At 64.0% G+C, this 57,671-nt stretch carries 46 protein-coding genes (1 of these 46 cut by a window edge); 19 read left to right on the top strand and 27 right to left on the bottom strand.

The window, feature by feature from the left end; translation table 11 throughout:
* The 3 genes in view from ACLEJU_RS05400 to ACLEJU_RS05390 are tightly spaced (at most 15 nt apart) and all read right to left on the bottom strand, a layout consistent with a single transcriptional unit that may run on beyond the window.
* Positions 1–1,564 carry the 5' portion of a response regulator gene (locus tag ACLEJU_RS05400; protein WP_435422530.1) on the bottom strand. 824 nt of this gene lie to the left of the window's left edge, so only the first 1,564 of its 2,388 coding nucleotides appear in the window; its start codon is at positions 1,562–1,564; its stop codon lies beyond the left edge, outside the window.
* A gap of 12 nt (positions 1,565–1,576) precedes the next feature.
* On the bottom strand, positions 1,577–2,038 hold the full coding sequence (locus tag ACLEJU_RS05395) for a response regulator (RefSeq protein ID WP_110631725.1): 462 nt from the start codon (positions 2,036–2,038) through the stop codon (positions 1,577–1,579).
* Between the two features lie 15 nt (positions 2,039–2,053).
* A complete protein-coding gene (locus tag ACLEJU_RS05390) occupies positions 2,054–4,303 on the bottom strand; it encodes an ATP-binding protein (RefSeq protein WP_435422565.1) in 2,250 nt (749 codons plus the stop codon).
* A 216-nt stretch (positions 4,304–4,519) separates the two neighbouring features.
* Here ACLEJU_RS05390 and ACLEJU_RS05385 point away from each other — a divergent pair, with 216 nt between their 5' ends.
* From ACLEJU_RS05385 to ACLEJU_RS05355, 7 genes are read left to right on the top strand one after another with little or no spacing between them, the layout of a single operon-like run.
* Positions 4,520–5,047 carry a Csu type fimbrial protein gene (locus tag ACLEJU_RS05385; RefSeq protein WP_435422531.1) on the top strand — a complete coding sequence of 176 codons (528 nt, stop codon included), beginning with the start codon at positions 4,520–4,522 and terminating at the stop codon, positions 5,045–5,047.
* A 30-nt stretch (positions 5,048–5,077) separates the two neighbouring features.
* A complete protein-coding gene (locus ACLEJU_RS05380; RefSeq protein ID WP_435422532.1) occupies positions 5,078–5,614 on the top strand; it encodes a Csu type fimbrial protein in 537 nt (178 codons plus the stop codon).
* Positions 5,615–5,633: 19 nt separating this feature from the next.
* Positions 5,634–6,167, top strand: coding sequence for a Csu type fimbrial protein (locus ACLEJU_RS05375; protein WP_103448123.1), 534 nt, complete (start codon positions 5,634–5,636; stop codon positions 6,165–6,167).
* A 15-nt stretch (positions 6,168–6,182) separates the two neighbouring features.
* A complete protein-coding gene (locus ACLEJU_RS05370) occupies positions 6,183–6,686 on the top strand; it encodes a Csu type fimbrial protein (RefSeq protein WP_435422533.1) in 504 nt (167 codons plus the stop codon).
* Positions 6,687–6,726: 40 nt separating this feature from the next.
* Entirely contained in the window at positions 6,727–7,503 is a 777-nt protein-coding gene (locus ACLEJU_RS05365; RefSeq protein ID WP_435422534.1) for a fimbrial biogenesis chaperone, read from the top strand.
* A 12-nt stretch (positions 7,504–7,515) separates the two neighbouring features.
* The gene (locus ACLEJU_RS05360) at positions 7,516–9,909 is read left to right on the top strand and encodes a fimbria/pilus outer membrane usher protein (protein WP_435422535.1); all 2,394 of its coding nucleotides are present in this window, start codon (positions 7,516–7,518) and stop codon (positions 9,907–9,909) included.
* Entirely contained in the window at positions 9,906–10,865 is a 960-nt protein-coding gene (locus ACLEJU_RS05355) for a Csu type fimbrial protein (RefSeq protein ID WP_440776676.1), read from the top strand. The genes ACLEJU_RS05360 and ACLEJU_RS05355 overlap by 4 nt, the downstream gene beginning before the upstream one ends.
* Positions 10,866–10,983: 118 nt before the next feature.
* On the opposite strand, the gene ACLEJU_RS05350 is transcribed toward ACLEJU_RS05355, so the two are convergent.
* Positions 10,984–12,132: a M14 family metallopeptidase gene (locus tag ACLEJU_RS05350; RefSeq protein WP_435422537.1), complete on the bottom strand. Its 1,149-nt coding sequence runs from the start codon at positions 12,130–12,132 to the stop codon at positions 10,984–10,986.
* A gap of 595 nt (positions 12,133–12,727) precedes the next feature.
* On the opposite strand from ACLEJU_RS05350, the gene ACLEJU_RS05345 reads away from it, so the two are divergent.
* Together ACLEJU_RS05345 and ACLEJU_RS05340 are read left to right on the top strand one after the other, a co-directional pair.
* Positions 12,728–13,201, top strand: coding sequence for a diiron oxygenase (locus ACLEJU_RS05345; RefSeq protein WP_435422538.1), 474 nt, complete (start codon positions 12,728–12,730; stop codon positions 13,199–13,201).
* A gap of 140 nt (positions 13,202–13,341) precedes the next feature.
* Positions 13,342–14,556 (top strand): multidrug effflux MFS transporter, encoded by a 1,215-nt coding sequence (locus ACLEJU_RS05340; protein ID WP_435422539.1) that lies wholly within the window; start codon positions 13,342–13,344, stop codon positions 14,554–14,556.
* On the opposite strand, the gene ACLEJU_RS05335 is transcribed toward ACLEJU_RS05340, so the two are convergent.
* Positions 14,536–15,051, bottom strand: coding sequence for a DUF4880 domain-containing protein (locus ACLEJU_RS05335; protein ID WP_435422540.1), 516 nt, complete (start codon positions 15,049–15,051; stop codon positions 14,536–14,538). The genes ACLEJU_RS05340 and ACLEJU_RS05335 overlap by 21 nt on opposite strands.
* A gap of 446 nt (positions 15,052–15,497) precedes the next feature.
* The gene (locus ACLEJU_RS05330) at positions 15,498–15,809 is read right to left on the bottom strand and encodes a DUF6124 family protein (RefSeq protein ID WP_159409629.1); all 312 of its coding nucleotides are present in this window, start codon (positions 15,807–15,809) and stop codon (positions 15,498–15,500) included.
* Positions 15,810–15,896: 87 nt separating this feature from the next.
* Here ACLEJU_RS05330 and ACLEJU_RS05325 point away from each other — a divergent pair, with 87 nt between their 5' ends.
* Positions 15,897–16,604: a LexA family protein gene (locus ACLEJU_RS05325; RefSeq protein WP_435422541.1), complete on the top strand. Its 708-nt coding sequence runs from the start codon at positions 15,897–15,899 to the stop codon at positions 16,602–16,604.
* A gap of 33 nt (positions 16,605–16,637) precedes the next feature.
* Here the strand turns inward: ACLEJU_RS05325 and ACLEJU_RS05320 are convergent, their stop codons facing one another.
* Genes ACLEJU_RS05320 through ACLEJU_RS05305 form a run of 4 tightly spaced genes read right to left on the bottom strand, consistent with a single transcriptional unit; the run spans position 16,638 to position 22,196 of the window.
* Positions 16,638–18,590, bottom strand: coding sequence for an acetyl/propionyl/methylcrotonyl-CoA carboxylase subunit alpha (locus tag ACLEJU_RS05320; RefSeq protein WP_435422542.1), 1,953 nt, complete (start codon positions 18,588–18,590; stop codon positions 16,638–16,640).
* Positions 18,587–19,402, bottom strand: a complete 816-nt coding sequence (locus ACLEJU_RS05315) for a gamma-carboxygeranoyl-CoA hydratase (protein WP_435422543.1) — start codon at positions 19,400–19,402, stop codon at positions 18,587–18,589. Before ACLEJU_RS05315 ends, ACLEJU_RS05320 begins: the two co-directional genes overlap by 4 nt.
* Positions 19,403–19,405: 3 nt before the next feature.
* Entirely contained in the window at positions 19,406–21,013 is a 1,608-nt protein-coding gene (locus tag ACLEJU_RS05310; protein WP_435422544.1) for a carboxyl transferase domain-containing protein, read from the bottom strand.
* 19 nt (positions 21,014–21,032) lie between these two features.
* Positions 21,033–22,196 carry an isovaleryl-CoA dehydrogenase gene (locus tag ACLEJU_RS05305; RefSeq protein WP_435422545.1) on the bottom strand — a complete coding sequence of 388 codons (1,164 nt, stop codon included), beginning with the start codon at positions 22,194–22,196 and terminating at the stop codon, positions 21,033–21,035.
* Between the two features lie 206 nt (positions 22,197–22,402).
* Here ACLEJU_RS05305 and ACLEJU_RS05300 point away from each other — a divergent pair, with 206 nt between their 5' ends.
* Entirely contained in the window at positions 22,403–24,079 is a 1,677-nt protein-coding gene (locus tag ACLEJU_RS05300; protein WP_435422546.1) for an AMP-binding protein, read from the top strand.
* Positions 24,080–24,127: 48 nt separating this feature from the next.
* On the opposite strand, the gene ACLEJU_RS05295 is transcribed toward ACLEJU_RS05300, so the two are convergent.
* The 5 genes from ACLEJU_RS05295 to ACLEJU_RS05275 all read right to left on the bottom strand — a co-directional run bounded on the left by ACLEJU_RS05295 (position 24,128) and on the right by ACLEJU_RS05275 (position 25,771).
* Positions 24,128–24,388, bottom strand: coding sequence for a hypothetical protein (locus ACLEJU_RS05295; RefSeq protein ID WP_435422547.1), 261 nt, complete (start codon positions 24,386–24,388; stop codon positions 24,128–24,130).
* Between the two features lie 52 nt (positions 24,389–24,440).
* Positions 24,441–24,674, bottom strand: coding sequence for an acyl carrier protein (acpP, locus tag ACLEJU_RS05290; protein ID WP_435422548.1), 234 nt, complete (start codon positions 24,672–24,674; stop codon positions 24,441–24,443).
* Positions 24,675–24,944: 270 nt separating this feature from the next.
* Positions 24,945–25,076, bottom strand: coding sequence for a hypothetical protein (locus ACLEJU_RS05285; protein WP_435422549.1), 132 nt, complete (start codon positions 25,074–25,076; stop codon positions 24,945–24,947).
* A gap of 200 nt (positions 25,077–25,276) precedes the next feature.
* Positions 25,277–25,513: a hypothetical protein gene (locus ACLEJU_RS05280; RefSeq protein ID WP_435422550.1), complete on the bottom strand. Its 237-nt coding sequence runs from the start codon at positions 25,511–25,513 to the stop codon at positions 25,277–25,279.
* A gap of 96 nt (positions 25,514–25,609) precedes the next feature.
* Positions 25,610–25,771, bottom strand: a complete 162-nt coding sequence (locus ACLEJU_RS05275) for a hypothetical protein (protein WP_181004509.1) — start codon at positions 25,769–25,771, stop codon at positions 25,610–25,612.
* Between the two features lie 140 nt (positions 25,772–25,911).
* Here ACLEJU_RS05275 and ACLEJU_RS05270 point away from each other — a divergent pair, with 140 nt between their 5' ends.
* The 3 genes from ACLEJU_RS05270 to glgB all read left to right on the top strand — a co-directional run bounded on the left by ACLEJU_RS05270 (position 25,912) and on the right by glgB (position 33,630).
* The gene (locus tag ACLEJU_RS05270; RefSeq protein ID WP_435422551.1) at positions 25,912–27,930 is read left to right on the top strand and encodes an alpha-1,4-glucan--maltose-1-phosphate maltosyltransferase; all 2,019 of its coding nucleotides are present in this window, start codon (positions 25,912–25,914) and stop codon (positions 27,928–27,930) included.
* 171 nt (positions 27,931–28,101) lie between these two features.
* Positions 28,102–31,419: a maltose alpha-D-glucosyltransferase gene (gene treS, locus ACLEJU_RS05265; RefSeq protein WP_435422552.1), complete on the top strand. Its 3,318-nt coding sequence runs from the start codon at positions 28,102–28,104 to the stop codon at positions 31,417–31,419.
* Positions 31,420–33,630, top strand: coding sequence for a 1,4-alpha-glucan branching protein GlgB (glgB, locus tag ACLEJU_RS05260; RefSeq protein ID WP_435422553.1), 2,211 nt, complete (start codon positions 31,420–31,422; stop codon positions 33,628–33,630).
* Between the two features lie 139 nt (positions 33,631–33,769).
* Here glgB and ACLEJU_RS05255 read toward each other — a convergent pair whose 3' ends face one another.
* The 9 genes from ACLEJU_RS05255 to ACLEJU_RS05215 form a co-directional block, all read right to left on the bottom strand.
* Positions 33,770–34,849 carry an autotransporter outer membrane beta-barrel domain-containing protein gene (locus ACLEJU_RS05255; RefSeq protein WP_435422554.1) on the bottom strand — a complete coding sequence of 360 codons (1,080 nt, stop codon included), beginning with the start codon at positions 34,847–34,849 and terminating at the stop codon, positions 33,770–33,772.
* Positions 34,850–35,169: 320 nt separating this feature from the next.
* A complete protein-coding gene (locus ACLEJU_RS05250) occupies positions 35,170–35,964 on the bottom strand; it encodes an endonuclease/exonuclease/phosphatase family protein (protein ID WP_435422555.1) in 795 nt (264 codons plus the stop codon).
* 158 nt (positions 35,965–36,122) lie between these two features.
* On the bottom strand, positions 36,123–38,276 hold the full coding sequence (glgX, locus tag ACLEJU_RS05245) for a glycogen debranching protein GlgX (RefSeq protein ID WP_435422556.1): 2,154 nt from the start codon (positions 38,274–38,276) through the stop codon (positions 36,123–36,125).
* A 153-nt stretch (positions 38,277–38,429) separates the two neighbouring features.
* Positions 38,430–38,696, bottom strand: a complete 267-nt coding sequence (locus ACLEJU_RS05240) for a DUF2934 domain-containing protein (RefSeq protein WP_159409644.1) — start codon at positions 38,694–38,696, stop codon at positions 38,430–38,432.
* Positions 38,697–38,710: 14 nt separating this feature from the next.
* Positions 38,711–41,485 (bottom strand): malto-oligosyltrehalose synthase, encoded by a 2,775-nt coding sequence (locus ACLEJU_RS05235; protein WP_435422557.1) that lies wholly within the window; start codon positions 41,483–41,485, stop codon positions 38,711–38,713.
* Complete coding sequence (gene malQ, locus ACLEJU_RS05230) at positions 41,482–43,551, bottom strand: 4-alpha-glucanotransferase (protein WP_435422558.1); 2,070 nt, start codon at positions 43,549–43,551, stop codon at positions 41,482–41,484. Before malQ ends, ACLEJU_RS05235 begins: the two co-directional genes overlap by 4 nt.
* Positions 43,548–45,290, bottom strand: coding sequence for a malto-oligosyltrehalose trehalohydrolase (gene treZ, locus ACLEJU_RS05225; RefSeq protein ID WP_435422559.1), 1,743 nt, complete (start codon positions 45,288–45,290; stop codon positions 43,548–43,550). The genes malQ and treZ overlap by 4 nt, the downstream gene beginning before the upstream one ends.
* 14 nt (positions 45,291–45,304) lie before the next feature.
* Entirely contained in the window at positions 45,305–46,864 is a 1,560-nt protein-coding gene (gene glgA / locus ACLEJU_RS05220) for a glycogen synthase GlgA (RefSeq protein ID WP_435422560.1), read from the bottom strand.
* 521 nt (positions 46,865–47,385) lie between these two features.
* Entirely contained in the window at positions 47,386–47,553 is a 168-nt protein-coding gene (locus tag ACLEJU_RS05215) for a DUF6026 family protein (RefSeq protein WP_435422561.1), read from the bottom strand.
* Positions 47,554–47,757: 204 nt separating this feature from the next.
* Here ACLEJU_RS05215 and gnd point away from each other — a divergent pair, with 204 nt between their 5' ends.
* The 5 genes from gnd to ACLEJU_RS05190 all read left to right on the top strand — a co-directional run bounded on the left by gnd (position 47,758) and on the right by ACLEJU_RS05190 (position 53,224).
* The gene (gnd, locus tag ACLEJU_RS05210) at positions 47,758–48,738 is read left to right on the top strand and encodes a phosphogluconate dehydrogenase (NAD(+)-dependent, decarboxylating) (protein WP_435422562.1); all 981 of its coding nucleotides are present in this window, start codon (positions 47,758–47,760) and stop codon (positions 48,736–48,738) included.
* Positions 48,738–50,243: a glucose-6-phosphate dehydrogenase gene (gene zwf / locus ACLEJU_RS05205; RefSeq protein ID WP_435422563.1), complete on the top strand. Its 1,506-nt coding sequence runs from the start codon at positions 48,738–48,740 to the stop codon at positions 50,241–50,243. The genes gnd and zwf overlap by 1 nt, the downstream gene beginning before the upstream one ends.
* Positions 50,244–50,371: 128 nt before the next feature.
* Positions 50,372–52,168 carry a glycoside hydrolase family 15 protein gene (locus ACLEJU_RS05200; RefSeq protein WP_435425670.1) on the top strand — a complete coding sequence of 599 codons (1,797 nt, stop codon included), beginning with the start codon at positions 50,372–50,374 and terminating at the stop codon, positions 52,166–52,168.
* Positions 52,169–52,247: 79 nt separating this feature from the next.
* Positions 52,248–52,604 (top strand): VOC family protein, encoded by a 357-nt coding sequence (locus tag ACLEJU_RS05195; RefSeq protein WP_435425671.1) that lies wholly within the window; start codon positions 52,248–52,250, stop codon positions 52,602–52,604.
* Positions 52,604–53,224, top strand: coding sequence for a TetR/AcrR family transcriptional regulator (locus ACLEJU_RS05190; RefSeq protein ID WP_435425672.1), 621 nt, complete (start codon positions 52,604–52,606; stop codon positions 53,222–53,224). The genes ACLEJU_RS05195 and ACLEJU_RS05190 overlap by 1 nt, the downstream gene beginning before the upstream one ends.
* Positions 53,225–53,377: 153 nt before the next feature.
* Here the strand turns inward: ACLEJU_RS05190 and preA are convergent, their stop codons facing one another.
* The 3 genes from preA to hydA all read right to left on the bottom strand — a co-directional run bounded on the left by preA (position 53,378) and on the right by hydA (position 57,554).
* Positions 53,378–54,652 (bottom strand): NAD-dependent dihydropyrimidine dehydrogenase subunit PreA, encoded by a 1,275-nt coding sequence (preA, locus tag ACLEJU_RS05185; RefSeq protein ID WP_435425207.1) that lies wholly within the window; start codon positions 54,650–54,652, stop codon positions 53,378–53,380.
* A complete protein-coding gene (locus ACLEJU_RS05180; protein ID WP_435425206.1) occupies positions 54,653–56,020 on the bottom strand; it encodes an NAD(P)-dependent oxidoreductase in 1,368 nt (455 codons plus the stop codon).
* 94 nt (positions 56,021–56,114) lie between these two features.
* Positions 56,115–57,554, bottom strand: a complete 1,440-nt coding sequence (gene hydA / locus ACLEJU_RS05175) for a dihydropyrimidinase (RefSeq protein WP_435425205.1) — start codon at positions 57,552–57,554, stop codon at positions 56,115–56,117.
* Between the last annotated feature and the right edge of the window lie 117 nt (positions 57,555–57,671).

Genomic DNA, 57,671 nt, shown 5'->3' with positions numbered 1-57,671 from the left:
GGATGTTGCCGCCGAGGGTGCGGCGCAGCAATTCTTCCAGGCCAGTGAGGGTGCGGTTCAGGTTCAGCGGCACCGGCTCCAGGCGCTGGCGGCGCGAGAAGGCGAGCAATTGCGAGGTCAGTTTGGCGCCGCGCTCACCGGCTTCGCGGATATGCGTCAGGCGGCTGCGGGCCTTGTCCAGGTTACCCTTGGCAAGGTCGCGCTCTAGGAAGCTGGCGCCGGTGAGGATGACCGTGAGCAGGTTGTTGAAGTCGTGGGCGACCCCGGCGGTGAGCTGGCCGACGGCCTCCAGCCGCTGCATTTGCTGCAGCGCGGCCTCGATGCGTTCGCGCTCGGTGATCTGTTCGCGCAGGCGGGTGTTGGCTTCGGCCAGGCCAAGGGCCGTTTCGCGCTCGCTGGTGATGTCCCGCGCCACCACGTAGAGCAAGGTGTCTTCCGGCACCACCACCCAGGACAGCCAGCGCAACTGGCCACCGGCATGCTGGATGCGGCCGACGAAGCGGGCGCTGGTACGGCCATGGGCGAGGGCCGCCAGTTCGGTGAGCAACGCCTCCTGATCCACTTCGGGCAGCAGGTGCAGCAGCGAAGTCTGGCTCAGGCGCTCGCGGGAGAAACCCAGGCTGGCCTCCCAGGCCGGGTTGAGGGCCACCGGGGTCAGGTCCTTGTTGAGTACCGCGAGCAAGTCCTGGGACAACTCCCAGGCACGGTCCCGCTCACGGGTGCGGCGCTCGACCCGTTCGCCGAGCATTTCGTTGAGCTGCCTGAGCGCCTGGGTCGCCTGACGCTGGGTATGGATGTCCTGCAATACCCCGGAAAACCGCGTGCACTGGCCGTCGACGAACTGGCACTGGCCGCTGCTGAGCAGCCAGCGCGGTTCCAGGCCATTGGGCTGGGCAATGCGGAACTCGACCCGGTACAGGCCATCGCTGTCCGGGCGCATGGCCTGCTCGACGGCGTCGCGCACCTTGGCCTGGTCGTCGGGGTGGATTCCGGCATAGAACACCTGCAGGCTCATCTCGGTCTCGACCGGCAGGCCGAACAGGGTCTTGCAACGGTCGTCCCAGGCCAGCTGGCCTTGTTGCGGCCGGAAGTCCCAGGTGCCCATGCCAGCGGCATCGATGGCAATGCGTGCGCGGGCCTCGACATCGGCCAGTGCTTCTTCGGCACGGCGCCGGCGCTGGCGCTCTTGCACTTCGGACAGGGCCCGGCGCACGGCCTTGGGCAATAGCGGCAGGTTCTTCTTCAGTACGTAGTCGGTGGCGCCCAGGCGAATCATCTCTACCGCATGTTCTTCGCCATAGATGCCCGAGAGGAAAATGAACGGTGTGTCGGGCGCCAGACGCTGGGCGATGGCCAGCACCTCGGTGCCGGAGGAGCCGGGCAGCACGCAGTCGCACAGGATCAGGTCGAAACGGGTTTCAAGCAGGGCGTGTTCCACCCCGACATGGTCGAACACCAGTTGCGATTGTACGTGCAGCCCGCTGCGCTCCAGGCGCATCAGGGTCAGCTCGGCGTCCATCGAGCTGTCTTCGACCATCAACAGTTTGAGCGGTGTCGGCAACATCTGGCGGGGGCCTCAGTGGCTGCCACGGCGGTTCAGGCGCAGCGAGCCGGGTGGTGGTTCGTTGAGCACTGCCCAGAACACGCCCAGGTCGGAAATCGCCGCGACGAACTCCTTGAACTCCACGGGCTTGACCACATAGGCGTTGACCCCCAGCTCATAGGCACGCAGTAGGTCGGGCTCCTCCCGCGAGGAAGTCAGCATCACCGTGGGGATGCTGCGCAGCTCGGGCGTGGCACGCACCACCTTGAGCACTTCCAGGCCGTCGACCTTTGGCAATTTCAGGTCCAGCAGCAGCACGGCCGGGTTGCCATCGGCACGCTCGCTGTAGGCGTTGCGGCGCAACAGGTAGTCGAGGGCATCGGCGCCGTCGCGCAGGACGATCACTTCGTTGGCCAGCTGGCTGCGCTCCAGGGCCAGCAGCGTCAGCTCCAGGTCTCGAGGGTTGTCTTCGACCAGCAGGATGGGCTTGAGCATGGTGATACGGGTACCTCAGGTAGTTGCCGGGTTGCGGGGCAGGGTGAAGTGGAAGCTGGCGCCTTGGTCGACCTGGCCTTCGCCCCAGACTCGCCCGTCATGGCGCTCGATGATCCGCCGCACGCTGGCCAGGCCGATCCCTGTGCCTTCGAAGTCTTCCATGCGGTGCAGGCGCTGGAACACCCCGAACAGCTTGTTGGCGTAGGCCATGTCGAAGCCTACACCATTGTCGCGGATGTAGATCTCCGTCTCGTCATGGTTTTGTCGGGCACCGACCGCGATGTGCGCGGGTTCGCGGCCGCGAGTGTACTTGATGGCGTTGGAGATCAGGTTGTGCAAGGCCAGGTTGATGAATGCCGGGTCGGCGATCACCTTCGGCAGCGGCCCGATATCCCAGACGATTTCGCGGCCTTCGAAATCCGGAGCCAGGTCCTGGCGGATGGTGTCGACCAGGGCGTTGAGGTCGACATCCGACAGGCGCAGGGCCGAGCGGCCCATCTGCGAGAAATTGAGCAGGTTGTCGACCAGGCTGCCAGCAAAGCGCGCGGCTTCCTCGATGTGTTGCAGGAAGCGTTTGCCACGCTCGCTCAAGCCCTGGCCCTCGATTTCGCCAAGCAGCTCGGTGTAGCCGGCAATGTGGCGCAACGGGGCGCGCAGGTCGTGGGACACACTGTAGGAAAAGGCTTCGAGTTCCTTGTTCGAGCGGCGCAGCTCGTTGGCCAGCTGCGCCAGCTCCTCGGCCTTGCGCAGCACGATCCCCAGCACTGCCGTGCGCAGTTCGAGCACGCCTTCAATGACCAGCGAGTCCCAAGGTTGGCAGTAGCCGCTGATCTGTTCCTGCCAGCGATCGAAGCTGTGTCGCGGGTTTAGCGCACCCTGAGCGCCGATCTGCTTGTCGGGACGCCCGGCCCAGTCGACCGTGCGCACTTGCTCGGGGCGGAACCATAGCAAGTAGTGCGAGTGGATCTGCGAGATGGCCACTGCCAGCACTCCGCCGGCGTGGGCTGCCAGCTCTGGCAGTTCATCGATGTCACGGCGCAGGTTGTTGCTGTGGAATACCGTTTCCTCGCCGCGTTGCTCCAGCCAGTGCACCAGGGCCGTGACCTGCGCCGCAGGCGGGGTCTGGCCGATCAGGTCGCAGCGCTCGGCGGAGATGACCGCTGCGCCGCTGGCCCCGGCGAATGCCAGCAGCACCTCGGGCAAGTCGCGCAGGCCATCGCTGACGCTATCGTGGTCGGCCATCGACGAGATCATGCGCACGATGTGCTGGCGCAGGTCGAGCAGTTGGCGGGTTCTAGCGTGCGACTCGCGGGTCTCGATCTGCAACGACAGCACGCTGGCCAGCAGTTCGCAGGCAGTCCGGGTACGGAACTCGACCGCGCGCGGCTGGGCGTGGTGGCAGGAGATCAGGCCCCAGAGCTGGCCATCGACCACGATCGACAGCGACATCGACGCCAGGGTGCCCATGTTACGCATGTACTGCAGGTGCACCGGTGACACGCTGCGCAGGGCGGCGAAACTCATGTCCAGGGGCTTGCCGGTGCGTGGGTTGATGGTTGGCAGCAGGGGGGAGGCCTGATAGTTGGCATCTTCGATCACGCGGATGCGGTTGACGCGGTACAGGTCGCGCGCCTGGCGCGGGATGTCCGCAGCGGGGAAGCGCAGGCCGAGATAGCGCGGGTAACCGGCGTCGGCCTGCTCGGCGAGCACCTGGCCATTGCCCTCGGCGTCGAAGCGGTAGGCCTTGACCCGGCCGAAGCCGGTGATGCGCTTGATCTGCACCACGCATTGCTGGAGCAGCTCTTCAAGGCTGTCGGCGTTGTGCAGGCTGCTGACGAATCCGCGCACCAGTGGGTAATAGTCGCCGTGGTCGGCCAGGTCCGCAGGCTGGCGAAAGGGCTCGAACTCGGCGATCAGTACCTGGTCGTGGCGGTGCGTCAGCAGGCGCAGGGTGTCTGTGCAGGGCGCTCCTTGGCGCAAGCGTACATCGCCGATGTGGAACGGGAAGGCCTCGTCGTCGGGCAGGCGTTCGAGCTTGGCGCGCAGGTCGAAGCTTTCGCTGACCATGTCGGCGAAGGTGCAGCCGATCAGCTCCCTGGCTGGTACGCCCAGCCAGCGTTCGACGTTCTCGCTGGCCTGGAGGATGCGCAGGTTGTGTTCATCCAGCACCAGCAGAAAGCCGTGCGGCCGGATGCTGCCGGGGATCTGGATCGGCTCCTCGGCGCAGCGCTCCACGGCTGCGGCGAGCGCGTTGTCTGCAGTGATCAATGGACAGGCTCCTGTGATGTTCTTCCATGCATGCCGCGTTACCGGCCCTTGGCCATTTGAGGCACAGGATGCCTGAGGGTTCGCTTCGGCGGGGAAATTTCTGCCCGCTTCATTAGGGCTTTGTCGTTAACACAAAAGAATGGCACCCCGCCATCACGATTCGGCCACCTGCTGCTACGCTCAAAAATACGGTAGAAGAACAAGGATCACCCAGTGACGGAACGCTTTCTGGCCGTGCTGTTGGGCCTGTTTTTGAGCGGCATTGCCGGGGCGGCGGACTTTCTCGTGGAAGTGCGGGTCCTGGTAGAGCGTGGCTGCATGCTGACCCATCAACAACGTGATGCGGGCGCACAGGCCCTGGGCGTGATCGACCTGGGTGCTGCCGCACGCCTGGATGGGCCAGGCGCGCCCGTGAGTGGCGTGCTGATCAACCAGTGGCCACCGCGCCTCGAGTGCAACCCCGACACGCCTTACCAGGTGCGGGTCGACGGCGGCCAGCACGGCGGCGTCGGCGAACTGCGGTTTCTTGGCAGTGACGATGGCAAGGCCAGGCCGATCCCGTATCGGCTGTATCGCGATGCTGCCTGGCGCGAGCCGGTTGTCGTCGGTGAGGCCCATGCCGCACGTGTACCGGACAGTGGTTCGGTCGAGCTGCCGCTTTACGCCCGTATCGACAAGCTGGCCTGGGTGCCGCGCGCGGGGCAGTACGCCGATCTGCTCAAAATCACGGTCACCTGGTAGCGAGGCCGCCATGCACAAGGACGTCACGCCATGAACCGCACATCGATCCTGTTGCTCAGTCTCGGCCCGCTGCTGCTGCCCAGCGGCGTGGTGCATGGCACCACCACCGGTTTCATCCAGGCGCGCCTGGTGATCAGCGCTGCCTGCCAGATCAACAGCGGCGACCAGCCACCTGCCACCCTGGGCAACCCTGGCCTGATGGACTTCGGTCAGCGCGGCCCAAACTGGGATACACCGCTGCGCAGCCGGGTCGACGATGCGGGCGCCGAAGGCAGCCTGCAAATCAGTTGCACGCCCGAAGTGCGGGCTTTCAACGTGCGTATCAATGGTGGCCAGAACGGCGACGATGGCGTGCGCCGGCTCAGCAATGGCCGCGTAATGATCCCTTATCAACTGGCGGTCGACCCCGGTGGCAACAGCCGCTACGGCATCGGCCAGGCCCGTGCGTTCACCATCAGCAGCACCGAGCAGATTCCGATTCCCATCTACGGCGTAGTGGTGGCGCAACCGCGCGCGCTGCCGGCCGGGCTGTACCGCGACACCCTGAGAGTGACCCTGGACTGGTAAACGACGCAAGGAGACTCCGATGCGAACGACTTTCACCCGTTGCATGCTCGCCGGCCTCGGCCTGGCCATGGCAGCTCACACCCAGGCCGCCACGGTGACCGGGACCATCACTTCGACCTTGACCCTGACCTCGGCATGCCAGGTCAATGGCGCTGGTGGCACCTCAGGGTTGAACTTCGGTGCCCTGAACTTCGGCACCCAGGAAGCCCTGTTCACCACGGCCAACGCCCAGGTGCTGGGCGGCGGCGGTGGCGCCATGAGCATCCTCTGCTCGGCCGGCACGGTACCGGCGATCCGCGTGCGCGCCGGGTCCCATGATGGCCAGTCGACCGGAGGTACGCGTGCGCTGGCCGACGGCGCCGGTAATTTCGTGCCCTACGACTTCTACACCGATGCCGGGCGCACCACGCTGCTGGCCATCGACGGCACCATCACCTTGCCGACCAGCACCGGCGTGGCGCAGACCGTCAACCTGTATGGCCAGGCACGTGGCAAAGCCGGCCTGCCGGCGGGGACGTACACCGACACGGTGGCGGTCGAACTGTCGTTCTGAGCCTTGTTCGCCGCCATGCGAACCTGGCTCGGTGGTTGCCTGACGGGGTTCGGCCTGTTGCTGGCCTCGCCCCTGGATGCGGCGACCTCCAGCACCTTCCAGGTGAGCGCGCAGATCGTTGCCGGTTGCCTGGTTGTGGGCGGGGTGACCAGCTATGGCGTGCTCGATTTCGGCACTCAGTCGGCGCTGTCCACCGGCATTCTCAGCACCTCGCTGGGCGGCACCACGGTGACCTTCCAGTGCACCCCCGGGGTGAGCCTGAGCATGAGCCTGGACGGTGGCCAGAACAGCGCCAGTGGTACGCGCAACCTCAAGCGCACGGGCGGCACGCAGGTGCTGGCCTACCAGTTGTACCGGGACGCGGCCTACAGCCAGGTCCTGGGTATTGGCCAGAGCGTGGCGGTGAACTACACCGACGCCACGGCCATCAAGTTGCCGGTGTATGGCCGTACCCAGTTGCCTGGCACCTTGCCGGCCGGGACCTACACCGATGTGGTGCAAGTATCGGTGACCTGGTGAACACACCAGCACCCAAGAAAAAGAGACCAAGGAGAGCGGCATGTGGGTAGGCGCGAAGTGGGCGCAAGGTGTGATCGGTCTGTTGTTGTTGGCGAGTCTGCCGGCGGGGGCGGCTACCTCGGTGCTGATCTGGCCGATCGACCCGGTGCTGGAGGCTGACCAGAAGGCCGGTGCGCTGTGGCTGGAAAACCGCGGTACGGCCCCGGCCAGCTTGCAGGTACGGGTGTTCGCCTGGCGCCAGGGCGACTACCAGGAACAGTTCCAGGCCCAACGCGAGATCATCGGCAGCCCACCGGTGGCCAACATTCTGCCCGGGCAGAAGCAGCTGATCCGCCTGACCCGCACTGGCAGCTCGCCGGTCGGCCAGGAGCAGGCCTACCGCATCATCATCGATGAAATCCCTTCGCCATTGCCGACCGATGCCGCCAGCCAGGGCACCACGGCTGCGATCCGCCTGCAGATGCGCTACTCCGTGCCGCTTTTCGTCTATGGCGAAGGGCTGTGGGGCAAGGCCGACCCGCAAGGCAAGCGCAATGCCGAAGGCGTCGGCAAGCCGCAACTCAGCTGGCGCCCGGTGACGGTGCAGGGCAAGCCCTATGTGGAAATGCGCAATACGGGTCCTGTGCATGCGCGCCTCACTGATGTGGTGGTGCAGCACGGTGGCCAGGCCAAGCCGTTGGCCGAAGGACTGCTCGGCTATGTGTTGCCCGGTGCCAGCATGCGCTGGCCGGCACCGGTTGCGCCGAACGCTGGCAGCGTGATCAAGGGGAGGGTGAACGGTCAGGAAACGGCCGAAGCGATCCGGCAAGGGCAATGAGCCCGCCGCTGAATGAAGGGCAAGGGCCATGGAGGACCTGGCAATGGTCGGAATCCGTGTGTGAGATGGCTGTCGCGGGCTTCGCGCCGTTGGTGCCTGGGGCTGACCTTGTTCGGCCCCTGCCTGGTGCTGGCCGACGACCTGCCACCACCGCCCAGCGAAACCTCCGCCATCGCCGACGCCACGCTGTACCTCGACCTGCTGGTAAACCAAGTGCCCAGGGCTGAACTGGTAGCGGTGCAGCAACGTGCCGGGCGCCTGTACCTGGACAGCGAAGTGCTGCGCAACCTCGGCATCCAGCTGCCGGGCGACCCGCAAGGTGAACTGGCGCTGGACAATGTACCGGGCCTGCACAGCGATTACGACAGCCAGAACCAGCGCCTGCTGCTGCAGGTGCCGCCGGCCTGGCTGCCGGACCAAAAGCTCGGCGACCGCGGCCTGTACCCGGCCAGCGAGGCGCGCAGCAGCTTCGGCGCCTTGTTCAACTACGACCTGTACCTCAACGACACCGATGATGGGGGCTCCTACCTGGCGGCCTGGAACGAGCTGCGTCTGTTCGACAGCTGGGGCACGTTCTCGACCACTGGCCAGTGGCGCCAGTCGTTCAATGGGGCGCAGAGCGATGCCAACCGCCAGGGCTTCCTGCGCTACGACACCACCTGGCGCTTCACCGACGAGCAGCGCCTGCTCACTTACGAGGCCGGCGACTTCGTCACCGGGGCATTACCCTGGACCAGCTCGGTGCGGGTCGGTGGCGTTCAATTGTCGCGTGACTTTGGCGCCCGTCCGGACCTGGTGACCTATCCCTTGCCGGCCTTTGCCGGCGAAGCGGCAGTGCCAACCTCGCTGGACCTGTTCATCAATGGCTACAAGTCGAGCACCACCGAATTGCAGCCCGGTCCCTACACCCTGACCAACGTGCCGTTCATCAACGGCGCGGGTGAGGCGGTGGTAGTGACCACCGATGCCCTGGGCCGGCAGGTGTCCACGACCTTGCCGTTCTATGTCACCAGCAGCCTGTTGCAAAAAGGCCTGTCGGACTTCTCGGTGGCCGCCGGCAGCCTGCGCCGTGACTATGCCGTGGAAGATTTCGGCTACGGAACCGGTGTCGCCTCGGCCAGCCTGCGCCACGGCGTCAGCGACAGCTTCACCCTGGAAACCCACGTCGAAACCGCCGAGTCGCTGCTGCTCGGCGGCCTGGGTGGCAACATGCGCCTGGGCACGTTTGGCGTGCTCAATGCGGCCTTGGCACAGAGCCGGTTCGAGGGGGAGCAGGGCCACCAGGTTGCCCTCGGCTACCAGTACAACAGCCAGCGCTTCGGCTTCAACTACCAGCGCCTGCAGCGCTATGGCGAGTACTCGGACCTGACCCGGGTCGACATCCCTGACATGCAGCTGAGCCAACGCAGCGAGCAGGTGACCCTGAGCGTCAACCTCGACCAGTACGGCAGCCTAGGCGCCGGCTATTTCGATGTGCGCGCTGGCGACGACACGCGCACCCGGCTGATCAACCTGAGCTGGAGCAAGCCGCTGTGGGGCAACAGCAGCCTGTACCTGTCAGCCAACCGCGAGGTCGGCGACAGCAGCTGGGCGGTGCAGGCACAGGTGGTGATTCCGTTCGACTTCGGCAGCACCCTGGCGGTGAGCACCGAACGCAGCAAAGATGGCGAAAGCCTGCAACGGGTCAACTACAGCCGCGCCGTACCGGTGGGCGGCGGTGTCGGTTACAACCTCGGCTATGCCGGGGGCGGCGACCGCGATGCCTACCGCCAGGCCGATGTCACCTGGCGCCTGCAGTCGGTGCAGTTGCAGGCCGGCGTGTACGGCAGCAGCGGCGAGATGACCCGCTGGGCCGACGCCAGTGGCTCGTTGGTGTGGATGGACGCCGGGATATTCGCTGCCAACCGCATCGACGATGCCTTCGTGGTGGTCAGCACCAGCGGTTACGCCGACGTGCCGGTGCGCTACGAAAACCAGGAGATCGGCCGCACCGACCGCAGCGGCCACCTGCTGGTGCCGTACAGTAGCGGCTACTACCGCGGCAAGTACGAAATCGACCCGATGAACCTGCCGCCCGATGTGTTGGCTGCCGAGGTGGAGCAACGGGTGGCGGTGCGCCGTGGCAGCGGCTACTTGCTGGAGTTCCCGCTCAAGCGCGTGCTGGCAGCGAGCATCGAGTTGGTCGATACCCGTCAGCAGCCGCTGAAGCTCGGCAGTACGGTCACCCACCAGGAAAGCGGCAACCAGGCGGTGGTCGGCTGGGACGGCCTGGTGTACCTGGAGAACCTGTCGCCGCACAACCGCCTGCAGGTGGCGTTGGAAGGGGGCGGGCAGTGCCAGGTCGAATTCGACCTGCCGGACTCGGCAGGCTCGATTCCGCTGATCGGCCCGCTGGAATGCAGATGAGAGGCCTGTTGTGCAGCCTGCTGCTGTTGCCGGCCGGTTCGGCCTGGGCGCTGTGCTCGTCGGTGGCAACCCTGCCAGCGGGATTCGGCATGGTCAACTCGACCCTGGTGCGTACCACGATACAGAGCGCTTCAAGCACCAACGCCGGGTTACAGTGCACCGGGTCGCTACTGAGCCTGCTCAGCTCCACCGACCATTTTTACGCCACCATCACGTCCTCCACCAGTGGGCTGGTCGGCCCTACGGGCGACGTCATTCCGTACACCCTGTACGCCGATAACAGCACCAGCTATCCGATCACCCGCAACGTTGCCTTTGACTTTGCCCGCAATGGCATCCTCGATCTGCTGGGATTGCTCAATGGCACCACACCCAAGACCGTGCCGCTGTACATGAAGACCCAGATCGGCAGCAACGTCGCCGCGGGTGTGTACCAAGAGACCCTGACCATCGCTTGGAGCTGGAACTACTGCTCGGGGATCGGCATTGGCAGCATCTGCCTGGGGCGCGACATTGGCTCGGGCAGCCAGACCCTGAACGTAAGCCTGACGGTGAGCAACGACTGCCAGATCACCACGCCCAACATCAGCTTCGGCAGCGCGCCGGTAGTGGCGGGTTTCGGTACCGTAAGCCAGAGCGTGAGCCTGTCGTGCACCAAGGGCAGCGCCTACACGGTGGGCCTGAATGATGGGGAGAATGTGTCGGGTGGGCGGCGGCGGATGAAGTCCACGGCCGGCAACTACCTGGCCTATGACATCTTCAAGAGCGCCGGCACCGTGCGCTGGGGCTCGCTGACCACGGCACGGCGCTCCAGCAGCGATGCCGACGTGAACCCCGGCAACGGGACCGGGACGGGGAGCCAGGTGTTCAACTACAACGCCAAGGTCTATACCGACCAGACGACACCGCCGGCGGCAAGCTATGTCGACAATGTGATACTCGATGTGCAGTTCTGACGGTGCAGTCCTGTGCTGGCCCCTTCGCGGGCAAGCCCGCTCCCACAGGGACCGCGCCGCCCCTGAGGTCACGCTGTACCTGTGGGAGCGGGCTTGCCCGCGAAGAGGCCGGTCCTGCTCAGCGCAAATCGTCGACCAGTTTCAGCAAGGTCTCCAGCACCGCTCCGGCCAACGCCTTGGAGCGCGCCCCTGACCACTGGCCCACCGGCTCCGGCGCATCGTCATGGTCCTTGAACGGCATCTCCAGGGTCAGCGACAGGCAGTCATAGGTCATCCCCACCGCATTGCACGCCAGCGTGGTATTCGCCTGTCCCGGCTCGTCCCGCGTGTAGCCATGCACTGTCTGGAAGTCCTGGGTCACGCTGCACAAGGTCGTGCGGAACTGCTCTTCCAGCCTGGCCAGGCGCGGCGTGTACCCCGGGTTGCCCTCACAGGCCGCCGTGAATACATGGGGGATTTCCTCGTCCCCATGCACATCGATGAACGCATCCACCCCGTACTGCTTCATCTGCGCCTGGGCGAAGAACACCTCCGGGCTGAACTCGACGCTGGCATCCTGCCAGGCCCGGTTCAGGTCCTTGCCCTTGAAGTTGGTGCGCAGGTGGCCGAGGAAGGCGCCGTCCGGGTTCATGTTCGGGATCAGGTACAGGTCGGCCTTTGCCAGCAGTTGCTGAACGGCTGGGTCATTGGCTTGCAGCCGGTCGATCACCCCTTCCATGAACCACTCGGCCATGTGTTCGCCAGGATGCTGCTGGGCAATCAGCCACAGCTTGCGCTTGCCCGCCGCGCCATCGCCAGCGCGCAGCAGCGGGATATCCCGGCCTTGCACGCTGCGCCCGTGAGCCAGCAGCTCGACGCCAGGAATCTGCTGGGCACGTTCGATCAGCTGGTTGTGGCGGGCACGGGGGTAAGGCTCGAAGTAGGCGAACCAGACCTGCTCCTGCTCGGCCTTGAGCTCGAACGACAGCGCCTTGCCATCGAACTGGCTCGGCACGCGGAACCAGGTCTGCTGGTCGTAGGAGGCCACGGCGTTGTAGCCGCTCCAGGCGTTCTTGTAGGAAGACTCGCTGGCGTTGTCCAGGCTGAAGCGATGGACCTGGCCCGGGGTGAGGCCGCTGACCTTGAAGTGGAACCACTGGAAGTGGCCGCTGTTCGTGTCCGGGCGGATGGCCAGGCGTGCCTGGGCCGGGTTGCTGGCATCCAGGATCAGGATGTTGCCGGAATCGAAATCGCAGTCGATTTGCAGGGGGGACAGCGTCACGGTCATGGGCGGGCTCCTTGGGATTTGTTGTGGGGGTACTGTACACCGCTTGAGGGTGGGGCGTGTGAGGAGAAGGGCTGGATCGCTTCTCTTGATCGCGATCAGTAGTTGCTTTGTAACTTGAGTAACCAAGTCCGAGTTGGCTGGGGAACACCAGAGATTTCATGCTGCTTAGCTGCTGAATGCTGCGATTTCTTTGCTGTTCAGTGAATTGCGAGGTTTGGAGTTTATGGCGGGAACCAAGCTCGAAAAACGCCAGTACTGGAAAATTCCTACAAATCTTTGGGGATTTTCCTTCAATGATTCAGCTTGTGCATCTTGCATTGATGACTAATTATTAGTGCGTCGCAATGACGCGGTCAGGATTGCATTGATCAGAGCTGCAAAGTTGATCAGGGGTTGATTCGCGCAGGGCTCGTGAAAACTACTCAAGAGCAATCGGACTATTGGGGGTGGGACGTACTGTCCAGAATTTTTCACTTCGGCACGAAGAATATTCCCCTGGACGATATACCTCAAGATGAAGAGGAGTGGGCGAAGCTGTATTTGGAGCATTGTGACGGTGCATGGGCGAAACCGCTGCCTACAGATTACGCGCAAGATGGAGGTGACGCGGCGTTGTGAGGTCTTAAAGCTGTATGCTGATGAAGGGTATCATGCCTTGTTTTCCAAGGATCTGGCCGAGCAAATTGCTGGTTACCATAGGCTGGAAAGGTATCGTTCAGTTCGCTTAAAACATTTGAGTAGGCTTTTGGTTCGCTATTCCGGCAAGTGGGAAGAACTTGCCTTATTTGTGATGGCGTTCATTTCTGAGACCGTCATAACACGTGAGCTATCGCTGTTGGGGCAGGATGACTTGAATGTGCCTGTTTTCAGCATGCTGACAGATCATTTGCATGATGAGGCCAAGCATTCGGTTTTTTTTTGCCGATTGCTTTGTCAAGCTGTGGGGGCAGGCGTCGACCGCCGAAAAGGACTTTATTGTAAATGCATTGTTAGTGGTGGTGCGAATTTTTTGCCGTCCAGATATTTCATTTATAAGGTTTCAGGTAAAAGATACAGCGCTTTGTCGTGAGCGTATTGCAAATCATCTTAGGCGAAACTGGCGTCGTAGGGTTGCCTCTACTTTGCAATTGACTCTGAAAGCTGTAAGGCGTACCGATCTGCTCTCGAATGCATCCTACTTTCGCCAGTTGAAAAATGAGGGTTGGATCGATGAATAGACGAGACGCTTCGCAGTCCACTCGCTGTTATGTTTTATTGCTCCTTCTCATCAGTCTTCTGGGCGTGTTTCCGCTCGATGTGATTTTGCCCTCTGTGCCTTTGATGGCCCGGGATTTTCGTGTCGATGCGCAGTACATTGCATATTCGATCAGCCTGTTCGCTGTCGGTGTCGCCATTTCGCAAACTATCATAGGTCCGCTTTCTGACCGAATGGGGCGAAAGCGTCTGCTGATAGCTGGTCTAGTGGTTTCCGTTGCAGGTGCGGTGGGATGCACCCTCGCAACAAGTTACCAAGGCTTCATGTTTTTCCGCCTTCTACAGGCGGTGGGATGCGGGTGCTTCGTGCTTAGCCAGGCACTGGTGCAGGATAGGTTCAACGGCCATCAGCGCAATGCGATGCGTATCCTGATGACCAGCGCAAGTGGCTTGTTTATTTCTTTATCGCCCCTTGCAGGCAGTGTGCTCCAGCAATATCTCGGTTGGGCAGGCAGCTTTCAGGTCTTTGTAGTGCTGGCCATTGTTGTGCTGGCGCTTGCATTTAGGTTACTGCAAGAGAAGCCGACATCATCTGGCAGTGCGGGCGTTTTAAATAGTTATCAGGCTTTGCTCAAAGACCGTGCGTTTCTCGTAAGCTCGCTATTTTCGTGCTTGGCGTTCGCTTGCCATTTTTCATTTGTGGTCGTCTCCCCATTGTTGCTCATCGAGCAACTTGGCCTGACGGAGTTCGCCTTTTCCATAGTCTTTCTCGGGTATGGACTGGCTTACCTGATCGGCGGCTTCATTGCCAGTTGGCTGAATTGCCGCATCGCGATGCATGCGCAGGTGGGTTGGGGATTCGCACTCATCGGTCTGGCTGGGCTTGCTCTTTGCCTGGTTGTCACCTTGCATGAGCTTGGGGTTTTCAGCCTTCTGCTTCCATTGGTGCTCTGTACCATCGGTACAACCATTGTGCGGCCAGCTGCAACGAGCCATGCGCTGGGGTTGCACCCGGAGCGTGCAGGTGCTGCGGCCTCGCTCAACAATACGATGCTGTTTGCATTCGGTGGGGGCGCCAGCATGCTGGTGGCGTCTATGAGGAACAGCTTGCCGATGAGCCTGGCGCTGGGCTTTATCGCCTGCAGCCTCGGGGGCTGGTATTTGCTTATCTATCTGAAAGGTTTGGAGCGGCGCCAGCGGGTTTGTGACTCAGGCCCAATACCCAAATAGCAGTAGCGCGGCCAAGCCCAAACCAACCGCCACCGAACACCCACCCAACGAAATCGCTGCACGCCCTTGCCGGTACCAGCCATCCTGCCCCAGCTCCCGCGCCGGGGCGAGCAGGCTGCGCCAGCGCAGTTCGGTGTCATGAAACGCCTGCAAATGCGCAGGTGCTGCATCCAGCCAGCGGCGAAAATCGATACGCTCGCACGATGTCACGTCAGGGCTCTGCAGCCGCACATACCATTGCCCGGCCACGCTGGCCAATGCGTCCTCGCGGGGTTGTACCACTTGCAGGGCCTGGTTCATGTTGCGTTCGATGCTGAGCAGCGGGAGGTCGAGGCGTTTGGCGATGCTGGCAAAGTCCAGCTGATCGAGGCGGTTGAGCAGGAACACTTGCTGCACGCGCCGGGGCAGGCGCTTGAGTGCGAACAGCAGCTTAGTCTCGGCAGCATGCTCGCTGGAAGGCGTGGGGTGCTCAAGGGGCAGCAGCAGACGGCTCATGGACAGCTCCTTGCTCGGGGTAGGGGTGGGGGCATCGTCCTTGATGCAGAAACAGCGTAGTAAAAACGAGATTGATTCTCAAGTGCTGATTCCGCAAAGATTTGTAATGAGCATTCACGCTCTGAAACACTTTTGCTATCATGCGCGCCATCAACGATCTTCATTAGCCTGAAGAGCCAAAAAAAAATGACCCGGCAAAAAGCCGGGTCAAAAACCGTGATTAGCCTGATGAGGAGATAATCTGGAGCGACCTAAGCTCCGGGTTATCCAGCAGATCTTGCGATCAGCTGAGTGCAATAATAATCGTTATCATTTGCCAGTCAAATGAATTTTCATTTATCCGGTAAAAAAGTTTTACCGGTGCGCTTCCCGTCCCGGCAATCGGGGCCTTTCGCCGGTGCCATTCCTGGCTAGCTGGCCATCACGTTTCTCCCTTCTTCTTATGCCTACAGCCCGTTCTGCAGGGCGCGCCTGTGCTCCAGCAGGGCCCTGGCCATATCGATCATGTGCATCAGCGCGAACGTCAGCTCGCGGGTGCTGCCTTCCTGATGGGTTGCGGTTTCGTGGGCAGTGGCGGCGGCACAGCGGAGCAATTCGATGGCGTGATCCTGGGCCTGCTCGGCGGTGACGCCTTCGTGCAGGGTCCAGATCCGGTTGTGCGCGCTGGGGCGCGTGGGGTTTGGGTTCAGGTAGTAGTCGAGGGCGCGGCGGGCCGCTTCGCTGTCGAGATCTGTTACGTCGTTTTTCGTTGGTTTCATCCTGATACCTGCGCAAGCCAATGGGAAAAGGTTCTGCTTCAGTTTAATACCTTGGGTATTTATGTGCTTTTGTAGAAATAATACTGAATGTTTATTGAGCGCCAGAAGGCAGTCCGTATCGTGCCAGCGATGAATATGGATAAATGGATTGCCCTCGTCCGTGACCGGATGGAGGAGTTGAAGCTCACTCAAGAGCAGCTTGCCGAGCGCGTTGGCGTGTCTCAAGGCAGCGTGGGGCATTGGGTGAACAAGCGGCGCCAGCCCAAGATCGAGTCGATGAACCGCACATTCGTCGAGATTGGCATGCCCCACTACAGCGTCAGCTTGCAGCTACGCATTCAGGGGCAGGTTGGCGAGGAGCGTGGCACCTACGAGGTAGATGACGCCGATGACGAACTGGACCTCATGCAATACATCGTGTGTTTTCGCTACCCGGTGCTGGCATGGGATGAGCTAGGTGCGGCAGAAATTGCCGAGTCTGGCGTGTTCGAACAGACGGACTACCTGGCCCAGGGCAAGGCATTCTGGCTGACCGTGGAAAACGATGCGATGAGCTCGGCCAGCGGCCGTAGTGTGCCGCAGGGCATGCGAATACTGGTGGATCCGGGGTTGGAGGCGGAGCCGGGGCGGCTGGTGATTGCCTGTCAGCCCGGGAAGACGGCGATGCTGCGGGAGCTGGCAGAGGAGGGTGGGCTGCACTATCTGAAGGCGTTGAACCGCAGTTATCCGACGCTGGTGTGTGAGAAAGGCTGCGAGTTTCTTGGGGTGGTCGTGCGGGTGCACGGCGTCTTCTAGATTGCTGGGGCCGCAAAGCGGCCCCTGAATGCCTCACTCAGCCAGTTCGACCAGCACCGTCCCTTCGCTGACCATATCCCCTTCCTGGCAGAACAACGCTTTCACCGTCCCACCATGGGGTGCACGAATGCTGTGCTCCATCTTCATCGCCTCCAGCACCACCAGTGCTGTTCCAGCCTCCACTACCTGCCCAGGCTCCACCAGCACCCGCACGATGCTGCCGTTCATGGGCGCCCCCAGCCCGCCCTGATGGCTATGGCTGGCCTCGGCCTCGGCGATCGGGTCGAAGGCTTCGACGGCATGCACTTCGCCATCCCAGCGCAGGAACAGCGTGCCACCGCGACGTACCGCCAGGTAGCGGCGACGGACACCGCCCTCGTCATGGCCCAGCTGTTCGCCATCCAGCTGCCAGGTCGAAGCGGCGCTGCGCTCCAGGGCAACCGCCTGGCTTTCGCCGCCACTCACCAGGTGCAGGCTGCTGCGCGCCGGCAGCCCCAGGCGCAGGCCATTGCGCTCGGCCCATGGCGAACGCGCATCGTCAGCCCGCTGATGCGGCGCCTCGCCTTGCAGCCAGGCTTCTGCGGCGGCCTCCCAGAAGCCTGCAGGCAATGCCTGAGGTGTTGGCAGCAGCACGTCCTGATGGCGGGGAATGAAGCCAGTATCCAGCTCGGCTGCAGCAAAGGACGGGTGGGCCAGGATGCGGCGCAGGAAGGCGATGTTGGTCTTCAGCCCGCCAATGGCGAATTCATCGAGCATCGCCAGCAAGCGCAGGCGCGCCTGCTCGCGGTCCTGGCCCCAGGCGATCAGCTTGCCCAGCATCGGGTCGTAGAACGGCGACACCCCATCGCCCTCGCTGACCCCGCTGTCCACCCGGCGGCCTTCACCCGGTGCCGACTCGCGGTACAGCGTGAGCGTGCCAGTGGCCGGCAGGAATTCGTTGGCCGGGTCCTCGGCATACAGCCGCACCTCGATGGCATGACCGATTAGCGGCACCTGCGCCTGGGTGATCGGCAGTGGCTCGCCGCAGGCCACGCGAATCTGCCAGGCCACCAGGTCGAGGCCGGTGATGGCTTCGGTGACCGGGTGCTCGACCTGCAGGCGGGTGTTCATCTCCATGAAGAAGAATTCGCCACGGGCGTCGAGCAGGAACTCGACGGTGCCGGCACCGACATAACCGATGGCCTGGGCCGCGCGTACCGCTGCCTCGCCCATGGCCTGGCGCAGTTCGGCGGACAGGCCCGGCGCGGGCGCTTCCTCGACTACCTTCTGGTGCCGACGCTGGATCGAGCAGTCACGCTCGTTGAGGTACAGGCAGTTGCCGTGCTGGTCGGCGAACACCTGGATTTCCACATGGCGTGGCTTGAGCACGTACTTTTCCACCAGCATGCGCGCATCGCCGAACGACGACTGCGCCTCACGCTGGGCCGAGGCCAGGGCGTCGGCCAGCTGGCTTTCGTCCTCGACCACTTTCATGCCCTTGCCGCCACCCCCGGCACTGGCCTTGAGCAGCACCGGGTAGCCGATGCGCTCGGCGGCGGCGCGGAAGGTATCCAGGTCTTGCGCTTCACCGTGGTAACCGGGCACCAGCGGCACGCCAGCGTCTTCCATCAGTGCCTTGGCCGCCGACTTGCTGCCCATGGCATCGATGGCATTGGCCGGTGGCCCGAGGAAGATCAGCCCGGCCTGTTCGATGGCGCGGGCAAAACCCGCGTTCTCGGACAAAAAGCCATAGCCCGGGTGGATGGCCTGGGCGCCGCTGGCCTTGGCCGCGGCGAGAATCTTGTCGACCACCAGGTAGCTGTCGGCGGCCTTGCTGCCACCCAGATCGATGCGAATATCCGCTTCGCGGCTGTGGCGGGCATCGCGGTCGGTGGCGCTGTGCACGGCAACGGTCGTCAGGCCCATGGCCTTGGCGGTACGCATCACCCGGCAGGCGATTTCGCCACGGTTGGCGACCAGCAGGGTGGTCAAAGCGGGGCGGCTCATGGGCGCGGCTCCTTCTTGTCATCGGTTTGCCAGGCGGGGCGGCGCTTCTCCAGAAAGGCGCGAAGGCCCTCCTGGCCTTCGGCGCTGACCCGGATGCGGGCGATGGTGTTTTCACAGTAGCGGCGCAGGGCCGGGCTGAGTTCGCCGTCGTCCACTTCGCGCAGCAGGTCCTTGGTGGCACGCAGTGCTTGCGGGCTGTTCTGCAGCATATTGCTCACCCAGGCTTCAACCTGTGCATCCAGCTCGCGGGCCGGGTACACCTCGGCCAGCAGGCCCAGCTCGCGGGCCCGCACACCGCTGAAACGCTCGGCGGTCAGGGCATAGCGGCGCGCGGTGCGTTCGCCGATGGCCTTGACCACGAACGGGCTGATGACTGCCGGGGCCAGGCCGATGCGCACTTCCGACAGGCACAGCTGGGCGTCTTCGGCGCCGATGGCCATGTCACAGCAACTGATCAGGCCCAGTGCGCCGCCGAAGGCCGCACCTTGCACCACGGCCAGGGTCGGCGCTTTGAGGCGGTGCAGGGCGTACATCAGCTCGCCGAGCTCGCGGGCGTCATCGAGGTTGGTGTTGAAGTCCAGCTGCGCCGATTGCTGCATCCAGGCCAGGTCGGCACCGGCGCTGAAGTGCCGGCCACGGCCGCGCAGCAGCAGGAAACGCAGGCTGGCGTCTTCGGCCAGCTGGTCGAGGGCGACGATCAGCTCGCGGATCATCAGCGCGTTGAAGGCATTGTTCTTGTCCTCGCGGCTCAGCCACAGGGTGGCGAAGCCGCGTGGGTCGCGAATCACTTCGAGGGTGCTGAAATCGCTCATGGGTCACATCCGGAAAATGCCGAAGCGGCTCTGTTCGATCGGGGCGTTCAGCGCGGCGGACAACGCCAGGCCGAGCACGTCGCGGGTCTGTGCCGGGTCAATGACACCGTCGTCCCACAGCCGGGCACTGGAGTAGTAGGGATGGCCCTGGTGCTCGTACTGGTCGAGGATCGGCTGCTTGAGTTTCGCCTCGTCCTCGGCGCTGAAGGCCTGGCCGCTGCGTTCGCTCTGCTCGCGCTTGACTTGGGCCAGAACCCCGGCGGCCTGTTCGGCGCCCATCACGCCAATGCGCGCATTGGGCCACATCCACAGGAAGCGCGGGTCGTAGGCACGGCCGCACATGCCGTAGTTGCCGGCGCCGAAGCTGCCACCGATGATCACCGTGAACTTCGGCACCTGGGCGCAGGCCACGGCGGTGACCAGCTTGGCGCCGTGCTTGGCGATGCCGCCTTCTTCGTACTTCTTGCCGACCATGAAGCCGGTGATGTTCTGCAGGAACAGCAGTGGGATGCCGCGCTGGCAGGCCAGCTCGATGAAGTGCGCGCCTTTTTGCGCGGCCTCGGCGAAGAGGATGCCGTTGTTGGCCAGGATCGCCACCGGGTAGCCGTGCAGGTGGGCGAAGCCGCATACCAGGGTGGTGCCGAACAGTGCCTTGAATTCATCGAACGCCGAGCCGTCGACCAGCCGCGCGATCACTTCGCGCACGTCGAACGGCTGCTTGGCATCGGCCGGCACCACGCCATACAGCTCGTTGGCGTTGTACAGCGGTGCGACCGGTGCCTGGCGCTGCAGCTTGCCGAGCTTGTGCCAGTTGAGATTGGCCACGCTGCGCCGGGCGATGGCCAGAGCGTGTTCGTCATTGTCGGCGTAGTGGTCGGCGACGCCGCTGGTGCGGCAGTGCACATCGGCGCCGCCGAGGTCCTCGGCGCTCACCACCTCACCGGTTGCCGCCTTCACCAGCGGCGGCCCGGCGAGGAAGATGGTCGCCTGCTGACGCACCATGATCGCTTCGTCGGCCATGGCCGGCACATAGGCGCCGCCCGCGGTGCACGAGCCCATCACCACGGCGATCTGCGGGATGCCCAGCGCGCTCATGTTGGCCTGGTTGAAGAAGATCCGCCCGAAGTGCTCGCGGTCGGGGAACACTTCGTCCTGGCGCGGCAGGTTGGCGCCGCCGGAGTCCACCAGGTAGATGCACGGCAGGCGGTTCTGCAGGGCGATGGTCTGTGCGCGCAGGTGCTTTTTCACCGTCAGCGGGTAGTAGGAGCCGCCTTTGACCGTGGCGTCGTTGGCCACGATCATGCATTCCACGCCTTCGACGCGGCCGATGCCGGCGATCACGCCCGCCGCCGGTACGTCTTCGCCGTACACCTCATGGGCGGCCAGCTGGCCGATCTCGAGGAACGGCGAGCCCGGGTCGAGCAGGCGGTCGATGCGCTCGCGCGGCAGCAGCTTGCCACGCGAGGTGTGCCGCTCCTGGGCCTTGGGCCCGCCGCCCTGGGCGACCTGGGCGAGCAGGCCGCGCAAGGTCTGGACTTGTTCGAGCATGGCCGCGCTGTTGCCGGCGAACTCCGCCGAACGCGGGTTGATCTGGGTGTGCAAGATAGCCATTTGCGCCCGTCCCTTGTGCTCAGCGGGTTTCGTTGAACAGTTCACGGCCGATCAGCATCCGGCGGATTTCGCTGGTGCCGGCACCGATTTCGTACAGCTTGGCGTCGCGCAGCAGGCGGCCAGCCGGGAATTCATTGATGTAGCCGTTGCCGCCGAGGATCTGGATCGCTTCCAGGGCCATTTGTGTAGCGCGTTCGGCGGTATAGAGGATCACCCCGGCGGCGTCCTTGCGGGTGGTCTCGCCACGGTCGCAGGCCTGGGCCACGGCATACAGGTAGGCGCGGCTGGCATTGAGCTGGGTGTACATGTCGGCGATCTTGCCCTGGATCAGCTGGAACTCGCCGATGCTCTGGCCGAACTGTTTACGGTCGTGGATGTACGGCACTACGAGGTCCATGCAGCTCTGCATGATGCCGGTCGGGCCACCGGAGAGCACCACGCGCTCGTAGTCCAGGCCGCTCATCAGCACGCGCACACCGCCGTTGAGCTGGCCGAGGATGTTTTCTGCCGGCACTTCGACGCCGTCGAAGAACAGCTCGCAGGTGTTGGAGCCGCGCATGCCCAGCTTGTCGAACTTGTTGCTGCGGCTGAAGCCTTTCCAGTCACGTTCGACGATGAACGCGGTGATGCCGTGGGGGCCCTTGTCCAGGTCGGTCTTGGCGTAGATCACGTAGGTGTTGGCGTCGGGGCCGTTGGTGATCCAGGTCTTGCTGCCGTTGAGCACGTAGTGGTCGCCGCGCTTTTCCGCGCGCAGTTTCATCGACACCACGTCGGAACCGGCGTTGGGCTCGCTCATGGCCAGGGCGCCGATGTGCTCGCCGCTGATCAGCTTGGGCAGGTACTTGAGCTTCTGCTCGTGGGTGCCGTTGCGGTTGATCTGGTTGACGCAGAGGTTGGAGTGGGCGCCGTAGGACAGCGCGACCGAGGCTGAGCCGCGGCTGATTTCTTCCATCGACACCACGTGGGCCAGGTAGCCCAGGCCGGCGCCGCCGTATTCTTCCGACACGGTGATGCCCAGCAGCCCCATGTCGCCGAACTTGCGCCACATGTCGGCGGGGAACAGGTTGTCATGGTCGATCTGTGCGGCGCGCGGGGCCAGTTCGGCGGCAACTAAGGTGCGCACCTGGTCGCGGAGCATGTCAATGGTTTCGCCCAGGGCGAAGTTCAGGGTGGGGTAATGCATGCTGGGGCACCTTGTTGTTCTTGAAATATGGGTAACACCGTAGCTCGCGGAGCTGGCGCCGGTGTCATTGATCACCTTTACGTTAACGTAAACCTGCCTTCCATCACTGTCAATCGGCTCATCACCTTTACGTAAACGTAAATCTGCGCCAGAGTATTCCCAGCTCGCTTCAGCCGTGCCCAGAACAACCACAAGAAGGGACACCCATGAGTCAACCAAGCTACACCCGCGGTCGTCAGGACCAACCGCTGCTGACCCTGACCATCGGCCAGGCCTTCGACGAAACCGTAGCCCGCTGCGCCGACGGCGAAGCGCTGGTGGTGCGCCACCAGGGCCTGCGCTACAGCTGGCGGCAGCTGGCCGAACAGGTCGACCTGCATGCCCGTGCCCTGATGGCCCTGGGCGTGAACACCGGCGACCGGGTCGGCATCTGGTCGCCCAACTGCGCCCAGTGGTGCATCCTGCAGCTGGCCAGCGCCAAGGTCGGCGCGATCCTGGTCAACATCAACCCGGCTTATCGCGTGGGTGAACTGGAATACGTACTACGCCAGTCCGGTTGCCGCTGGCTGGTGTGTGCCGATGCATTCAAGACCTCCGATTACCATGCCATGGTTCAGGAGCTGGTACCGGAATTGGCGATCAGCCAAATCGGTGAGTTGGCCAGTGAACGCCTGCCCGAACTGCGCGGGGTGATCAGCCTGGCAGCCAACCCACCCAGCGGCTTCCTGCCGTGGCCTGCATTGGCCGAGCGGGCAGGGCAGGTCTCGACCGAAGCCTATGCGGCATGTCAGCAGGGCCTGCAATTCGACCAGCCGGTGAATATCCAGTACACCTCCGGAACCACCGGCGCACCCAAGGGCGCCACGCTCAGCCACTACAACATCCTCAACAACGGCTTCATGGTCGGCGAAAGCCTCGGCCTGAGCGAGCGCGACCGCATGGTGATCCCGGTGCCGCTGTACCACTGCTTCGGCATGGTCATGGCCAACCTCGGCTGCATCACCCACGGCAGCACCATGGTCTACCCCAACGACGCCTTCGACGCCGAACTCACCTTGCGCGCGGTGGCCGAGGAGCGTGCCAGCATCCTCTATGGTGTGCCGACCATGTTCATCGCCATGCTCGACCACCCGTCGCGCACGCAGCTGGACCTGTCGACCCTGCGCAGCGGCATCATGGCCGGCGCCACCTGCCCGATCGAGGTGATGCGCCGGGTGATCGACCAGATGCACATGGCCGAAGTGCAGATCGCCTATGGCATGACGGAAACCAGTCCGGTATCCCTGCAGACCGGCCCGGACGACGAACTGGAACTGCGCGTGACCACCGTCGGCCGCACCCAGCCACAGCTGGAGACCAAGCTGGTGGAGGCCGATGGTTGCATCGTCGCCCGAGGCGAGATTGGCGAACTGTGCACCCGTGGCTACAGCGTGATGCTCGGCTACTGGGACAACCCCCAGGCCACGGCGGACGCCATCGACCCGGCCGGCTGGATGCATTCGGGCGACCTGGCGGTGATGGACGAGCAAGGGCATGTGCGCATCGTCGGTCGTAACAAGGACATGATCATTCGTGGGGGCGAGAACATCTATCCGCGCGAGCTGGAAGAGTTCTTCTACACCCACCCGGCGGTGGCTGATGCGCAGGTGATCGGTATTCCGTGCAGCCGTTATGGCGAGGAGATCGTGGCCTGGATCAAGCTGCACCCGGGGCATAGCGCCACGGTCGAGGAATTGCAGGGCTGGTGCAAGGCGCGCATTGCGCACTTCAAGGTGCCGCGGTATTTCCGCTTCGTTGACGAGTTTCCGATGACGGTGACGGGCAAGGTGCAGAAGTTCAGGATGCGCGAGATCAGTATTGAGAGCCTGGCCGGGCAGCAATGATGATTGAAACAGGTCGGTCGTCCGACCTGTTTCCCGTCAAGGAAGCACTCAGGGTGCGCAGAGCGTTTTGATCAGATCGCCAACGCTCATCGAATCGCTATATCTCAAAGGCTTTCGGGTGGCGACGCGGAGTGCTTTCACGTACAGACGTGGTGTTTTTTCGCCGAGTGCTTCTCTTAATAACAGTTGATCGTGAATCTTGAAGTCCGGGAATACTTTCCTACTACTATAGCGTCTGGTGAACTCGACAAATTTGTTGTGACGAATTTTGCGCAGGCTTCTGACGACGAGTTTGGTCTGTTTGCACATGGTTTATGCTCCTGCGGTGCGCGAAGCTCTGGCTTGAGGGCGGCACGCGTTTTTAGCGCTTGTGGGTGTCAGCGTATTTAACTGCCTCTTCAACCGTGGTGATTTTTTCCGCCTCGTCGTCGGGTATTACCATTTCGAACTCTTCTTCCAGCGCCATGATCAACTCTACGGTATCGAGCGAGTCTGCACCGAGGTCGTCCACGAAGGATGACTCGGTTTTGATATCTTCGAACTTGACGCCCAATTGCTCTCCAACGATTTTCCTTACGCGTTCAATGGTGTTCATCGCATGCTCCCGCTGATGGCTGGTGTGCCTTGTATAACGCGCAGGAGAAACTTCTGAAACTGGTAAAAATGACAGTTGTCGAAGGCACATTGCGTGCTTGCTGTCTGTGTTCTTGCCGTTTTGATGTATTTGCGCTACCGGCCCTATCGCGGGCACGCATGCTCCTACAGGTACTGCGCCAATCTTGAAATCGGCGCGGCACTTGTGAGAGCGGGTTTACCCGCGAAGAGGTCAGTGCAGCCTAGCGACAGATGTACTTCAAAGGTGGATTTAACCCATCGACTCTAACTGGCGATAGTAGCTCTGCGCCATTTCCTTCACTGTGTTGCATGTTCTCATGGCGCTGCCCGGAGCCTCGTTGAAATCCTTATAGTCCAGGTCAATTGCGTTCAGTGCCTTCATGACCTTGTCCCGCCCCATGGCATCTACTGTGTCGGTCAACGCGGGTTGGGAATGCCTGCTTCTTTGAGTTTGTCAATTACATAGTCCAGAGCATCCGGTTGTACGAAATCATCATCAGACATGGTGGAGCCTCTTTGAGTATTGAGGAGGCTTCAGTGTCAGAGTGAGCCGTTGAAGGCACAACTGGCATTTTTGTCAGGTCAGCTCAGTTCCATTGCCTTGCAAAGCCCCTCGGCAAGCTCGGCAACGGTATGGTAGTCACGGCGCAAGTGCACGCCGTATCGTGCCTCCAGCCCCATAAGCGCGAATTCGCATTTATCCCTGTCCTGATGCGCCAGCCAGGTTCCCAGCCACGGATCGACCACCCCGGCATCCTGCAAGTAGTCGATCACTTGTCGCTCGAACTCCATGCGCAGCCAACGGGTCGCGATATGCACGATAGGGGGCTCCTTGGCATAAACAGGGAGCCCTAATATTCGACACCGCCGGCAAACTGCGCTACTGGCAAAAATATCAGTTCCTGTCGTCTACCCTTAAGCCTTCACCGGTGGTTCATCACTCGGCGGATCCCCCACCGTCGGCGGCATGGTCGGCTTGATCGGCAGCTCGTCCGGGTCTTCTTCCGGGACGGGCGGCGGCAAGCTCGGGTCGTCGATGTTGGGATCTGGAGTTTCCGGTGGAATCGGAATGTTCATGGCCTGACCTCGCGTGGATGAATTGAAGAGGTGCTGCAGGCTCTGACCGCTGGCAGTTGCCGTTCGCTCATTTTTTTTGAACCCCACGCCTGTGCCCGGCTCTGAACCCTTACCGCCACCAGCCTGAGGGAGCAAGGTCGATGTCACGAAACGAGCCCTTTGAAAGCGTGCCCATGGCGAACGATCACCCGGACCAGGCCATCAGCCTGTCCCAGGCGCTGCTGGCGCCGCGCATCGTGATCGAAGACACCCAACCCGTGCTCGATGCCGGCACCTTCGCCGCCAAGGCCGTCAGCGGCCAGCCGGTCGCCGTCAGCAGCAAGGTCTACGGCGACGGCCACGACCGCCTGGCGGTGGTGCTCAACTGGCGCCAGGCCCACAGCCGCCGCTGGCACTGCGTGCCGATGCAGTCGCCGGGCAACGACCTGTGGCTGGCCGAGTTCACTCCCACCGAACTGGGCCCGCACCTGTTCAGCATCGAGGCCTGGATCGACCCGTTCGCCACCTACTGCCACGACCTGGAGAAGAAGTACCACGCCGGGGTCGAGGTCAAGCTGGAGCTGGAAGAGGGCCGGCTGATGCTCGGCCAAGGTATCGACCTCAGCGAAGGCGTGCTGCGCGAGGAGATTCAAGCCCTGCAACAGCAGCTGGTTTCGCTCAACGCCGATGATCAGGTGGCATTGCTGCTGCACCCTGACACCGCTCGGCTGATGGCCGAAGCCGAGCACCGCAGCTACCTGACCCGCAGCGGCGAATTCCCCGTCGATGTCGATCGGCCGGCAGCATTGTTCGCCAGCTGGTACGAGCTGTTCCCGCGCTCGATCACCGACAGTCGCGAGCGCCACGGCACCTTCAATGACGTGCACGAACGCCTGCCGATGATCCGCGACATGGGCTTCGATGTGCTGTACTTCCCGCCGATCCATCCGATCGGCACCCAGCACCGCAAGGGTCGCAACAACGCTTTGCGTGCCGAGCCCGGCGACCCCGGCAGCCCCTATGCCATTGGCAGCCCCGAGGGCGGCCACGAGGCCATCCACCCGCAGCTGGGCACCCGGGAGGACTTCCGTCGGCTGGTCGCCGCCGCCGCCGAGCATGGCCTGGAAATCGCCTTGGACTTCGCCATCCAGTGCTCTCAGGACCACCCCTGGCTGAAGGAGCATCCAGGCTGGTTCAGCTGGCGGCCCGATGGCACCATCCGCTACGCGGAAAACCCGCCCAAGAAATACCAGGACATCGTCAACGTCGACTTCTACGCCGCCGAGGCCATACCAAGCCTGTGGCTGGCCCTGCGTGACGTGGTGGTCGGCTGGGTCGAGGAGGGCGTGAAGACCTTCCGCGTCGACAACCCGCACACCAAGCCGCTGCCGTTCTGGCAATGGCTGATCGCCAATGTGCGCAGCCAGTACCCCGAGGTGATCTTCCTCGCCGAGGCCTTCACCAAGCCTGCAATGATGGCGCGCCTGGGCAAGGTTGGGTATGCGCAAAGCTATACCTACTTCACCTGGCGCAACAGCAAGCAGGAGCTGCGCGAGTATTTCGAGGAACTCAACCAGCCGCCGTGGTGCCACTGCTACCGGCCGAACTTCTTCGTCAACACGCCAGACATCAACCCCTTTTTCCTGCACACCTCGGGCCGCGCCGGGTTCCTCATTCGTGCCGCACTGGCGACCATGGGTTCGGGGTTGTGGGGCATGTATTCGGGCTTCGAGCTGTGCGAAAGCACGCCGCTGCCAGGCAAGGAAGAGTACCTGGATTCGGAGAAGTACGAGATCCGCCCGCGCGACTTCAACCAGCCCGGCAACATCGTTGCCGAGATTGCCCAGCTCAATCGCATCCGTCGGCAGAACCGGGCGTTGCAGACGCACCTGGGCGTGGCGTTCTTAAACTGCTGGAACGACAACATCCTGTACTTCGCCAAGCGCACGCCCGAGCGCGACAACTACATCCTGGTGGCGATCAGCCTCGACCCGCACAACGCCCAGGAGGCTAGTTTCGAGTTGCCATTGTGGGAGTTGGGCCTGGACGACAACGCCGACACCTTGGGCGAGGATTTGATGAATGGCCACCGCTGGACCTGGCATGGCAAGACCCAGTGGATGCGCATCGAGCCCTGGCACCAGCCGTTCGGCATCTGGCGCATAGAAAAGGCCCGGTAATGCAACGCGAATCCCTGTAGGAGCGGCCTTGTGTCGCGAAAGGGCCGCAGAGCGGCCCCGGCAAACTTGCTTGATACGCGAATTCTGGGGCCGCTTCGCAGCCCTTTCGCGACACAAGGCCGCTCCTACAGGCATCGCGCTAGCCAAAGAAAGTATTGAAAGGAGTCACCCATGGCCAAGCGTTCCCGCCCGGCAGCCTTCATCGATGACCCGCTGTGGTACAAGGACGCCGTGATCTACCAGCTGCACATCAAGTCGTTCTTCGATGCGAACAACGACGGCATCGGCGATTTCGCCGGCCTGATCAGCAAGCTCGACTACATCGCCGAACTCGGCGTCAACACCCTGTGGCTGCTGCCGTTCTACCCTTCGCCACGGCGCGACGACGGCTACGACATCGCCGAATACAAGGCCGTGCACCCGGACTACGGCAGCATGGCCGACGCCCGCCGCTTCATCGCCGAGGCACACAAGCGCGGCCTGCGGGTGATCACCGAGCTGGTCATCAACCACACCAGCGACCAGCATCCGTGGTTCCAGCGTGCCCGCCATGCCAAGCGCGGCAGCAAGGCGCGGGACTTCTATGTGTGGTCGGATGATGACCAGAAGTACGACGGCACGCGGATCATCTTCCTCGACACCGAGAAGTCCAACTGGACCTGGGACCCGGTCGCCGGCCAGTACTTCTGGCACCGCTTCTATTCGCACCAGCCGGACCTGAACTTCGACAACCCGCAGGTGCTCAAGGCAGTGATCGGGGTGATGCGCTTTTGGCTCGACCTGGGCGTCGACGGCCTGCGCCTGGACGCCATCCCGTACCTGATCGAGCGCGACGGCACCAATAACGAGAACCTCCCCGAAACCCACACTGTGCTCAAGGCGATCCGCGCCGAGATCGACGCCAACTACCCCGACCGCATGCTGCTGGCCGAAGCCAACCAGTGGCCCGAAGACACCCGCCCGTACTTTGGCGAAGGCGATGGCGACGAATGCCACATGGCCTTCCACTTCCCGCTGATGCCACGCATGTACATGGCCCTGGCCATGGAAGACCGCTTCCCGATCACCGATATCCTGCGCCAGACCCCGGAAATTCCGGCCAACTGCCAGTGGGCGATCTTCTTGCGCAACCACGATGAGCTGACCCTGGAAATGGTCACCGACCGCGAGCGCGACTACCTGTGGAACTACTACGCCGAAGACCGCCGCGCGCGCATCAACCTCGGCATCCGCCGGCGCCTGGCGCCGCTGTTGCAGCGCGACCGGCGGCGCATCGAACTGCTCACCAGCCTGCTGCTGTCGATGCCCGGCACACCAACGCTGTACTACGGTGACGAGCTGGGCATGGGCGACAACATCTACCTCGGCGACCGCGACGGCGTGCGCACGCCGATGCAATGGTCACCGGACCGCAACGGCGGTTTCTCCAGGGCCGACCCGCAGCGCCTGGTGCTGCCGCCGATCATGGACCCTTTGTACGGCTACCAGACCGTCAATGTCGAAGCCCAGTCCCACGACCCGCACTCGCTGCTGAACTGGAACCGCCGTTTGCTGGCGGTGCGCAATCAGCAGAAGGCCTTTGGCCGTGGCAGCCTGCGCACGCTGACGCCGAGCAATCGGCGCATCCTCGCCTACCTGCGCGAGTACACCGACGCCGATGGCAACAGCGAGGTGATCCTTTGCGTGGCCAACGTTTCCCGCGCTGCCCAGGCCGCCGAGCTCGAACTGTCGCAATACGCTGACAAAGTGCCCGTGGAAATGCTCGGTGGCAGCGCCTTCCCGCCGATCGGGCAACTGCCGTTCCTGCTGACCTTGCCACCTTATGGCTTCTACTGGTTCTTGCTGGCGTCCCACGACCGCATGCCCAGTTGGCATATCCAGCCCACCGAGGGGTTACCGGAATTGACCACACTCGTGCTTCGCAAACGCATGGAGGAGTTGCTCGAAGAGCCCTCCCGCGAAACCCTGCAGACCGCCATCCTGCCGCACTATCTGCCAAAGCGGCGCTGGTTCGCCGGCAAGGAAGGGCCGGTTGATCAGGTCCGCTTGAACTACGGCGTGCGCCTGGCGACGGCTACCACGCCGGTTCTGCTGAGCGAAATAGAAGTGCTCAGCGAAGGCGTGGCGACCCATTACCAGCTGCCGTTCGGCCTGCTGCCGGAAGATCAGATCAGCACGGCCTTGCCGCAGCAGCTGGCGCTGGCCCGCGTGCGTCGTGCACACCAGGTTGGCCTGATCACCGACGCTTTCGTGCTGGAACCGTTCATCCGCGCTGTGCTCAAGGCTTGCCAGGATGGGGCGAGTCTGCCGTGTGGCAACGGGCAGGGTGAGCTGCGCTTCCAGCACACCGCGCAACTGGCCGGCCTGGGCCTGGACGAAAGCAGCCCGGTGCGCTACCTCAGCGCCGAGCAGTCCAACAGCTCGGTGGTGATTGGCGATCGCGTGGTGCTCAAGCTGATTCGCCGGGTCAACCCGGGCATTCACCCCGAGCTGGAAATGAGCGCCTACCTCACCGCCGCCGGCTTCGCCAATATCTCGCCACTACTGGCCTGGGTCAGCCGCGTGGACGAGCAGGGCGCGCCGCACCTGCTGATGATCGCCCAGGGTTACCTGAGCAACCAGGGCGATGCCTGGGCCTGGACCCAGAACACCCTGGAGCGGGCCATTCGCGACGAGATGGAACCGACCAGCGTCGACGCCGAAGCGCACACCAACGCGTTGGCCGAGCTCAACGGCTTCGCTGCCTTGCTCGGCCAGCGCCTGGGCGAGATGCACCTGTTGCTGGCGGCACCGACCGACGATGAAGCCTTCCAGCCACGGCCCAGCGATACCGACGACAGCCAGCGCTGGAGCGCGCAGATCAGCGCCGAACTGGACCACGCCCTCGATCTGCTGGCCCAGCACCGCGAACACCTCGACGCCGACAGCCAGGCGCTGGTCGACGACCTGCAACAGCAGCGTGACGGCCTTGCCCAGCACATCGCCAAACTCGCCGAACAGGCCCAGGGTGGCCTGCTGATGCGCGTGCATGGCGACCTTCACCTGGGGCAGGTGCTGGTGGTGCAGGGCGATGCCTACCTGATCGATTTCGAAGGCGAACCGTCCCGTCCACTGGATGAGCGCCGAGCCAAACACAGCCCGTACAAGGATGTCAGCGGCGTGTTGCGATCCTTCGACTATGCTGCTGCCATGATTCTGCGCAGCGCGTCTGCCGTGGACCTTTCCGACCCGGCGCGGCAAGCCCGGCAACGGGTTGCGCGGCAGTACCTGCACCAGTCGCGGCATGCCTTCGTCGAAGCCTATGGCCTGGCCACCGCCGCCATGCCCCACGCCTGGCAACAGGCCGAGGGCGAGCGCGCCGCACTGGAGTTGTTCTGCCTGGAAAAAGCCGCCTACGAAATCACATACGAAGCCGAGAACCGTCCGAGTTGGCTGGCCGTGCCCTTGCATGGCCTGCATGGACTGATCAGTACCTGGGGAGAGTCATAGATGAATGCAACCACGCGTGAAAACGGCGGCCTTCGGCAACGGGACCTGGATGCCCTGGCCCGCGCCGAGCACGCCGATCCCTTTGCAGTGCTGGGCCCCCACGGTGACGGGCAGGGTGGCCTGTTCGTCCGTGCCTACCTGCCCAATGCCCTGAACGTGCGGGTGCTGGCGCGCCATGATGGGCGCATCCTCGCCGAAATGGTGCAGGGCAGCCTGCCCGGCCTGTTCAGCGCGCACCTCGATGAGGCACAGCCGTACCTGCTGCAGATCGGCTGGGCCGGGGGCGAGCAGGTAACCGAAGACCCTTACAGCTTTGGCCCGCAACTGGGCGACATGGACCTCCATTTGTTCGCCGAAGGCAACCACCGCGACCTGTCCGGGCGTTTCGGCGCCCAGCCGACCCAGGTCGATGGCATCGACGGTGTGTGCTTCTCGGTATGGGCGCCGAATGCGCGGCGGGTGTCGGTGGTGGGTGATTTCAACAACTGGGACGGCCGTCGTCACCCCATGCGCCTGCGCCACGGCGCTGGTGTGTGGGAGCTGTTCGTGCCGCGCCTGGGCGTGGGTGAAACCTACAAGTTCGAAGTGCTCGGCAAGGACGGCATACTGCCGCTGAAGGCTGACCCGCTGGCCCGCGCCACCGAGCTGCCACCTAGCACCGCGTCGAAGGTGGCCGCCGAACTGAGCCACGACTGGCACGACCACGACTGGATGGAGCATCGCGCCCAGCGCCACGCCTACACCGCACCGTTGTCGATCTACGAGCTGCACCCGGGCTCCTGGCAGTGCGAGCTCGACGAGTTGGGCGAGGTGTCGCGTTACTATAACTGGCGTGAGCTGGCCGAACGCCTGGTGCCTTACGTGCAGCAGCTGGGCTTCACCCACATCGAGCTGCTGCCGATCATGGAGCACCCGTTCGGTGGCTCGTGGGGCTACCAGCCGCTGTCGATGTTCGCACCCACCTCGCGCTATGGCACGCCTGAAGACTTTGCGGCCTTCATCGATGCCTGCCACCAAGGTGGCATCGGCGTGATCCTCGACTGGGTACCGGCGCATTTCCCTACCGACGAACATGGCCTGGCCCGGTTCGACGGTACCGCACTTTACGAGTACGACAACCCGCTGGAAGGCTACCACCAGGACTGGAACACGCTGATCTACAACCTCGGCCGCAACGAGGTGCGCGGCTTCATGATGGCGTCGGCCCTGCACTGGCTCAAGCACTTCCACATCGACGGTTTGCGCGTTGATGCAGTGGCCTCGATGCTGTACCGCGACTACTCGCGCAAGGCCGGGGAGTGGGTGCCCAACCGCCACGGCGGGCGCGAAAACCTTGAGGCCATCGACTTCATCCGCCACCTCAACGGCGTTGCCGCCCACGAGGCACCGGGCGCCCTGATCATCGCCGAGGAGTCCACGGCCTGGCCGGGCGTGAGCCAGCCGACCCAGCAGGGCGGCCTGGGCTTTGCTTACAAGTGGAACATGGGCTGGATGCACGACACCTTGCATTACATCCAGAACGACCCGGTGCACCGCACCTATCACCACAACGAGATGAGCTTCGGCCTGATCTACGCCTATTCCGAGCATTTCATCCTGCCGATCTCCCACGACGAAGTGGTGCATGGCAAGCACTCGTTGATCGACAAGATGCCCGGTGACCGTTGGCAGAAGTTCGCCAACCTGCGCGCCTACCTGACCTTCATGTGGACCCATCCGGGCAAGAAGCTGCTGTTCATGGGTTGCGAGTTCGGCCAGTGGCGCGAGTGGAACCACGACCATCAGCTGGACTGGTACCTGCTGCAATACCCCGAGCACCAAGGTGTGCAGCGCCTGGTCGGTGATCTCAACCGCCTGTACCGCGAACTGCCGGCGCTGCACGAGCAGGACTGCCAGCCCCAGGGCTTCCAGTGGCTGATTGGTGATGACGCGCACAACAGCGTGTATGCCTGGTTGCGCTGGGGCAGCCAGGGCGAGCCGCTGCTGGTGGTGGCCAACTTCACCCCGGTACCGCGTGAGGGCTACCGTATTGGTGTGCCGTTCGGTGAGCGTTGGCAGGAGTTGCTCAACAGCGATGCCGAGCTGTATGCCGGATCGAACGTGGGCAACCTGGGAGCGGTGGCGAGTGATGAGGTTGCCAGCCATGGGCAGCCGTTGTCATTGGCCCTGAACCTGCCGCCGCTGGGTGTGCTGGTGATGAAACCGGCTTGAGATTGCGGGGGCTGCTTCGCAGCCCTTTCGCGACATAAGGCCGCTCCTACAAGGGTACGCGATCTCCTGTAGGAGCGGCCTTGCCGGAGCGCCGGACCGGTCGGAAAGGGTCGCGAAGCGGCCCCAAAATGGCACAGGCCTACCACCGCATCCGCACTCCCAGGCTGCCAATCAACCCATTGATATCGTTGCCATCCACATCGCTGCTGTAATCGGCACTGACAAACAGCGCCACCGTCGGTGTCACCCGCGCCACCAACCCCAAGCCCAATTCCACCGTGGTCGAATAGCGCGAGCTGGAGATCTTGTCGACCTGGTCCAGCTTCACATCGTTGCCATCGTTGAAGTCATACCAGACATTGGTCCGCACATAGGGCTCGATCGGCATGCCTTTCACATCGTAGCGCCCGGACAGCTTGGCACCGACCCGGCCGCTCCAGCTGGGCTGGCTGTCGAAGGCCTGCAAGGTCTCTGCCTGCACCTGGTTGCCCGGGAAGAACTGCTGGTTGATCAATTGTGCTTGGGGCTCGATCACCCAACCACCCCCAAGCCCGATCGGGTAACCGCCTTCCAGCGAAAAGGTCATCGCATGGCCGCTGTCGTCAAGGCGCTGGCCACTGTCGGCGCGACCCATCACCTCGATGCGCGAGCCCATGGCCACGGCATCCAGGTGCCAGCCCTGTTCATGGGTCATGCTCCAGTACACCCCCAGGCTCTCGCCACTGAGGTTGACCGCGTTGCGCTGCTTGTCCCCCAGCAATGGCCGTGCACCGCTGAGGCTGCTCTGCAGGTTGTTGTGCCCCACGAAAATCCCCGCACGGTGGACGTTGCCATCGGCGGTTTCACGCACGAACAGGTCCGGGCCGATCATCAGTTGCTGGCTGGGCGCCTCCAGCTGTTCAGGTGTCCGTGCGCCAGGTTGTGAGGTGGCGCCAGGGAAGAACTGTGCCCACTGGCCGCCCACCAGGTCGGGTGCCGGCAGGCTGTGCCGCTCGCCCATCTTCTCGCTGAAGGCGTTCAGCGTACCCAGGTTCAGGCCGCTGGCGCTGACCGGGTCGAGCGACAGCGTCGGCACCGTCGTTTGTTGCAGGTAGCTGGGGGAGATCGGATCTTCCTGCAGTTCGAACGCGAAAGTTTCCACCGGGGTTGCCAGAAGCATCGACGTGGAAACCGCGTAGAAAATACGATCGAAGCGCAAGGGATTCGAGGTTGTTTTCATGGCGGATCTCCTCTGTTTTCTTGTTGTACAGCCCAAGGATCTGGCCTGCGTGTCACGAGCTGTACGACAAAAACAGAGGGCGACCCAAACCAGCGCGCCAGCTTTCGCGAGCGCGAGCAAAAGCGCGAGCTAGAGGCCCGGCGCGAGTTTTTACGTGTAGTGATACTGTTCAGCTAAGGAGAGACTGGCGCTTGCGTCAAGAAAGCGTGAAAGGTCTGTTAAAGCCTTGTGGCTGCACCTAACACTATGATTAATCGAGTTAATTTGTCTGGCATAGCGGTGATCGCTATTTATGCGGCACTGGCTATGCCGAATCATTGTTACAACCTGACCTCCACGGCCAGTGGCAGATGGTCGGAAAGGTGCGTCCAAGGTTTGTGCCCCAGAATCTGCGGCGCATGGCTATCGGCGTTGCGTAAGTAGATGCGGTCCAGGCGCAGCAATGGCAGGCGGGCGGGATAGGTGCGGGCGAGCAGGCCGTGATGGCGCTCGAAGGCCTCGTGCAGGTCGCGCTGAAGGCGCAGGGTGCGGTTACCGTGTTGCTGCCAGTCGTTGAAGTCGCCGGCGATGATCACCGGTGCATCGGCAGGCAGCCCATCGAGCAACTGACGTAGCAGCTGCAGCTGCTTCTGCCGGTGGCTTTCCAGCAGCGACAAGTGCACGCAGATGGCATGCACCTTGTGCTGGCCGGGGACGTCGAGGATGCAGTGCAACAGGCCACGACGCTCGGGGCCGGTGATCGACACGTCGAGGTTACGGTGCTCGATGATCGGGTACTTGGACAGCAGTGCATTGCCGTGGTGGCCGTCGGGGTATACCGCGTTGCGGCCGTAGGCGAAATCGCTCCACATGCTGTCGGCGAGGAACTCGTACTGCGAGGTCTGTGGCCAGCCAGGGTAGCGCGCGGCGTGGCGGTCGTGGCTGCCGAGTACTTCCTGAAGGAACACGATATCAGCCTGGGTGCTGCGCACCGCTTCGCGCAGCTCAGGCAGGATGAAGCGCCGGTTGAACGCGGTGAACCCCTTGTGGGTGTTCACCGTCAGCACCCGCAGGCGTTTCACGGGCGGGGCCTGACGAGTGCTGGCGAAATCTGGGCTGCCGGCTTCGAGGTTCACGGTGCCTCCTTCATGCGGGTTGCGCACCTGTAGGAGCGGCCTTGCGTCGCGAAAGGGCTGCGCAGCAGCCCCGGCAATTTCTGCTGCGAAGCTGAAGTCCTGGGCCGCTTCGCAGCCCTTTCGCGACACAAGGCCGCTCCTGCAGCCGCCTGGTGGGTTCAGTCTTCCTCGCGCTGCAGCACCATCAGCAGGAATGAGCGGCCCTTGACCTCGAACGTGCTGTCGAATTGCAGGTGCTGCGGCTTGCGCATTTCCGGCCGGTCAGTGTCGACCAGGCAGCTCCAGTAGTCGCCTTCAGGTACCGTCGGTAGCTGGAACGGCACCACATCATGGTGCGCGTTGACGATCAGCAGCATGGTCGCCTCCGACCCTGGCCGAGCGATGCCGCTGACCTGGGCACGGCCATCGATCAGCATGCCGAGGCAGCGCCCGTGCGGGTCTTCCCACTGCTCGACGCTCATCTCGCTGCCATCCGGCGCCAGCCAGGTGACGTCCTTGACCCCGATCGCCTCATTGTAATCGCCCACCAGGAACCGTGAACGGCGCAGCACCGGGTAGGCCAGGCGCAGGCGGGTCAGGCGCTTGACGAAGGCCAGCAACGCCTCGCCGTCCTCGTCCAGGTCCCAGTTGACCCAGCCGATCTCGCTGTCCTGGCAGTAGGCATTGTTGTTGCCGTGCTGGGTGCGGCTGAATTCGTCGCCGGCGACGATCATCGGCGTACCCTGGGCCAGTAACAGCGTGGCAAAGAAGTTGCGCATCTGGCGCATGCGCAGGGCGTTGATTTCAGGGTCCTCGGTGGGGCCTTCGGCACCACAATTCCATGACAGGTTGTTGTCGGTACCGTCCTGGTTGTTCTCGTCGTTGTCTTCGTTGTGTTTGCTGTTGTACGACACCAGGTCACGCAGGGTGAAGCCGTCGTGGGCGGTGATGAAATTGACAGAAGAGTACGGCCGTCGCCCGCGGTTGTTGAACATGTCGCCCGAAGCGGTGATCCGTGCGGCGAAATCGGCCAGCTGGCCTTCGTCGCCTTTCCAGAAGGCCCGTGCGGTATCGCGGAAGCGGTCATTCCACTCGGCCCAGCCCGGCGCGAAGTTGCCCACCTGATAGCCGCCTGGGCCGCAGTCCCAAGGTTCGGCGATCAGCTTGACCTGGCTGAGCATCGGGTCCTGGCGGCAGGCGACGAGGAAGCCGTGGCGCTCGCTGTAGCCGTCGTGATAGCGGCCAAGGATCGTTGCCAGGTCGAAGCGGAAACCGTCGACGTGCATCTCGCCAGCCCAGTAGCGTAGCGAGTCGGTGACCAGCTGCAGCACGCACGGGTGGCTGAGGTCGAGGGTGTTGCCGGTCCCGGAGTCGTTGATGTAGTAGCGCTTGTCGTCGGGCATCAGCCGGTAGTAAGAGGCGTTGTCGATCCCGCGCATCGACAGCGTCGGGCCACGCTCGTTGCCTTCGGCGGTGTGGTTGTAGACCACGTCGAGGATCACTTCAAGGCCTGCGTCGTGCAGGTGTGCGACCATCTCCTTGAACTCGGCGATCTTGCCGCTGGCGAGGTAACGCGGGTGCGGCGCGAAAAAGGCGATGCTGTTGTAGCCCCAATAGTTGTTCAGGCCCTTGTCCAGCAGGTGCTGGTCGTTGACAAAGGCATGGATCGGCAGCAGCTCGATGCTCGACACACCCAGGTCCTTGATGTGCTTGAGCAGCTCATCGTTGGCAAGCCCGGCAAAGGTACCCCGCAGTTCTTCCGGCACCGCCGGGTGGCGCATGCTGATGCCACGGGCGTGCGCTTCGTAGATGATCGTACGCTCCCACGGGATCAGTACACGCTGGTCGCGGCCCCAGGTGAAGGCTGGGTCGATGACCTTGCATTTGGGCACGAAGGGCGCGCTGTCGCGCTCGTCGAACGACAGGTCGCCGTCGGGGTGGCCGATGGTGTAGCCGAACAACGCCTCGGACCACTTCAGGCTGCCGACCAGTTGCTTGGCATAGGGGTCGATCAGCAATTTGTTTGGGTTGAAACGGTGGCCGTTCTCCGGCTCGTAGGGGCCGTACACGCGGTAGCCGTAGACCAGCCCGGGATGTGCATCGGGCAGGTAGCCATGGTAAATCTCGTCGGTGTACTCGGGCAGTTCGATACGCTCGATTTCCTGCTCGCCAGTGGAGTCGAACAGGCACAGCTCGACCTTGGTGGCGTTGGCCGAGAACAGGGCGAAGTTGACCCCCAGGCCGTCCCAGGTGGCGCCCAGGGGGAAGGGCATGCCCTCGCGGATGCGCGAGGGGGCGACGGAGCGGGTTTTCTTCGGGGTACGGGGGCTCATGGCGGTCCTCGATTGGCCGTGTTGGAGGGGATGTTGCAGGGACCTGTGCCGGCCTCTTCGCGGGTAAACCCGCTCCCACAGGAACTGCGCTGCGCTTGAGATGGGTGCAATCCCTGTGGGAGCGGGTTTACCCGCGAAAGGGCCGGAACAGGCTTAACCGGCAGTCGGCTTTTTCACTGCTCTGGGCTTCTTGGCGGCAGGCGTCTTTGCCGCAGGCAGGGCAGTGACCTTAGGCTCGGCGGGCGCCTTGGGCTTGGCCGGTGCCCGCTTGCGCGGCTCTGCCTTGGGTGCCAGCGCCTCGGCCTCGGCGAGCTTGCGGGCCATGTCCCAATGGCGCTCCTCTTGCCCCTCCGGCTTACCTTCCGATTCCCAGATCTGGTAAGCAAATTCGCGTACTCGTTTTTCTTCGACACTCATCACGACGCTCCTGAATGCTATGCATGTTCAATCAACAGGTTGACTGGAAATTGCGACAAAACCGCGCTCAACATCAGCTCCTTTGTAGGGCTGACAGCGGCTGCACCGAAAAGTCCAGTCCAAGTGGCAGGGGAAAAGGCAAACGGCAAAATCACCCGGGTGTCGTCCCAGTTCTGTGCCGGGATCAACGGTGTAGTGGCGCCGCCGAGCAGGCCGCTGGCCAGGCGCGGAGCAACGACGATGGCGCGTTGGCCGTCACCCAGGCGGGCGAAGGCGATGACCTGGTCGGCATGTCGGCCTTGCACGTTCAGGGGCAGGTAGGTCCCGCGGCGGAACAGCTCGGCATTGGCTTGGCGGCAGTCCAGCAGTTGGGCGATCAGGGCCTGCTTGATGCGGCCGTCACGCCAGTGCGCCAGCAGCTCGGCGGGCGCTGTGGCATCGTCCAGGGTGCGGCGCCTGCAAGCGTAGTCCACGGCGCGGCGGTTGTCCGGGTCGACCAGGCTGAAATCCCAGTACTCATTGCCCTGGTACAGGTCGGGCACCCCCGGCACGGTCATGCGCAGCAGGCTTTGCACCAGGCCGTTGAGGGCGCCGGGGCAGGCGATCAGTTGTGCGGCATCGGCCAGCGACTGGCGCAGTTGCTGGTTTTCCCGATCCAACAGTAGGCCGTCGACATAGGCGGCGCAGGCCGCTTCATAAGCCTCGTTCGGCGCGCTCCAGCTGCTGCGCAGCTTGGCTTCGCGCAGCGCCTTCTGCTGCCATTGGCGGATGCGCTCGGCGTATTGGCGCAGCGCGTTGTCGTCGTGCAGGTCGAGAGTCAGTGGCCAGCTGCCCAACAGCGTCTGGAACAGCAGCAATTCATCGCCGGGGCCTGGCGCCAAACCGTCGTCCAGCTGCTCGCGCAGCGGCGCGGCCAACTCGCGCCAGTGCTCCACGCGGCTGGCCAGCCATGGCCCACGCTCACTCAACACAGCCAGGCGTGCGCGGCTGTCTTCGCCACGTTTGTGGTCATGGGTGGCGGTGGCCAGCAGGTTGTCGGGGAAGTCGCGCAGGCGGCGCTGGGCCTCGTTATGGAAATGCTCAAGGCCGGCACTGAAACGCTCGGCCTCGAAGCCGACATCGTTGCGCGACAGCAGCCGGGCCGAGCGGTAGAAGGCGGTGTCCTCCACGGCCTTGGCGGCGCTGGGGGCGGTGAGCTGCTGGAAGCGCACGCAGGCATGGCGCAGGTGCTTGCGCGGCCTTCCCGGTGGCATCTGGCGCCAGGGCTGCCCGCCGAGCCACAGTTCGAGCTGGTCGAGCAGTGGCCAGTCGGCTTCGCTCAGGTCCTGACGGGCATGGGTCAGGGCCTGCTGGAAGAACCGCTCATCTTCGGCCGGCCGCCCGCAGGCATTGAAGTAGGTTCGATAGACCGGGTAGTGCGCGACCAGCGCCTGCAATGCGCGGCGGATCGCGCCAAGGGTCAGGTCGCGGGTCATCAGGTCGTCGCGGGCGACTTGCAACAGGGCCTGGGCCACGGATTCGCAGTCGCCGGCCAGGCTGGCATTGAGCACCAGGTGGCGTGCCAGGCGCACTTCCTCGGGGAAGTCGGGGCGTTCGCTGACGCTGGCCCACAGCTCGGTCAGCGGCGCTTCGCCAGCCGGATCGTGCTGCAACAGCGAGACCTGGTTCATGAATTCGTAGCCGGTGGTGCCGTCGGTGAGCCAGTCGCGGTGCAGGTGTTCGTCGGCGCCGAGGATCTTCTCCACGTAGATCGGGAAGTGCTCCAGCGCGGCCTGCAACGGGCGCCTGGCGAGCAAGCTGTCGACCCGGCGGCGCAGCTTGCGGCAGTACCCGCGCGGGTCGGCCAGGCCGTCGATATGGTCGATGCGCAGGCCATCCACCAGGCCGCGCTCGATCAGCTCGAACAGCTTGGCGTGGGTGGCCTCGAACACCACGGCACGCTCCACCCGCAGGCCGCCGAGTTCGTTGATGTCGAAGAAGCGCCGCCAGTTGATGTCATCGGCGGCGGTACGCCAGCTGGCCAGGCGGTAGGTCTGGCGTTCGAGCAGCAGGTGCAGGCGCTTGAAGCCCTCTTCGCTGCGGCTGTCGAAGGCGAGCAGGGCCGACTCCAGGTCTGCGCCTTCACCCACCAGGCGCGCCAGTTCGGCGTGCAGGGGCAGTGCGTCAGCCAGTGGCTCGGGGGCTTTGCGCAACGCGGTGAAATGCTCTGCCAGGGCCTTCAGGGCAGGCTCGGGGCTCTGCGCGAGGATCCAGCCATAGTCCAGCGGGCAGATCGGGAAGCGGTGCTGGTAATGGGCGATCTGCAGCAGGCCCGTTTGTTTGTCAAACTGCAGCGGGATTTCACCATTCTTCAACGCCGCCCCATAGTCACTGCCGAGGAACGGCAGCAGCAACTGCCCGGCCAGCAGCGGGTCGCTGGAATGCCACTGGATGTCGAAGAACTCCGCATAGGGGCTGCGTCGGCCCCAGGCCAGCAGGCTCTGCCACCAGGGGTTGTCGGCACCGCCCACGGCCATGTGGTTGGACACGGTGTCGAGGATCAGCCCCATGCCATGCTGGCGCAGCGCGGCCACCAGCCGTTGCAACGCCGCCTCGCCACCCAGCTCAGGGTTGACGCAGGTCGGATCGACCACGTCGTAACCATGGCGCGAGCCGGCGCGGGCCTTGAGGATCGGCGAGGCATACAGGTGGCTGATGCCCAGCTGGGCGAAATATGGCACCAGGGGCACGGCGTCATCGAGGCTGAAATCGCTGTGAAATTGCAGGCGCAGCGTCGCTGTCAGTGGCTTCATCGGTCACGCTCCCAGGCTTGTTCGCGGGCCTGGGCCAGCAGTTCAAGGCGCCGTGCGGCGTCTTCGTCGTCGAGCAATTCACGTACCGGCGCGGCGAAGCGTCGGCGCCAGTTGGGGTGGCCGCTGGTGGTGCCGGGCAGGTTGGGCTGTTCGTCGCTGCCGAGCAGGTCTTCCAGTGGAATCAGCACCAATGGGGCGCGGGTGTGGCCTACGTAACGGATGGCGGCATCGATCAAGGCGTCATTGTCCTTTTGGGGCCCGTAGTTGGTTTCCAGGGTACGGCGCAGGCCTTCGCGTTCCTTCTGCCGTTCATGGCGCCAGTGCAGTTCAGTGGCGGCGTCGATCAGCTGCAGGCGCTGGCTCCAGTCGATGTCGCGGCTTTCCAGCCAGCCGGCCAGCGGCGCCAGGTCGTGGGTGCCGGTAGTGGCCAGGGCATCGTCCGGCCAGTCGAGGATCGGCTTGAAGTGGCCGGGCTGGGTCTGCTCGAACGGCAGCACGCGCATGCCCAGCACGGCCTTGGCCGCCAGCTGTTCGCGCAGGCCCTCGGGCACGGTGCCGAGGTCTTCGCCGAGGATGATCGCCTGGTGGCGCACCGACTCCAGGGCCAGCAGGCGCAACAGGTCTTCCAGCGGGTAGTTGAGGTAGGCACCCTGGTCGGGCTTGCAGCCACGGGGGATCAGCCACAGACGGCGCAGGCCCATCACATGATCGATGCGCAAGCCACCGGCATGGGCCAGGTTGGCCCGCAGCATCTCGATGAAGGCACGGTAGCCGTTGCGCTTGAGGCCCTCGGGGGAGAAGGCGCAGATGCCCCAGTCCTGGCCCGAGCGGTTGAGGATGTCGGGCGGCGCGCCGACCTTGAGGTTGGCCAGCAGCTCGTCCTGTCGGCTCCAGGCTTGGCTGCCGGCACCATCGGCACCGACGGCCAGGTCGGCGATCAGGCCGATCGCCATGCCGTTGCTGCGTGCGGCGTGCTGGGCCCGTTGCAGGCTGCGTTCGGTCAGCCACTGGCAGAAGGCATGGAACTCGACCTTGGCCGGGTAGGCGTTGGCGAAGGCCTCGACTTCCGGGTGGTATGGGTCGTGCCAGGCGCTGGGCCAGTTGCGCCAGTCGGCCCCCAGGCCATGCTCCACGGCTTGCGCCTGCAGCACTTCAAAGCGGCAGTGATGTTCCAGGGCCTGGCCACGGGCCTCACGGAAGCTGTCGAAGTCCTTGCGCAGCGGGTGGTCGGCCTGGCTGAAATCCTGGTACAGCGCTTCGAGCAGGCGCAGGCGGGCGTCGGCGGCACGGGGCCAGTCTACCAGCGGGTGCTGTTCCAGGTCTTCGAGCACTTGCTCCAGGCCACACGCCTCGATCGCCATGCGTACGGCGCGCTCGCCCAGCAGCGCAGAGGGGCTGGCGTACAGGGTGTTGAGCAACAGGCGGCTGGACGGCGAGTAGGGGCTGTAGTGCTGCTGATCGACGGCCGAAAGCGCGTGGATCGGGCTGATCGCCAGGGCATCGGCGCCGCGCTCGGCGGCGCTGCGCGCCAGTTGTTCCAGGGCCAGGCAGTCGCCGTAGCCACCATCGCCGCTGCGGCGCAGGCTGTAGAGCTGCACTGCCAGGCCCCAGCAGCGCGGCGGCGGTTCGGCGACCGCGTCGGCCAGGCTGTGGCAGCGCGGCGGTGCCACAGCCAGGGTGAAGCTACGGTCGTTGATCTGCAGCAGGTGATAGCCGACCGGCAGGCCGCCGGGCAGGTTGGCCTGGGCATCGAGGGTCAGGTACTGCAGGCGGTTGCTTTCCAGGGTACAGCGCACAGCGCTGCCCGGCGGGAAGTAGCGCTGCAGGGACAGCGGCTGGTCAAGGTCGGCGGTGATCAGCGGGGGCAGGTGTTCGGCGTCCTCGGCAGCCTCCACGGCGTGCAGGCTGGCCTGGATGGCAGGTTCGTCGCCGGCGGGGTGGCCCAGGCCGTCGAGGACCTTGCGCAGGACTTCGTCGCTGACCTGTTGTGGCCGGTTGTTGGCGTCGATCCAGTCACGGGCCAGCCCGACGCGGGCGGCCAGTCGGTGCAAGGCGGTTTCGCTCATGGGCGCTCCTGGCCAGGTGATAGCAGGCTGACCACACAGCTGTGGGCGGGCAGCGCGGTGTCGGGGTGGGTGGTGTCGCTGCTGTCGAACAGGCGCCGCTCGACGGCGGGCAGGGCGACCGCCTGGGGCGCAGCGGCGAGGTTCAGGTCGATGCGCAGGGTGCTGCCATCGCCCAGCTGCCAGCGCGCAGTGAGCGCTTTGTCACCCAGCACTTCGGCGCCCAGGGCGCGGCTGCCGGGCAAGTGCGGGATGACATGGCGGCGGCGCAGGTCGAGCAGTTGGTGATAAAGGCCGTGCCAGCCGGCGAGGACTTCCTTGTTTTGCGGCCGCGATGCCTCAAAGGTCTGTTCGGCATTGGGGTCGGGTATGTGTTCGCGCTGGTCGGGGTCGGCGAATGCTTTGAAGTGGGCGAATTCGCCGCGCCGGCCCTCGCGCACGGCATCGGCCAGCTCGTCGTGGAAGTCGGTGAAGAACAGGAACGGCCGGCAACTGCCATCGTCATCGCCCATGAACAGCAAGGGGATCATCGGTGCGAGCAGCAACAGGCCGGTGGCTGCACGCAAGGCCGCAGGCGGGCACAGGCGGGTCAGGCGTTCGCCCAGGGCGCGGTTGCCGACCTGGTCATGATTCTGCAGGAACAGCACGAAGGCACTTGGCGCCAGGTGCCCGCTGGGTTCGCCGCGGGGCGTGCCGTGGCGGTTGGGCTGTCCCTGGAATACGAAGCCTTCGGACAGGCAGCGGGCCAGCTTGTCGATCGGTCTTTCCTGGTAGTCGGCGTAGTACCCTTCGGTTTCCCCGGTCAGCAGCACATGCAGGGCGTTGTGGCCATCGTCGTTCCACTGGGCATCGAAACCCTGTTCGAGCAATGACGCCTGGTTATGTTCGTTCTCCAGCACCAGCCACACATGCCGGCCGGGCTCGACGGCGGCGCGCACCCGCTGCGCCAGTTCGACCAGGAAGTCGGGTTGGTCGATGGCGTGCACGGCATCCAGGCGCAGGCCGTCGCAGCGGTAGTCGCACAGCCACATCAGGGCGTTCTGGATGAAGTACTCGCGTACCTCAGGGCGGCGAAAATCGATGGCCGCGCCCCAGGGGGTCTGGCGGTCTTCGCGAAAGAACGGGCTGGCGTACTGGTGCAGGTAGTTGCCGTCCGGACCGAAGTGGTTGTAGACCACATCCACCATCACCATCAGCCCCTGGCCGTGGGCGTGGTCCACCAATGCGCACAACTGCTCGGGGCTGCCGTAGCTGTGTTGCGGCGCAAAGGGCAGCACACCGTCATAGCCCCAATTGCGCTCGCCGGGGAACTGGCCCAGGGGCATCAGCTCGATGGCGCTGACGCCCAGCTCGGCCAGCCTCGGCAACTGCCGGGCGACGCCCTGGTAGCCTTCGAGCACGCCGACGTGCAGCTCCTGGATCACCGCTTCGTGCCAGGGCCGGCCTTGCCAGGGGTGCTGCCAGGCATAGGTGCCGGTATCCACCACCTGGCTCGGCCCGTGTACGCCTTCGGGCTGATAGCGCGACGCCGGGTCGGCCACCTGCAGCTCGCCGTCGATGCGGTAGTGGTAGCGGTCGCCGGCCTGGCACGGGGCAACCCCCGTGTACCAACCGTCGTCCTCGGGCAGCAGCTCTATGGCGGGCTGCTGTTCCAGTTCCAAGCTCACGCTGCGCGCATCGGGCGCCCAGAGGGCGAAGCGCGCCGACGTGGCGTCCATCATGTGTGCGCCATGCCTGTGCATCTTCGGGCCTCCGCTCAGTAATGGGCCAGGTGCGCTTGCTTGACCAAGTCCTCGTAAAGGCGCGCGTAGGGTTCCACCGCTTGGCACCAGTTGAACGGCTGGGTCATCGACAGGCAGCGCATGGCGTTGAGCAGGTCCTTCTTGCCATAGGTGTAGAAAGCCCGGCTTAGCGCTTCGCGGTAGCTTTCGACGGTCGACTCGTCGAACAGGAAACCGGTGACGCCGTTCTCGATGGTGTCGGCCAGGCCGCCAGTGTTGCGTGCCACCGGCAGCGAGCCGAAGCGCTGGGCGTACATCTGGCTCAGGCCGCAGGGCTCGTAGCGCGAGGGCATCAGCAGGAAGTCGCTGCCGGCGAACATGCGCCGGGCGTCGGTTTCGTTGAAGCCGATGCGCACGCCGATGCGGCCAGGGTGACGCAGAGCCAATTCGCGCATGGCCTGTTCTTCTTCCGGCTCGCCGCGGCCGATGATCGCAATCTGCCCGCCTTGCTCCACGATGTAGTCGGCAACGCCCAAGGTCAGGTCCAGGCCTTTCTGGTACACCAGCCGCGAGACCACGGCGAACAGCGGCCCTTCAGACGGTTCCAGTTCGAACAACTGGCGCACGGCATCTGTGTTGCGCGCCTTGCCGTCCCAGTCGTTGATGCTGAAGTTGTGCTCCAGGTGCTGGTCGGTGGCCGAGTCCCAGCTTTCGTCGATGCCGTTGGGAATGCCGCCGAGCAGGCCTTGCTGGGCCTTGCTGGCCAGGAAACCGTCCAGGCCGCAACCAAACTCCGGCGTAGTGATTTCCTGGGCGTAGGTGGCGCTGACCGTGGTGATGTGGCTGGAGTAGGCAAGGCCGGCCTTGAGGAACGACAGCTTGCCGTAGAACTCCATGCCTTCCTGTTGCATGGCATGGTCGGGGATCGCCAGCTCCGGGCTGCAGCCACGGCTGTAGACGCCCTGATACGCCAGGTTATGAATGGTGAACAAGGTCGGCGTGTTCAGCCCGCGCCAGTGCATGTAAGCCGGTGCCAGGCCGGCGGGCCAGTCATGCGCATGCACCACTTCGGGCTTCCAGTGGATCCTGCCTTCACCGGCCGCGATCTCGGCTGCGGCCAGGCCCAGGCGGGCGAAACGGATGTGATTGTCGGGCCAGTCGCGGCCGTTGTTGGCGCCATAGGGGGTGCCGTCGCGCTGGTACAACTCGGGGCAGATCAGCACGTAGATGACCAGCCCGTCGGCCATGTCCATGCGGCCGATCTTGCACGGTGGCAGGGCCGCATGGCCGCCGAGTTCGCCAACGATATGAATCGGGTTGTCGCTTTCCATCACCTGCGGGTAGCCGGGGATCAACACCCGCACATCGTGCAGGTGCGCCAGGGCGCGGGGCAGCGCCGCAGACACGTCGCCGAGGCCGCCGGTCTTGACCAGGTCAGCAATTTCAGAGGTGACGAACAGGATTTTGCGTTTGTTCGGGTTGTGCTGGCGCAGGGCGCCGGGTGCCGTGCCTGTCTTGGCGAAGTCCGGGGTGAGCGGTTCGCGGTTGTCCGGGTTGAATGAATCTACGTGAGGCTCGACAGCGGCACTGATCATACTTCTCTCCGTCCCTAAGTGTTGGCTGGGTGCTGGCACCCATTGCGATCTTTCGTGTTGGTCTCTCTGAATTCTGTAGTTGCGTAAAGCTATCCATGCCCCGAAGTCGTGCGCGCAGGCACAACGCGATCAGCATTCCGGCCGAAGGCGATTGGACTGGTTGGGGTAGGCGGGCCGTGCGAAGGAAGTCCTTTTGCGTTTGGCCTACTTAGTTGCTGACCCGCCACCATTTCCAAAAGTTCGACTTTTTTACATCGCTCTTCCTCTGAGCAAATGGCGGGCCGAATCCTGAGTGTAGGAGAGCTGGAGATAAAAAGGTGACCCACTGGTCACTTTCGTTATGACGCGAGATAGACGCAAACGTTGGCGTGTGTGACCGGATATGAACAGGATGTTCGAGGGTGGGGCAGGGCTGTTTGGCGCGTGCGCCATTGGATGGCTGTGCAGCGTATCGTGCACCATGATGGGGCGAGATTTCAGCGGTGTGGGAGCGCGAAGCTCCCACCAGGGGAAAGGGTGAATCAGAGGCTGACGGTTTTACCGTTACTACGCACCTGCTCCAGCAACATGTGCAACTGGGCGACTTGCTGGCGCAGCTGGTCACGTTCGTCCTTCAGTTTACGCAGCTCATCGCGGCGCATGGAGACATAGAGGGTCTGGGTTGGAGCGACAGGCATCAAGGTACCCATGAGCACACCTCGCGGTTTTGGCTGGTGACAGTTAAAGCGTAGACGCTTCACGCGGCGCGCATTCTGAATTCTTTCTCGGCTCATGGGAACTTTTTTGTTTAACGTTGTCACGCCGTCCGTCGCTGAACCCTCGGGCGTCGTGCTGGACTAATCTGAAAAGTTGAACTGTGTTTGTCATCCATTTCGAAAGGGGAGCATCGGCTCATGCAATTGGGAATCGTCGGGCTGGGCCGCATGGGCGGCAATATTGCAAGGCGGCTGATGCGCGCCGGCCATCGCACGGTGGTGCATGATCGCAACCGTGACGCGATCGTCGGGCTGGAAGGCGAGGGGGCCCAGGGCGCCCATGACCTTGGCGCGCTGGTGCAAAAGCTCAAGGCGCCGCGCGCGGTGTGGGTGATGCTGCCGGCCGGCGAGCCTACCGAACAGACCATTGCCCAGTTGGCCGAGCTGCTGGGACCGGGCGATGCCATCATCGACGGCGGCAACACCTTCTATAAGGACGACATGCGCCGTGCGGCCGAACTGCGCAAACGCGGCCTGCATTACCTGGATGTCGGCACCTCCGGCGGTGTATGGGGCCTGGACCGTGGCTACTGCATGATGATCGGTGGCGAGAAAGACGTGTTCGAGCGTCTTGAGCCGCTGTTCAAGGCGCTGGCACCGGGTGTCGGCGACATTCCACGCACCCACGGCCGCAGCGGTGAGCACCAGCGCGCCGAGCACGGCTACATCCATGCCGGCCCACCGGGCGCCGGGCATTACGTGAAGATGGTGCACAACGGTATCGAGTACGGCCTGATGCAGGCCTACGCCGAAGGCTTCGACCTGCTGCGCAGCAAGGGCGGCAACGAGCTGCCGGAAGACCAGCGCTTCGATCTGAACGTGGCCGAGATCGCCGAGGTATGGCGCCGCGGAAGCGTGGTCACTTCCTGGCTGCTCGACCTCACCGCCGATGCGCTGGTCGCCGACCCGCAGCTGGCGCAGTTCAGTGGTTCGGTGTCCGACAGCGGCGAAGGCCGCTGGACCATCGACGCCGCGGTCGAACAGGCGGTGCCGGTGCCCGTGCTGTCCAGCGCGCTGTTCGCCCGCTTCCGCTCGCGCCAGCAGCAGGGCACCTACGGTGACAAGATCCTGTCGGCCATGCGCCTGGGCTTCGGTGGCCACGTCGAGAAAAAAGACTGATGACCAAACAGACCATTCCTGCTGCTCCGCCCTGCACGCTGTTCCTGTTTGGCGCCAACGGTGACCTGGTCAAGCGCCTGCTGATGCCGGCGCTTTACAACCTCAGCCGTGACGGTTTGCTCGACCGCAACCTAGGCATCGTCGGCGTCGACCACAACGCGGCCACGGCTGATGAATTCGCCGAGCGCCTGCACGCCTTCATGCTGGAACGCGACAAAGGCGGTGAGGGCGCTGCCAAGTGCCTGGACGAGAAGCTCTGGGCGCGCCTGGCCAAGCGCCTGGACTACCAGACCGGCGACTTCCTCGACCCTGCCACCTACGCGGCGTTGGCCAAGCGGATCGACAAGACGAGCCACGGCAATGCCATCTTCTACCTGGCCACCTCCCCACGCTTCTTCCCGGAAGTTGCTCAGCGCCTGGGTGAGGCCGGCCTGCTCGACGAGTCTGCCGGTGGCTTCCGGCGTGTGGTGGTGGAAAAACCCTTCGGCACCGACCTGGCCAGTGCCGAAGCGCTCAATGCCTGCCTGCTGAAGGTGATGAGCGAGCGGCAGATCTACCGCATCGACCATTACCTGGGCAAGGAAACGGTGCAGAACATACTGGTCAGCCGTTTCTCCAACGGCCTGTTCGAGTCGTTCTGGAACAACCACTACATCGACCATGTGCAGATCACCGCCGCCGAGACGGTCGGTGTCGAGACCCGCGGCGCGTTCTATGACACCACCGGTGCCCTGCGCGACATGGTGCCCAACCACCTGTTCCAGCTGCTGGCCATGGTAGCCATGGAGCCACCGGCGGCGTTTGGCGCCGATGCGGTGCGTGGCGAGAAGGCCAAGGTGATCGGTGCCATCCGCCCCTGGTCGGCGAAGATGGCCCTGAAGAACTCGGTGCGTGGCCAATACGTGGCGGGCAAGCAGGGCCGCAAGCCGCTACCGGGGTATCGGCAGGAGAACAACGTCGCGGCCGACAGCCAGACCGAAACCTACGTGGCGCTCAAGGTAATGATCGACAACTGGCGCTGGGCCGGGGTGCCGTTCTATTTGCGTACCGGCAAGCGCATGAGTGTGCGCGACACCGAGATCGCCATCTGCTTCAAGCCAGCGCCCTACGCGCAGTTTCGCGAGTCGGAGCTGGAACGGCCGAAGCCCAATTACCTGAAGATCCAGATCCAGCCCAACGAAGGCATGTGGTTCGACCTGCAGGCCAAGCGGCCGGGGCCGGAGCTGGTGATGGAGAACGTCGAGCTGGGCTTTGCCTACAAGGATTTCTTCAAGATGACCCCGGCCACGGGTTACGAAACGCTGATCTATGACTGCCTGACCGGCGACCAGACCTTGTTCCAGCGGGCCGACAACATCGAGAACGGATGGCGTGCGGTACAACCCTTCCTCGATGCCTGGGCCCAAGGGGGCGAGGTGCATGAGTACCGGGCAGGGGAGGACGGCCCCGAAGAAGGCAATGAATTGCTGAATCGCGACAAGCGCGAGTGGCACAAGCTGGGATGAAAGTGCTTCGTTGCCTGCCCGGGCCTCTTCGCGGGGCAAGCCCGCTCCTACAGGACTACGCAAACCCCTGTAGGAGCGGGCTTGTCCCGCGAAGAGGCCGGCACAGGCAACCCCATAAAGGAGGTTGAATGCCCGCCCACATCGAAGACTACGCCCTGCTCGGCAACTGCCGCAGCGCCGCCCTGGTCAGTCGCGATGGCTCGCTCGACTGGTTATGCCTGCCACGCTTCGACGCCCCGGCCGTGTTTGCCGCGCTGCTGGGCAATGAAGACAACGGCCGCTGGCGCCTGGCGCCCAGCGACTCCGTCGAGCACTGCAGCCGCCAGTACCTGGGCGACACCCTGGTGCTGGAAACCACGTGGGTCACCGCCAGCGGCCGCGCCCGGGTGCTCGACTTCATGCCGCTGGATGAGGTCAACTCGGTGGTGCGCATCGTCGAGGGCCTGTCTGGCGAGACCAACTTCGAAATGGACCTGGTGCTGCGCTTCGACTACGGTCGCAGCGTGCCCTGGGTAGAGAAAATCGACCCGCTGACGCTCAGCGCGGTGGCTGGCCCCGACCGTGTGATCCTGTGCAGCAGCGTGGCACCCCACGGACTCGACCACCACACCGTCGCCCGTTTTCGCGTGGGGGCTGGTGAGCGCCAGCTCTTCAGCCTGCGTCACCAGCCTTCGCACTTGCCGGTGCAGCCCGACTGCGACATCGACCAGGCGCTGCAGCACACCCTCACGCACTGGCAGGCGTTTGCCGACCGTTGCCCGGAGGTCGGCCCCTACACCGCCCTGGTGCGCCGCTCGCTGCTTACCCTCAAGGCCATGACCTACGCGCCCACCGGCGGCATCGTCGCTGCGGTCACCACCTCGTTGCCCGAACGCATCGGCCACGAGCGCAACTGGGACTACCGCTTCTGCTGGCTGCGCGACGCCACCATGACCTTGCTGGCGTTCATGAACCTTGGCTACTTCGATGAAGCCCAGGCCTGGCGCGAATGGCTGCTGCGCTCGGTGGCCGGCAACCCTGAACAGATGCAGATCATGTACGGCCTGGCGGGCGAGCGCGACCTCACCGAGTACACCTTGCCCTGGCTGGCCGGCTACGAACACTCGCAGCCGGTGCGGGTCGGCAATGCCGCTTCGGAACAGATGCAGCTGGACATCTATGGCGAACTGGCCGACGCCATGAGCCAGGCGATCAAGGGCGGCCTGCCGCGTCACCCACGCAGTGCGGCGATCTCCCGGCTGATCCTGCCTTATGTCGAGCGTATCTGGCGCGACCCTGACGAAGGGCTGTGGGAAGTACGCGGTGGCCGTCAGCATTTCGTCCACTCCAAGGTCATGGCCTGGGTCGCTTTCGACCGTGCGGCGGGGCTGGCCGACACCACCGAGGAAGGCCGCGAGCATGGCCGCCACTATCGGCAGGTGGCTGACGAGATTCATCGGGAGGTCTGCGCGCGCGGGCTCGATGGCAGTGGCCAGCACTTCGTCCAGGCCTACGGCTCGGCCGAGATGGATGCCAGCCTGTTGCAGATCGCCCTGACCGGCTTCCTGCCGGCTGACGATCCACGCTTTCAGCGCACCCTGGCGCAGATCGAGCAGCGCCTGCTGAAGAACGGCCTGCTGCTGCGCTACGACAGCGACAGCTGCAGCGACGGGCTGACGCCGGGGGAGGGCACGTTCCTGGTCTGTTCGTTCTGGCTGGCGGATGTGTACGTGCTGCTGGGACGCGAGGCAGAAGCCCAGGCGCTGTACGAAAAGCTCACCGGGCTGTGCAACGATGTCGGCCTGCTGGCCGAGCAGTACGACCCCGCCGGCAAGCGCATGCTCGGCAATTTCCCCCAAGCGTTCAGCCATATCGGCATCATCAACACAGCGTTGAACCTGCACCGGGCAGAGTGCCCGGTGCGCGATAGAGCACGTTGCGGGTGAGCGCCTATCCGGTGGCTGGCGCACTCAACCCGGTATTGTCGGGGTAGACTAGCGCAACCCCATTCGGCAAGGAGCACGCATGAGCGTTCGTGGTCACGATCGGCAGATCGACAACATCGAGTTCAACGTCAGCGACATCGCACGGAGCAAGGCTTTCTATGGCAGCGTGTTCGGCTGGCGCTTCACCGACTACGGGCCGACCTACAGCGAGTTCAGCGATGGTCGCTTGACTGGCGGTTTCACCACCGGCGAAGCGGTGCGGCCGGGCGGGCCTCTGGTGATCCTGTATGCCGACGACCTGGAAGCCACGCTACAGCGGGTCGAGGCCGCCGGGGCAAGCATCAGCCGGGCGATCTTTGCCTTTCCGGGTGGCCGCCGTTTTCACTTCATCGACCCGGACGGGTACGAACTGGCTGTGTGGACGGCCCAAGCCTGATGGCCAACCACAAGATCGAAATCCGCCGTCGCAATATCGAGAAGATCCTCGTCGCCGCGGAAAAGGTGTTCGCCGAAAAAGGGTATGGCGCCACCTCGATGGGTGACATCGCCGAGCAGGCCGAGCTGCCGCGCTCCAACCTGCATTACTACTTCAGCACCAAGGACGAGCTGTTCCGCGCGGTGCTGCAGGACCTGCTGGATGTGTGGAAGCAGGATGCGCTGTGCTTCGAGAACTTCGATGACCCGCGGGTGGTGCTGACCAGCTACATACGCGCCAAGATGGGCCATTCACGTTCGCGGCCGCTGGGCTCGAAGATCTGGGCCGAGGAAATGCTGCATGGGGCGCCGGTGCTGGGGGTGAACCTCGCTGAGAGCCTGGTGCCTTGGGCGAAGCTCAAGGAAGACAAGATCCGTCGCTGGGTGGCGGAAGGGCGCATCCTGCCGGTGGAGCCTTCGGCGCTGCTTTACATGATCTGGGCGTCGACCCAGCACTATGCCGATTTTGGTTATCAGGTGATGTTACTGAACGACGGTGAGCCTTTGTCGGACATGGCGTTCGAAAGTGCTGTGCAGACGGTGACCTGCGTGATCTTGCGCGGAATCGGGCTGGAGCCATGAGTGAGTGGGGCCGCTTTGCGGCCCTTTCCGACCGGTCCGGCGCCCCGGCAAGGCCGCTCCTGCAGGGGAACGCGATCTCCTGTAGGAGCGGCCTTGCCGGGGCGCCGGACCGGTCGGAAAGGGCTGCAAAGCAGCCCCGGCGATCTCCTGGCCTCAGCTGGCCTCGCGGTAGGGGTTGCGTGGATCCTGGGTCCAGTTCAGGTAGGGCTTGCCGGTATCCTGCGCCACCATCTCGATGCAGCTCTCCACCGGGCAGGTGATCTGGCACAGGTTGCAGCCCACGCATTCATCCTCGATCACGCTGTAGGCATGCGTCCCGTCAGCCTTCAGCGTGCTGGCAATCGCCTGGTGCGAAGTATCCTCGCAGGCAATATGGCAACGCCCGCAACCAATGCATGCCTCCTGGTCGATCTGCGCCACCGACTTGTAGTTGATGTCCAGGTACTTCCAGTCGGTGGTGTGCCCCACGGCCTGGCCGCGGAAGGCTTCCAGGTTGCGGTGCCCGTGCTGGTCCATCCAGCGCGCCAGGCCGTCCTTCATGTCTTCGACAATGCGAAAACCATGCAGCATCGCCGCCGTGCACACCTGCACCGCACCGCTGCCCAAGGCGATGAACTCGGCCGCATCGCGCCAGTTGCCGATCCCGCCGATGCCGCAGATCGGCAAGCCTCGGGTTTCCGGGTCGCGGGCGATTTCGGCGACCATGTTCAGGGCGATCGGCTTGACCGCCGAGCCGCAGTAACCCCCGTGGGTACTCTGGTCGCCTACGATGGGGTGGGCGACCATGCGGTCCAGGTCGACGCTGGTAATCGAGTTGATGGTGTTGATCAGCGACACCGCATCCGCACCACCGCGATGCGCCGCGCGGGCCGACTGGCGAATGTCGGTGATGTTCGGCGTGAGCTTGACGATCACCGGCAGCGAACAGTGCAGCTTGCACCAGCGAGTGACCATCTCCACGTACTCCGGCACCTGGCCGACCGCCGCCCCCATGCCGCGCTCAGGCATGCCGTGGGGGCAGCCGAAGTTCAGCTCGATGCCATCGGCGCCGGTGGCTTCCACCAGCGGCAGGATGAATTTCCACGACTCCTCCACGCACGGCACCATCAACGACACGACCAGTGCGCGGTCGGGCCAGTCCCTCTTCACCTGGGTGATTTCCCGCAGGTTGATCTCCAGCGAACGGTCGGTGATCAGCTCGATGTTGTTGATGCCCTGCACCTGGCGATTGGGCCCGTAGTGCGCGGAATAACGTGACGACACGTTGACTGCCGCCGGGTCCTCGCCCAGGGTCTTCCAGACTACGCCACCCCAGCCCGCCTCGAAGGCACGGACCACGTTGTACGCCTTGTCGGTCGGTGGCGCGGAGGCCAGCCAGAAGGGATTGGGCGCCTTGATGCCGGCGAATTGGATAGACAAGTCGGCCATTTACGCTGCCTCCACGTTGAGCATGAGTTGGGCATGGATGGCTTCGGCGGCCAGCTTGCCGTGTTGCACGGCCTGGACGGTGAGGTCCTGGCCCAGGGCGGTGCAGTCGCCGCCGGCGTATACGCCCGGAAGGCTGGTGCGCATATGGTCGTCGACGCGGATACGCTCGCCGTCACGCGCCAGTTGCGCGGCGACCGGGTCGCCAAGGCTGGCATCGTCGAAACGTTGGCCGATGGCCTTGAAGATGGCGTCGGCGGCCAGCTCGAACGTTTCGCCCGTGTCGCGCAGGCGGCCGTCGGCCAGTTCGGTGCGCATGAAGCGCATGCCGCGTACGCGGCCGTCGTCATCGAGCAACACGGCGTCGGGCCGGGCCCAGGTGTGCAGGCGTACCTGGTTGGCCTTGGCGATGTCCTGCTCATGGCCGGTGGCGCCCATGTCGGCGTGGCCACGGCGGTACACCAGGTTGACGTCGCGGGCGCCCAGCCGGCTCATCTGCACGGCCATGTCGATGGCGGTGTTGCCGGCGCCGATCACCAGGCAGCGGTCGGCCAGTGGCAGTTGCGCCAGGTCGTCGGCCTGGCGCAGTTCACGGATGTACGCGGTGGCGGCGAGCAGGCCGGGGGCTTCTTCGTCTGGCAGGCCGAGCTGGCGCACGGCGTTCAGGCCCAGGCCGAGGAACACCGCGTCGAACTGGTCGCGCAACTCGCCGAGGCCGAGGTTGGCTCCCAGGCGCTGGCCGTGACGGATCTCGATGCCGCCGATACCGAGCAGGAATTCCACTTCGCGCTGGGCATAGTCGTCCACCAGTTTGTAGCGGGCGATACCGTATTCGTTGAGGCCGCCGGCTTTCTCGCTGGCCTCGAACACCACCACGTCATGGCCGTGCATGGCCAGGCGATGGGCGCACGACAGCCCGGCGGGGCCGGCACCGACCACGGCGATAAGTTTGCCGGTGGCAGGCGAGCGCTTGAACGGGTGCTCGCTGAAATGCGCATTGTCCAGGGCGTAGCGCTGCAACTGGCCGATCAGCACCGGGGCGCATTCCTCGGCGTTGTTACGCACGCAGGCCTGCTGGCAGAGGATTTCGGTGGGGCACACCCGGGCGCAGCTGCCGCCAAGGATGTTGGCCGACAGGATACGCTCGGCGGCGCCTTGCAGGTTCTCGTCGCTGATGCGGTGGATGAACGAGGGGATGTCGATTTCGCTCGGGCAGGCGTTCACGCAGGGGGCGTCGTAGCAGTACAGGCAGCGGGCGCTCTCGATGGCCGCCTGGCGGGCGGTGAGGGGTGGGGCCAGGTCGGTGAAGCGCTCGGCCAGCTGGTCGCTGCCGGCACGCGGGCGCGGCAGATGGTTCAGGGCATCGATCACGGTTGTAGCCTCTCTTTTCTTTTTTGGTTGTGGCAGTCAACGGCAATACGGCGCCGCCCGGCCTCTGAGGGCCGGTACGGCAATGCGGGTCAGGTCAGCGCTGAACGGGTGTCGGGCGCTGTTGCTCGGCGCGTCGGCCCAGCACCTCGTACACCGAGGGGTAGGCCGGGCGCTCCACGTAACGACCAGCGCCAGGCTCTGCGCGCAGGTCGCCATCGGCCCAGAGCACCTTGCCCTGGCTGATGGTGTGGCTGGGGATGCCGCGCACGGTGCGGCCTTCGAAGATGTTGAAGTCGACCCGCTGGTGGTGGGTCTGGGCGGAAATGGTGCGCGTGCCCTGCGGGTCCCATAGCACCAGGTCGGCGTCGGCGCCGACGCGGATGGCACCCTTGCGCGGGAACAGGTTGAAGATCTTCGCGGTGTTGGTCGAGGTCAGCGCGACGAACTCGTGCATCGACAGGCGCCCGCTGTTGACTCCGGCGTCCCACAGCACCGCCATGCGGTCCTCGATGCCGGCGGTGCCGTTGGGGATGCGGCTGAAGTCGTTGCGGCCCATTGCCTTCTGCTCGGCGCAGAAGCAGCAGTGGTCGGTGGCGGTGGTGTGCAGGTTGCCCGATTGCAGGCCGCGCCACAGCGCCTCCTGATGCTCGCGTGGGCGGAACGGCGGGCTCATCACATAACCGGCGGCGGTCGCCCAGTCCGGGTGGCGGTAGACGCTGTCATCGATCAGCAGGTGGCCCGGCAGCACTTCGCCGTACACCGGCTGGCCCTTGGCCCGGGCGTAGGTGATTTCGTCCAGCGCTTCACGGCTGGAGATGTGCACCACGTACAACGGCGTGCCGATGGTTTCGGCAATGCGGATGGCGCGGCTGGCGGCTTCGCCTTCGACCTGCGAAGGGCGCGACAGCGGGTGCGCCTCAGGCCCGGTCAGGCCCTGGGCCAGTAGCTTCTGTTGCAGGTGATAGACCAGCTCGCCGTTCTCTGCATGCACCGTGGGCACGGCCCCCAACTGCAGGCAGCGCTCGAAGCTGGCGACCAGGGTGTCGTCGGCCGCCATGATGGCGTTCTTGTATGCCATGAAGTGCTTGAAGCTGTTGACCCCATGCTGGTTCACCAAGTCGCCCATCTCCTCGGCGACCTGCTCGCTCCACCAGGTGATGGCGACATGGAAGCCGTAGTCGGATGCACTTTTCTGCGCCCAGCCGCGCCAGGTGTGGAAGGCCTCCAGCAACGACTGCTGCGGGTTGGGGATGACGAAGTCGATGATCGAGGTGGTGCCACCGGCCAGCCCTGCGGCGGTGCCGCTGAAGAAGTCCTCGCTGGCGACCGTGCCCATGAAGGGCAGCTGCATGTGGGTGTGCGGGTCGATGCCGCCGGGCATCAGGTACTGGCCGCTGCCGTCGAGGATCTCGCAGTCGGTAGGGGCTTCGAGGTCTTTGCCGATGGCGCGGATCTGGCCATCGACACACAGGACATCGGCGGGATAGCTCTCTTCATGGGTAACCACGGTGGCGCCACGGATCAACAGGGACATGCCGTCTTCCTCGCAGGCTGACCGGTCTTGGCCGGTTCTTGGAATTGTTTTATTGGCCAGTGCCTGAAGGTGGGTTCAATCCTGTCAGACCTGACAAGAATCGAGGCTAGTTGCTGA

The organism is Pseudomonas sp. SMN11 (assembly GCF_052041945.1).
In the GTDB taxonomy this organism is placed as follows: Bacteria; Pseudomonadota; Gammaproteobacteria; order Pseudomonadales; family Pseudomonadaceae; genus Aquipseudomonas.
The sequence above is the reverse complement of the archived record's forward strand: the minus strand, read 5'-3'. Positions and strand labels throughout refer to the sequence as shown.

Coding starts and splice junctions, on each gene's coding strand:
- ACLEJU_RS05395 (WP_110631725.1), bottom strand. CDS start 2,038: ATGCTCAAGCCCATCCTGCTGGTCGAAGACAACCCTCGAGACCTGGAG.
- ACLEJU_RS05380 (WP_435422532.1), top strand. CDS start 5,078: ATGAACCGCACATCGATCCTGTTGCTCAGTCTCGGCCCGCTGCTGCTG.
- ACLEJU_RS05375 (WP_103448123.1), top strand. CDS start 5,634: ATGCGAACGACTTTCACCCGTTGCATGCTCGCCGGCCTCGGCCTGGCC.
- ACLEJU_RS05370 (WP_435422533.1), top strand. CDS start 6,183: ATGCGAACCTGGCTCGGTGGTTGCCTGACGGGGTTCGGCCTGTTGCTG.
- ACLEJU_RS05365 (WP_435422534.1), top strand. CDS start 6,727: ATGTGGGTAGGCGCGAAGTGGGCGCAAGGTGTGATCGGTCTGTTGTTG.
- ACLEJU_RS05360 (WP_435422535.1), top strand. CDS start 7,516: ATGAAGGGCAAGGGCCATGGAGGACCTGGCAATGGTCGGAATCCGTGT.
- ACLEJU_RS05355 (WP_440776676.1), top strand. CDS start 9,906: ATGAGAGGCCTGTTGTGCAGCCTGCTGCTGTTGCCGGCCGGTTCGGCC.
- ACLEJU_RS05350 (WP_435422537.1), bottom strand. CDS start 12,132: ATGACCGTGACGCTGTCCCCCCTGCAAATCGACTGCGATTTCGATTCC.
- ACLEJU_RS05345 (WP_435422538.1), top strand. CDS start 12,728: ATGGAGGTGACGCGGCGTTGTGAGGTCTTAAAGCTGTATGCTGATGAA.
- ACLEJU_RS05340 (WP_435422539.1), top strand. CDS start 13,342: ATGAATAGACGAGACGCTTCGCAGTCCACTCGCTGTTATGTTTTATTG.
- ACLEJU_RS05335 (WP_435422540.1), bottom strand. CDS start 15,051: ATGAGCCGTCTGCTGCTGCCCCTTGAGCACCCCACGCCTTCCAGCGAG.
- ACLEJU_RS05330 (WP_159409629.1), bottom strand. CDS start 15,809: ATGAAACCAACGAAAAACGACGTAACAGATCTCGACAGCGAAGCGGCC.
- ACLEJU_RS05325 (WP_435422541.1), top strand. CDS start 15,897: ATGTTTATTGAGCGCCAGAAGGCAGTCCGTATCGTGCCAGCGATGAAT.
- ACLEJU_RS05320 (WP_435422542.1), bottom strand. CDS start 18,590: ATGAGCCGCCCCGCTTTGACCACCCTGCTGGTCGCCAACCGTGGCGAA.
- ACLEJU_RS05315 (WP_435422543.1), bottom strand. CDS start 19,402: ATGAGCGATTTCAGCACCCTCGAAGTGATTCGCGACCCACGCGGCTTC.
- ACLEJU_RS05310 (WP_435422544.1), bottom strand. CDS start 21,013: ATGGCTATCTTGCACACCCAGATCAACCCGCGTTCGGCGGAGTTCGCC.
- ACLEJU_RS05305 (WP_435422545.1), bottom strand. CDS start 22,196: ATGCATTACCCCACCCTGAACTTCGCCCTGGGCGAAACCATTGACATG.
- ACLEJU_RS05300 (WP_435422546.1), top strand. CDS start 22,403: ATGAGTCAACCAAGCTACACCCGCGGTCGTCAGGACCAACCGCTGCTG.
- ACLEJU_RS05295 (WP_435422547.1), bottom strand. CDS start 24,388: ATGTGCAAACAGACCAAACTCGTCGTCAGAAGCCTGCGCAAAATTCGT.
- acpP (WP_435422548.1), bottom strand. CDS start 24,674: ATGAACACCATTGAACGCGTAAGGAAAATCGTTGGAGAGCAATTGGGC.
- ACLEJU_RS05285 (WP_435422549.1), bottom strand. CDS start 25,076: ATGAAGGCACTGAACGCAATTGACCTGGACTATAAGGATTTCAACGAG.
- ACLEJU_RS05275 (WP_181004509.1), bottom strand. CDS start 25,771: ATGAACATTCCGATTCCACCGGAAACTCCAGATCCCAACATCGACGAC.
- ACLEJU_RS05270 (WP_435422551.1), top strand. CDS start 25,912: ATGTCACGAAACGAGCCCTTTGAAAGCGTGCCCATGGCGAACGATCAC.
- treS (WP_435422552.1), top strand. CDS start 28,102: ATGGCCAAGCGTTCCCGCCCGGCAGCCTTCATCGATGACCCGCTGTGG.
- glgB (WP_435422553.1), top strand. CDS start 31,420: ATGAATGCAACCACGCGTGAAAACGGCGGCCTTCGGCAACGGGACCTG.
- ACLEJU_RS05255 (WP_435422554.1), bottom strand. CDS start 34,849: ATGAAAACAACCTCGAATCCCTTGCGCTTCGATCGTATTTTCTACGCG.
- glgX (WP_435422556.1), bottom strand. CDS start 38,276: ATGAGCCCCCGTACCCCGAAGAAAACCCGCTCCGTCGCCCCCTCGCGC.
- ACLEJU_RS05235 (WP_435422557.1), bottom strand. CDS start 41,485: ATGAAGCCACTGACAGCGACGCTGCGCCTGCAATTTCACAGCGATTTC.
- malQ (WP_435422558.1), bottom strand. CDS start 43,551: ATGAGCGAAACCGCCTTGCACCGACTGGCCGCCCGCGTCGGGCTGGCC.
- treZ (WP_435422559.1), bottom strand. CDS start 45,290: ATGCACAGGCATGGCGCACACATGATGGACGCCACGTCGGCGCGCTTC.
- glgA (WP_435422560.1), bottom strand. CDS start 46,864: ATGATCAGTGCCGCTGTCGAGCCTCACGTAGATTCATTCAACCCGGAC.
- ACLEJU_RS05215 (WP_435422561.1), bottom strand. CDS start 47,553: ATGGGTACCTTGATGCCTGTCGCTCCAACCCAGACCCTCTATGTCTCC.
- gnd (WP_435422562.1), top strand. CDS start 47,758: ATGCAATTGGGAATCGTCGGGCTGGGCCGCATGGGCGGCAATATTGCA.
- zwf (WP_435422563.1), top strand. CDS start 48,738: ATGACCAAACAGACCATTCCTGCTGCTCCGCCCTGCACGCTGTTCCTG.
- ACLEJU_RS05200 (WP_435425670.1), top strand. CDS start 50,372: ATGCCCGCCCACATCGAAGACTACGCCCTGCTCGGCAACTGCCGCAGC.
- ACLEJU_RS05195 (WP_435425671.1), top strand. CDS start 52,248: ATGAGCGTTCGTGGTCACGATCGGCAGATCGACAACATCGAGTTCAAC.
- ACLEJU_RS05190 (WP_435425672.1), top strand. CDS start 52,604: ATGGCCAACCACAAGATCGAAATCCGCCGTCGCAATATCGAGAAGATC.
- preA (WP_435425207.1), bottom strand. CDS start 54,652: ATGGCCGACTTGTCTATCCAATTCGCCGGCATCAAGGCGCCCAATCCC.
- hydA (WP_435425205.1), bottom strand. CDS start 57,554: ATGTCCCTGTTGATCCGTGGCGCCACCGTGGTTACCCATGAAGAGAGC.